This window comes from Streptomyces sp. NPDC055025 (assembly GCF_053608565.1).
This window is the reverse complement of record NZ_JBSGVS010000023.1, coordinates 1-57,671: the sequence shown is the minus strand read 5'-3', so window position 1 is coordinate 57,671 and position 57,671 is coordinate 1. Positions and strand designations below refer to the sequence as shown.

Here is a 57,671-nt window from a genome sequence, read left to right as displayed (position 1 = left end):
GCCCCCCGAGAAACATGTCCGGTCCCGGCCCCCCGTGGACCGGCGCACGGCACCCGCCCGGTCCTGACCGGGCGGCACACCACCCCGCCGGTGAGTACCGGCGGAACACGCGGCCGGTCCCAGGCCGTCGTGGAACAGCACGCGTTCCGTTCCCCCGCCGGCACGGGGACGGAACGCCCGGATCCCCGGCCGCACCAGGCCGGTACAAGGAACACGCGCGGTCCGTCCCAGGCCGCCGCGGAACGCCCCGTGTCCCGTCCCTGGCCAGGACGGGACACGGGTCCGCGCCAACAACACAGCGCCGGTCACGAACCGTGCGCCGCCCGTCCCGCCGTCTCCCCGCCGGGAGGCGGGACATGGGACGCGGGACGTGCGGCACAGGACGCGGGACGTGCGACGCGGGACACGCACGCGGATGTCCGCCGCCGTGTGCCGGTCAGCTCTGGACCGGGACCGTCCAGGGCAGCGCGATCCAGACCGTCTTGCCGCCCTCCGGGGTCGGCGTGACGGACACTTCCCCGCCGCTCTCCGCCGCCAGCGAGCGGACGATCACCATGCCCCGGCCGTTGTCCTGCTGCACGGCCGCCGGCAGCCGCTGCGGCCAGCGCGGATGGCTGTCGGTGACGCCGACCCGGAGTCGTTCGTCCCGGTCGAGCACGATCTCCACGGTGAACGTGGGCGACTGGCCGAAGGTGTGCTGCACGGCGTTGGTCGCGAGCTCCGAGACGATGAGCCGCACCGTGTCGGCCGTCTCCGCCTGGCCCGGCAGACCCCACTCCGTCAGCAGGTCCGCGACATATCTTCGCGCCGCCGGTACCGACGCGGGATCGCTCGGCAGCGTGATGGATGCTTCCTGATGGTCTGCCATGGCGACGCCGTCCCTTTCCCGCCGGACCTGACTCCGCCGCAGTGCGGATGACTGCGCGGACGGCCTCGGACTGTGCTCAGCGTGCCACTCATCCTGCCGTTCACACGGCCGCTCCACCGAGATCTGCATATATCTGTCGCTCGAAGTGGTGAACTCTGCTACGCGAGACCGTATTTGGGCGGCGAAAAGATAGCTTCTCCGCCGCGGCGCACTCGGCGCCCACGGGACGCTTACCGGAGCAGGTCGGCGAAGGGATCTATTCATGCGGCATATTCCGGCGGTACGCCGGCGCAGGCTCGGGGAGGAATTGCGCGGACTGCGCCAGCGCGCGGGACTGACGAGCGGGGAGACGGCGCGGCTGCTGGGCTGGCACCAGTCGAAGGTGAGCCGGATCGAGACGGGCGCCAGCGGGGTCAAGGACGAGGACCTGGCGGGGCTGCTCGATGCCCTGGGCATCACTGATCCCCAACTGCGGGCGCTGCTGGGCGCCTTGGCGGGAATCACGGACGGCGGTCCCGGGTGGTGGAAGGCGTACGGCGGGGTGATCCCGCCCCGCTACCAGGACTTCATCAGCCTGGAGTCACAGGCCTCCACGGCCCGTACGCTGGAGACTTCGGTGGTGCCGGGGCTGCTCCAGACGCGCGGCTACGCGCATGCGGTGACCAGGGCGGCGCTGGACGGACTGCCCGCCACGACGGTCGACTCCCTGGTCGAGGTACGGCTCGCCCGCCAGGAGGTGCTGCACTCCGCGACGCCGCTCGAACTCCACGCCGTACTCGACGAGGCGGTGCTCCGGCGCGAGGTGGGCGGCCCCGCGGTGATGCGGGGTCAGCTACACCGTCTGTGCGAGCTGGCCCGGCTTCCGCAGGTCTGTCTCCAGGTCCTTCCGTTCACCGCGGGCGGCTATGTGGGACTGACCGGCCCTTTCGTTATCTTCTCCTTCCCGCGTATTTCTGATCTGGATTTGGTCGTTCTCGACCATTTGACGAATAGCCTCTATCTGGAACGGAAAGAAGACCTTGAGGCGTACCGCGCCGCGTTCCGTACGATGCAGGCGCATGCCCTCTCGCCCGAAGAATCATTGGATCTCATCGCCGGGATCGGTGACGGCGCGTAGGGAGCATCATGACCGCTTACCTCGCACAGCCCCCTGTCCAGACTCCATCCTCCACCCCCCTCACACCCCCCACCCCTCCAACGACTTCCCCGGTGGCCCCCCTGGCCACAGCCGCCACGGCCGCCCTCTGGCGGCGCAGCAGCTACAGCACCGGGGCGAACAACTGCGTCGAGTCCACGCGTGTCGGCGCGGAGGCGCTGGCCGTACGGGACTCGAAGAACGTGACCCGGCCCCACCTCTCGTTCTCGGCCACCGCGTGGACGTCCTTCGTCACCGCGCTGCGCGGGGAGGACAACGCGTACTGACCGACCGGCCCGACCGGGCAGGGACAGGTCAGACGGCGGTCGCGTCCGCGGGCGCGACCGCCGTGATCGTCCGTACCGCCGTATCGATCTGATCGTCCGTCAGATCGGCACGCGCGGTGAGCCTGAGCCGGGAGATGCCGTCCGGCACCGACGGCGGGCGGAAGCACCCCACGGCCAGCCCTCCGTCTCGGCAGTCGGCGGCCCAGCGCACGGCGGCCTCCGGTGACGGCGCCTGTACGGAGACGACGGCGGCGTCCGGTGGCGCGGCGGTCAGCCCCGCCGCTGTCAGCCGTCGGTGCAGCGTACGGGCGACCTCACGGGCACGGTCCGCCCTGCCGGGCTCCCGGCGCAGCAGCCGCAGACTCTCCAGCGCGCCGCCCACGGCCGCCGGCGCGAGTCCCGTGTCGAAGATGAACGTCCGCGCGGCGTTGACGAGATGCTCGATGACCCGGGCCGGGCCGAGCACGGCGCCGCCCTGGCTGCCCAGGGACTTGGAGAGGGTCAGGGTGGCGACCACGCCGGCCGCGCCCGCGATGCCCGCGGCGTGCGCCGTACCCCGGCCGCCCTCGCCGAGCACGCCCAGACCGTGCGCGTCGTCGACGACCAGCGCGGCTCCCCGGGCCCGGCAGACCCCGGCCAGTTCCGCCAGCGGCGCGGCGTCACCGTCCACCGAGAACACCGCGTCGCTCACCACCAGCGACCGCCGCCCCGGATGCGCTTCGAGTGTCTTGCGCACGGCGTCGGGTTCCGCGTGCGGTACGACCACGGTCTCGGCGCGCGAGAGCCGGCAGCCGTCCACGATCGAGGCGTGGTTGCCCGCGTCGGAGAGGAGCAGCGAGCCACGGGCCGTCAGCGCGGTGAGGGCGGCGAGATTGGCGGCGTAGCCGGAGGAGAGGACGAGCGCGGCCTCGAAGCCGCAGAACTCGGCCAGTTCACGTTCCAGTTCGGCGTGGAGGGCGGTGCTGCCGGTGACCAGCCGGGAGCCCGTGGCACCCGCGCCCCAGCGGCGGGCGGCGTCCGCCGCCGCACCGGTCACCGCGGGATGGCGGGCGAGGCCCAGATAGTCGTTGCTCGCCAGATCCAGCAGGGCGGAGTCGGCCGGGCGCGGGCGGAGCGTACGGACGAGCCCCGCTGTCCTGCGGCGGCGCGCCTCGTCGTCGGTCCAGTCGAAGGGATCCGCCCGGTCGGAGGAATCGGTCCGGTCGGAGGAATCGGTCCGGTCGAGGGGATCCTGCGCCATGGTGCGGTCCTTTTGTAGGGTGCGCACAGACTTTAACCGGGGCCGGACCGGGTCAGGATGTGGCCATGCACACACTTCGTTCTGGTGGTGTTGTCAGGTTCCTCCCTGGCTTCGAGGTGCCCGGTTAGGCCAGGATCGGCACCATGGACCTGCTGAACACACTGGTGGAGAAGGGCCTGCGGCGCGAGCTGCCGACCCGCGAAGAAGCGCTCGCCGTACTGGCGACCTCCGACGACGATCTGCTCGAAGTGGTGGCCGCGGCCGGGAAGGTGCGCCGCCAGTGGTTCGGGCGGCGGGTGAAGCTCAACTATCTGGTCAATCTGAAGTCCGGGCTCTGCCCCGAGGACTGCTCGTACTGCTCGCAGCGGCTCGGCTCCACGGCGGAGATCCTCAAGTACACCTGGCTGAAGCCCGAAGAGGCGTCGAAGGCGGCTGCGGCCGGTGTGGCGGGCGGGGCGAAGCGGGTCTGTCTGGTGGCGAGCGGACGCGGTCCGACGGACCGTGATGTCGACCGGGTCTCGCGGACGATCGAGGCGATCAAGGAGCAGAACGAGGACGTCGAGGTGTGCGCCTGTCTCGGACTGCTCTCGAACGGGCAGGCGGAGCGGCTGCGGGCCGCGGGGGCCGACGCGTACAACCACAACCTCAACACCTCCGAGGGCACGTACGGGGACATCACCACCACCCACACCTACGCCGACCGGGTGGACACGGTGCGCCAGGCGCAGTCGGCCGGTCTCTCCGCGTGCTCGGGTCTGATCGCCGGTATGGGGGAGAGCGACGCGGATCTGGTCGATGTCGTCTTCTCGCTCCGCGCGCTCGACCCGGACTCGGTGCCGGTCAACTTCCTGATCCCGTTCGAGGGCACACCGCTCGCCAAGGAGTGGAACCTCACCCCGCAGCGCTGTCTGCGCATCCTGGCGATGACCCGGTTCGTCTGCCCGGATGTGGAGGTCCGGCTCGCGGGCGGACGTGAGGTGCATCTGCGCTCGATGCAGCCGCTCGCGCTCCATCTCGTCAACTCCATCTTCCTCGGCGACTACCTCACCAGCGAGGGCCAGGAGGGCAAGGCGGATCTGGAGATGATCGCGGACGCGGGCTTCGAGGTGGAGGGCGCGGGCACCACGACGCTGCCCGAGCACCGGGCGGGCGGCTGCGGGCCGTGCGGGGACGGCGAGGCGGCGGCCGGGGCCTGCGCGGACCGGTCGGACCGTACGCCCGCGACAGCCTTGGCGACCGGCGCGACCGGGGCAGCCGGCGAGGAGCCGCCGGCCGGAAACGATCCTGCGGCCCGCCGGGATCTGGTCGCCGTACGCCGCCGTGGCGCCGGCACGGATCTGGCGCCCAATGCCTGAGCTGTCCCCCGGCGAACTGCTGGACCTGGACCGGGCCCATGTCTGGCATCCGTACGGGCCCATGCCGGGCCGCGTCGCGCCGCTGGTCGTGGAGTCCGCGTCCGGGGTACGGCTGCGGCTGGCCCGACCCGCGCACGGACAGCGCGAGTTGGTCGACGGCATGGCGTCCTGGTGGTCGGCGATCCACGGCTACAACCACCCGGAGCTCAACGCGGCGGCGCACGGTCAGCTCGACCGGATGAGCCATGTGATGTTCGGCGGGCTCACCCATGAGCCCGCCGTACGGCTCGCCTCCCTGCTGGTGGAGATCACGCCCGAGCCGCTGCGCCATGTCTTCCTCTCCGACTCGGGCTCGGTGGCGGTCGAGGTCGCGGCGAAGATGTGCCTCCAGTACTGGCGCTCCCTGGGACGTCCCGAGAAGCGGCGGCTGCTGACCTGGCGCGGCGGCTACCACGGTGACACCTGGACGCCGATGTCGGTGTGCGATCCCGACGGCGGTATGCACGAGCTGTGGTCGGGGCTGCTGCCCCGGCAGATCTTCGCGCGGACGCCGCCGGCCGAATACGAGGAGAGCTACGCGCAGGAGCTGCGCACGCTGATCGCCCGGCACGCGGAGGAGCTGGCGGCGGTCGTCGTCGAGCCGGTGGTACAGGGAGCGGGCGGTATGCGCTTCCACTCCCCCGAATATCTGCGGGTGCTCCGGGAAGCGTGCGACACGCACGGTGTGCTGCTGATCTTCGACGAGATCGCGACCGGGTTCGGGCGTACGGGCACGCTCTTCGCGGCCGGTCAGGCCGGTGTGTCCCCCGATGTGATGTGTCTGGGCAAGGCGCTGACCGGGGGCTATCTCTCCATGGCGGCGACGCTGTGCACCGCGCGGGTGGCCGACGGCATCTCGCGCGGGGAGGTGCCCGTACTGGCCCATGGACCGACCTTCATGGGTAATCCGCTGGCCTCGGCCGTCGCTCTCGCCTCGATCGAGCTGCTGCTCGGCCAGGACTGGGAGGGGGAGGTCAAGCGGATCGGCACGGGCCTGCGCGACGGGCTGGCCGAGGCCGCGTCCCTGCCGGGGGTACGGGATGTCCGTGTGCTCGGCGCGATCGGTGTCGTCCAGCTCGACCATGAGGTGGACATGGCGGCGGCGACCGAGGCGGCGGTGCGCGAGGGTGTCTGGCTGCGGCCGTTCCGCGATCTCGTCTACACGATGCCGCCGTATGTGACGGGTGACGACGATGTCGCACGGATCTGCCGCGCGGTGACCGCCGCGGCACGGAAGGGCTGAGCCATGCCCGTGTTGATCGTGACGGGGACCGGGACGGAGATCGGCAAGACCGTCGTCACGGCGGCGCTCGCGGCGGCGGCGCTGGCACGCGGACGTACGGTCGCGGTCCTCAAGCCCGCGCAGACCGGGATCGGTCCGGGCGAACGGGGCGATGTGGCGGAGGCCGTCCGGCTGGCGGGTCCGCTGACGGCGGCCGAACTGGCCCGGTTCCCCGAGCCGTTGGCCCCGGCGACGGCGGCACGCCGGGCCGGGGCGGCGCCCGTGCGCCCCGACGAGATCGCCGTGGCGGCCGAGAAGCTGGCCGCCGAGCACGATCTGGTGCTGGTCGAGGGCGCGGGCGGACTGCTCGTACGGTTCGACGAGCGGGGCGGAACGCTCGCGGACGCGGCCCGGCTGCTGGACGCTCCGGTGCTGGTGGTGGCCCCCGCCGGGCTCGGCACCCTCAATATGACCGCGCTCACCGCCGAGGCGCTGCGGGCGAGATCGCTGACGCTCGCGGGGGTGGTCATCGGGAGCTGGCCGGCCGTGCCCGGTCTCGCGGAGCGCTGCAATCTGGCGGATCTGCCGGAGGCGGCGGGGGCTCCGCTGCTGGGCGCCGTACCGGAGGGCTCGGGCTCGCTGGATCCCGTCGAGTTCCGGGCGCGCGCACCGAGGTGGCTGGCACCCCGGCTGGGCGGCCACTGGGACGCGGCACGCTTCGAAGCCGAAGCCGAAGCCGAAGCCGAAGCGGGGGCGGGAGCCGGGCCGCGCCCCGGGACCGGATCCGGGCCGGGGCGGGAGTAGCCCGTACGGCGGGGTACCGGACATCCGCCGGCACTCCGGCCCCCTGTCCCGGTCCGCGGACGACCGTACGGGAAACGCCTGACAGCCTGGGGGCAATCGTGCGGTGACGCCTCCCCTCCTCCCTACCGAAGATCCGTTCGCGCCGTCACGCTGGGACGGGTGTGCCGTATGGCGAATGTGTGACGGCTGAGCGGGGGGACTGTGGTGGGGGTACTGGCGCGGGCGCGACTGGTCCTTGTTCTCATGTCGGCGTTGCTGCTGCTGACCGGTCTGTTGTCCGACGCGACGTTCGCCGCCGCTCCTCGGGAGGCCGCCCGCGCGGAGCCGGAGCCGCTGCCACCGGGCCGGGTGAAGGGGCCCGGCCGGCCGGACATCGATCGGGTGACCCAGGCTCCGGCGGTGCGGGGAACACCTCGGGACCGGGCGGCCGAGAAGCTGCGTACCGCGGACGGTGACCGCCGCACGGCCTCGGAACCGGGTCCGTCCGTGCTGCCCCGCCCGCTGCGCGAGGCCGCCGCCAGGGAGAAGAGCCTCAGGGCCTCGGGCGTCGGACCCGTCGCGGTGCTGCCCGGCGAACCCGAGCACGACCGTGAGATCGAGCGGCGCGGGCGGAAGCCCGGCAAGGAACCGTCACTGGCCGCTCTGGCCGCCCCGCCGGGCGACCGGGCGAGCGCGGGCGCGGCCGCCGCGGCCACGTACGGGGCCTCGTACCCCACCATCTCGGGCTGGGATCCCGCCCCGTCCTACACGCAGTTCGGCCGGATCAGGGTGACGGTGTGCAACGAGTCCAGCTTCACCTGGACGACGTCGAACCACGCACTCGGCTATCACCTGTACCACTCGAACGGCGACGTCTACAACTTCACCGGCGGCTGGACGGCGTTCACAGGCAATGTCGGGAGCGGCAGCTGCGCCGCCGTGTGGCTGTGGACGGAGGAGCTCCCGGCCGGCTCCTTCAAGATCGTTTTTGATATGTACGAGTACTCCACGCACTCGTGGTTCAGCGAGCACGGCGTGCCCGCGTCCCGGGCCGTGGCGTTCACGGTGCCGCACTACGCGCCGAGCGCGTCCCTGGAGTACCCCGCGAACCTGTCCACCACCGAGACCCTGAACCATCAGTTCGTCGCGCTGGTGGAGCACGACGCGAGCCGCGCCGTCGACGTCTACTACGAGATGTGCGGCACCATCGAGCGCGTCCGTCAGTGCTGGAACTCCAACTGGCTCGCGGTCGACGTCTTTCCGAACTCCTACGACTCGCTCACCACCTGGAAACCGCCGGCCGCGGCGATGCGCTGGAACATCACCTACGAGTGGCGGGTCAGGGTGCGCGACAATTCCGCCACCACCCCGTTCAGCTCCTGGGCGTACTTCACGCCCGTCGTCACGCCCCCGACGGCCGGCCAGTTCGGCGCGGACCCTTCGTCGGTCGACGCGGCGGGCGTCAATATCTGGCTCGGCGGTTTCACCCGGGTCGAGAAGGACCTCGCCCTGCCCGGTATCGGGCTGCCCCTGGAGATCACCCGTACCTACAACAGCACGAACACCGCCGTCGGGCTGTTCGGCACCGGGTGGAGTTCCTTCCTCGACATGCGCTCGGTCCAGGAGACCGGCGGCTTCATCAGGATCGTCTATCCGGACGGCAAACAGATCCGTTACGGGCGCAATCCCGACGGCACCTACGTTCCGCACTACGGGCAGGGCGCCGGAGCCACCGTGCTCGACGCGCAGAATGTGACGCTGCCCGGCGGCACCCGGTATGTCTTCAACACCAACGGGACCATCGCCCGGATCACCGCGCCGAACGGCGACGCCCTGGAGATCGGCTATTCCGGCGCCGTACCCGTCAAGGTGACCAGCACCCGGTCCGGCCGGGCGATCCATCTCACCGTGGTGGACGGCCACATCACCCGGGTGTCCACCCATCCGGCGGGCACCACCGGCGCGGATGTGATGACCTGGACGTACACCTACTCCTTCGACCTCCTGACGCGTACCTGCGACCCGCGGATCGAGACCCGGTGCTGGACCCGGTACACCTACAGCGGAGGGCAGGGGCAGCTGTCGGACATCGCCCTGGCCTCCAACCGGCATCCGGTCCGGATCACCTACGACGGCTCCCGCGTCTCGCACGTCGACTTCCTCGACACCGCTGACGACGAAGCGGACGGGGGCTGGAGTTATGTGCGTGAGGACCCGGACACCGACGCCGGTACACAGGTCGTGCGGGTCCTGGATCCGCGCGGCAACACCATGTCGTACGAGTTCAGTCTCGACGGCGAGCTCTGGCAGCGCTGGTACAACAGCCTCTCGCCGCTGGAGGGCAACACCCGGATCTGGCTGTACCACGGTGACGGCCGGCTCTGGGGAATGATCGACGAGAACGGCAACTCCACCGAGTACTTCTGGGATTCGCTGACCGGCCAGCTCGCCGATGTGAACCGCTGGCGCGACGACGTCACGATGACCAACACCCACACGGACCACCTGTGGTTCGCGGCGGGCGATCCGCGCAACGGGCTGCCGGAACTCGTGAAGGACGCCAACGGCAAGGAGTCCCGGTTCACCTACGACACCAACGGGCGTCTGCTGACGCGTTCCGAGCCCGCCACCCCTCCGGGTACCGGAGCGCTCACCCGCTACGCCTACACCTGTCAGGGCGGGGCCGCCGCGCCTCCCGTGGTCAACGCGCCCGACGCCCCTCCAGGAGCGCTCCAGCCCTGCGGACTCGTCGCGAGCGTCACCGACCAGGAGAACAGGGTCACCCGGTACTCGTACAACTCCCACGGCGACCGCACGCGCGTGGTCACCCCCACGGGGCTGACCACGGACACCACGTACCACGGCCTGCTGGGCCGTGTGACCTCCGTGATGACGGACGACCTCGACGGCTCCGCGATGATCACGGCCCATACCTACGATGAACTCGGCCGCCCGTATCAGACGACGGAATCCCCCGTGGTCAACCCCGTCAGCGGGGTCGCGCACCGCAAACAGACGACCGCCAGATACGACCTGTACGGCAATCTCAGCGGGGTCACCACCGCGGACCTGACCCCGGCGGCCGAGGGCGGCGACCCGGCACGCACGGTCGCCTACGCGTACGACGTGCGCAACCGGCTGACCCAGGTGACCGAGAACGACACCATCACCCAGCGTATGCGGTACGACGGACTCGGCAATGTCATCGAGAGCTGGAGCCCGGAAGGCGCGCGCTACACCTTCTTCTACGACTCGACCAATCTGCTCTCCAGCGTATGGCTGAACGACTTCACCGACGACCCCGCCGGGGTCGGCACACCGCGTGACGTCCCCGTGGCCTGGTACGGCTACGACTTCGCGGGACGCGCGTCCTCGGTGACGGACGAGATGGGCGCGACCGTCCTCTACGACTACACGGCGGACGATCTGATGCTCCGTCAGAGCGTGCTGGGCGAGGGCCCCGGCGGTACGGACCTCGTGCTGCACGCCTACGCGTACGACGCCGCCGGGAACGTGGTGCAGGACACCACCGGAGCCGGCCAGGACGCCCGTACGGCCCGGATGGCGTATCTGGCGAACGGCCGGCTGTCGAGCACGACGGTCGCGCCCGGTGTGGACCAGCGAGTCACCACGTACTCCTCGACGGCCACGGGCAATATCTCCAGGGCCCTCTTGCAGGGCCAGGACTCGGGACTCGAAGCCACCATCAACAGGTTCGGCCCGGCCGGCGTGCTCCAGTCCGCGCTCCTCACCGCCGAGGATCCCCTCACTCTTCTGGCGACGCGGTTCACCCGCGACGCGGCCGGCCGGGTGACCTCCACCACCGACCCGCGTGGAGTCACCTTCCCCGAGTCCGGTACCGACGCGTCCACGGCCCTGGGCACCACCGACCCGGCCTACACCACCACGTACACCTACGACCTGACGGGAAGGCTCAGCAGCACGGTCCTCCCGCCCGTGCGGGCGGAGGACGGCGGCGGGAACGACCCGGTGACGGTTTCCCCGACGACGGTCAACGGCTACAACACCTTCGGTGAACTCACCCATGTCCGCGACGAGGCGGGGAAGGTGACGGTCCACGAGTTCGACGTCCGGGGCCGGCGGACCAGCACCACACACCCCTCCTACACCCCGCCCGGCGCGACCCAGGCGATCGTTCCGAAGGAGACGTGGAGCTACGACGTCTCCGGCAACACGAAGACGTACACCGACCGGCTCGGCCGCACCACCGACTACACGTACGACGTCCGCAACCGTCTCATCAGGGTCACCCGGCCCGCCGCCGAGGACGGCGCGGAACGCGGTGTGATCCGGATGGTCTACGACGACGGCGGGCGCCTGCTGTCGACCGTCGACGCGACCGGCGCCCAGGAACTGCGCGGTTACGACGGGCTCGGTCAGGTGACCAGCGTCACCCGCGTCGTACGCGACGGGGCGGCCACGCCCAAGAGGTACACGACCACCTATACGTACAACCAGTTCGGCCAGGTCACCCAGGTCAGCCCGGCCCCCGGGGACTTCACCACCTACTCCTACGACCATCACGGCGACCTGTGGCAGATCCGCGAGAACAACAACGCCACCTACCTCTACCACGACATCGCGGGACGGCTCACCAACGCCGTCTCGGGGGACCGGGCCAGACACTGGGACCGGGACAGGGCGGGGCGCGTCACCGCCGTATGGGACGACAACGGGGTCGGCCAGCCGGTGGCGAGGACGGAGTACCGCCGTGACGGAACCGGCAACGCCACCGAGGTGACCGACCCCAACGGCGGTGTGTGGAAGGCCGCGTACGACGCTCTCGGCCGGCTCACCGGTCTGACGGACCCGCCCACCACGGCGGCGGACGGTACCGTCCGGGCGGGCGCCCGGACCCAGCTCGGCTATGACGTCCTGGGCAACAACACCCGCGTGACGGACGCCGGGAACCATGTCCGCGCCACGACGTTCAATACGCTCGGCCTGCCCGAGCGGGCGACGGAGCCCAGTACCGAGGCGCATCCCGATCCGGCCCAGCGGACCTGGACCACCTCCTATGACGCGGCCGGCAACACGACCAGGACCGAGGCACCCGGCGGTGTCGTGCGCACGGCACGGTACGACCGTCTCTCGCGGCCCGTCTCCGTCACCGCGACCGGCGGGGACCGGAGCGGAGAGCGCCTCTTCGGCTACGACCTGGCCGACCGCCTGACCTCGGCGGGACTCGCCGGACAGCAGGCGCAGACCTTCGCCTACGACGACCGGGGGCTGCTGACGAGCAGCGGCGGCCCCGCCGGCGCGTCGTCGTTCGCCTACGACGCCCTGGACCGGGTCACCCGGCAGACCGACGCGGCGGGCACGGTGGACTACACCTACGCCCAGGGAATGGCACGGCTCGGTCCGAGCACCCGGACCGACTCGGTGACGGGCACGACCACCACGTACGGCTACGACCATTCGTACGGGCTGCTCATGAACGAGGAGACCAGGTCCACGACCGGCACGGTGGTCCAGAAGCGCGCCTACACCTATGACAATCAGCATCGCCTGCTCACGGACACGGCGACCGGACAGGAGAACGTCACCCAGAAGTACGGCTGGGACAAGGCCGGCAATCTCGTCTCCGCCACGTCCGGGGGCACCGTCGCCTCACCACGGACCGAGGAGTACGACTACGACGAGGCCGGGCGGCTGATCCGCGCGTCCGACACGACCCATGGAACCGGAAGCGACTACTTCTGGGACGCCGTCGGCAACCGCACCCGTACGGTCGACTGGACCGAGGACGCCCAGGGAGACCGCACCGACACCGGCACGGTCACGGCCGAGTACGACGCCCGCGACCGGATCCTGTCGGCCACCGGCTCCGACGGGACGGCCACCGCCTACGAGTACACCGCGCGCGGCACCCTCGACCGCACCACCGTGGAGACGGAGGACGGCTCCACCACGACCGGCACGTCGTTCGACGCCTTCGACCAGCTCATCGCCGACGGCACCGCCCGCTACGGCTATGACGCCCTGGGGCGCCTCGGCGGCGCCGCTCAGGAGGGGACCACCCCCGCCGGCTTCACCTACGCGGGCATGTCGAAGGAAGCGTCCACCGACGGGACCTTCGCCTATGTACGCGGACCGGACAGCGGACCGGTCGCGGCGAAGCCGCTGGCGGGCGGCGCCGCCTCGATGCTGCTGTCCAATCTCCACGGTGATGTGATCGCCCAGCGCGATCCGGCCACCGGGAAGATCACCGGATCGCGGGAGTACGACCCCTTCGGCTCGGTGGACGCGACCCTGGGGGATTCCGCGAACACCGGGTTCCAGGGGTCCTGGACCGATCCCGCGACCGGCCGGGTCAACGCCCAGGCCCGCTGGTACTCCCCGGACACCGGGACCTTCGCGTCGGCCGACAGCGCCGCCGTGCCCCTCACCGACGCGACATCGGCGAACGCGTACACCTACGGCAATGCCAACCCGACCACCCTCAGCGACCCCTCGGGATACTTCTCCATCGGCGGATACGACGTCGGCATCGACATCGGCAAGTACGGCGGCCAGCTCCTCGGCGCGGTCGAGGACGCGGCGGGCAAGGTCGGCTGGCGCGGCGCCGTACGTGCCGGAGCACGCGTGGGCTCGCGGTTCGTACCCGTCGTCGGATGGGTCATGCTCGCCGTGGACGTGGCCGGTGTCGTCACGTACATCGTCAACGCGGACGGGTCGATGACCCGGACCAAGGACGCGTACGACCCGGAGATGGATCCCTGCTACATCACGCCCGACGACTGCCGCAGACCCACGGAAGCCGCCCCGCGGAAGATCCCCGTCCCCAAGGTCGAACCGAAGAAGGTCACCCCGCCCCCGGTCTATGTCACCGGGACGCGCACCACCAGCAACACCAAGGCCTGGGACACCTCGAAGACCTGGTGGGACAACACCTATCTGTACAACCGCACCGACAACTACACCTACACCACGCACTACTTGTGGACGTACTTCTCCAACGGCGACTGGAACAAGAAGGTCTCCGGCACCTCCTGGACCCACTTCTACGAGATCACCAAACGCCTGCTGATCGATCTGTCGGACCCCCTCGTCCTGGACACCCCGACCGTGGGCGCGCCGGTCGCGCCGGAATCCCCCGACAGTGCCACTCCCACCGGCTCCTGCACGGGCGGCGGCAGCATGCTCGACTGCGCGGGACTGCAACGCGCCGGCACGCTCCCACCGGGCGCGCTCACCGGCGGCAGCGGCTGCTCCGGCGGAATGCTCGGATACCAGTGCACCGCGAGCGGCAACCTGCTCGACCCGGAGACCGGCACCACGTACTGCAACCCCGGCGGCGCCGCCGCGACCGGTTCGGTCTGCACACCCTCGTCGCCGGGAGCGGGGCCCGCTCCGTCCGGCGGGGGAAGCTGCGAACGCAACAGCTTCACCCCGGACACCCCCGTCCTGATGGCCGACGGTACGACGAAGCCGATCAAGGACGTCGAGACCGGCGACCGGGTTCTGGCGACCGACCCGGAAACCGGGATCTCCGAGGCGAAGACCGTCACGGCGACGATCACGGGCGAAGGCGTCAAACGCCTCGTCGAGGTCACGATCGACATCGACGGCGACTCCGGCACCGCCACGGCCTCGGTGACGGCCACGGCCGGTCACCCCTTCTGGGTGCCGCGACTGGACGAATGGATCACGGCGGAGCGCCTCGAACCGGGCGCGTGGCTCCGCACGAACACCGGCACCTGGGTCCAGATCACCGCGGTCGACCGCCGCGGCGAACAGGCCACGGTCCACAACCTGACGGTCGAGGACCTGCATACGTACTATGTGCTGGCAGGGCGGACTCCGGTACTCGTTCACAACAGCAACTGCCCTTCATTCGTCGACGGAGACGTCTGGGCCCACTCATTCGATTTCGGAGAGACTACGGTCGAGACCATGGGGACCGTCAGGATTTCCGGAAACACCGTGTACCTGGACGGACTGATTGTCTTCCCGAGCGGGACTCAAGGATTGACCCGCGCCCCGGTCGGGATAGATGCGATCCACTCCATGCAACGCTCGGTCGCCGAACAGGCTAGATCCCAGGGGTTTAGCACCGTCGTGCTGGAATATGAACGGCATATCATGAAAAAGGACGGCAGTATGTTCATTCGCCCTTCTACGATGACTTTGGATGTTGCGAAAATCCTAGAAGGTTAGAGAATGAATCTGTCCCGACTGGACGAATTGGCATCGAGTATCGCAGGCCGAGGGAAACTGGAGCAGGAGCCGGTATTCCGGGAACTTCGGGAACGTGGCCTGTCACCGGTCGAAGCGATCTATGTGGCTTCTCGAGTGCTTGACCTGTCTCTCCCCGAGGCGAAAACCGCAATCTATACGAGCACTGCCTGGCGCGATCAGCGGGAGGACTGGCAGCGGTTTCATTCTGGCCTTGAAGAGTGAAGATCCTTCGATGAGGGGTTGGCGAAAAGTTGAGGAAACGTGCAGTGGCGACCCATCTCTAGTGTCATCCCAGAGCTGTCTGCCCCGCCCTATCCGCTTCCGGAGGCTGGCCGAGACAGGGGCGCCAGCGACTTGATTTCTGCGTTCGGGATCGAATCCGAGGCCAGGGGTCGGGTGGAGGATGCGCTGAACTCCGGAGCGAACTTCCATGTCGGGCTCACACCGATTCCGGCATCGAGACTCCGGGGTATCTGTCGGGGCAGGGTGAGAGCTGCGCAAAGGCATGGCAAGCCGACGATCGGGGTTGCGGAATGCCTTGCGGGCCTCGCCGGAATGGGCGAGTCCCGCATAATACCCGCATCAATGTGCCTGGGGGATGATTATTAAATGTCCGCGGTCGTGGTTTTCTCCGAAGGGGACCCCTGGTTCACCAATTCGCACGACTGGAGTGTCATTCTCCGGCGTGCCATGGAGGCCGTGCGGCCCGCGGACCGGCAGTCGTTCAATTGGTTTCTCAATGAAACCGGGCTGCACTTCCCGTCCGTGGAACCCGCCGGTCGAAACTCCGTGGCCCGGCTGATGCTCGCGGTGGTCGAAGAGCTGGAATCGGAGCACACCGCTCGGGCGGGACCGGAGGGCGGGGCGAGCGGTCCGCTCTACGGTGACCTCGGAGAGAAGTTGCTGAATGAGGTCGGAGCGAGCATGAACAGCTGAAAGCCCCCGTGGATATCGCCACCGCGCCGCCCTGAGCGGCGCGCAAACGGTTCACCGTCCGATGGTGCCCGACACCCGGTGAGGACGCGCCCCCATGCCTGGCGCGCGGCAGGGTACGCACCTCAGCAGCGGCGGACGCGCCGAGTGAGGCCACCGACCGGCCGAGCCCCCGGACTCCGCCGGGGCCGACGCCGCGCGGTCCTCCTGCCGCTGACCGAATATGGGACGGAGGTGAACCGATGACCGAAGTGCTCCTGCTCCTGGTGGCGATCCTGCTGTCGCTCGCCTGCGGGGCCTTCGTCGCGGCGGAGTTCTCCCTGACCACCGTCGAACGCGGTGAGCTGGAGCGGGCCGCCGAGCGCGGGGAGCGGGGCGCGGCGGGCGCGCTGAGAGCCGTACGGAGTCTCACCTTCCAGCTCTCCGGCGCGCAGCTCGGTATCACCGTGACCAATCTCGTCGTGGGCATGCTCGCCGAGTCGTCGGTCGCGAAGCTGATCCGCGGTCCGGTGGAGGCCGTGGGGCTGTCTCCCCCGGTGGCCTCCTCGGTGGCGCTGGTCATCGGTACGGCCCTGTCGACGCTCTTCCTGATGGTCGTCGGCGAACTGGTGCCGAAGAACTGGGCGATCTCGTCGCCGCTGGCCGTCGCCAAGGTGGTCGGCACGCCGCAGCGCTGCTTCTCGTCGGCCTTCCGCCCGTTCATCCGCCATCTCAATAATATGGCGAATCGGATCGTACGGGGGTTCGGACTGGAGCCCACCGAGGAGCTGGCCTCCACCCGCAGCCCCCAGGAACTGGTCGCGCTGGCCCGCCACTCGGCGAAGGAGGGCGCGCTGGAGCAGGACACCGCCGAGCTGTTCGTACGGACCATGAGCCTGGCCGGACTGACCGCGGAGAATGTGATGACCCCGCGGGTGCGTGTGATGGCGCTCGACGAACGCGCCACGGCGGAGGATGTCGCCAACGCCACCCGCGCCAGCGGTCTGTCGCGCTTCCCCGTCTACCGGGACAGTCTCGACACGGTGGTCGGGATCGCGCACATCAAGGACGTTCTGGCGGTTCCCGCCGCGAGCCGGCCCCGGCGCACGGTGGCCGAGCTGCTGCGCGAACCGCTGCTGGTGCCCGAGACACTGACGGTGGACCGGCTGCTGGACCGGCTGTCGGGCGGCGCCACCATGGCCGTCGTCATCGACGAGTACGGCGGGACGGCGGGGGTCGTGACATTGGAGGACATCGTGGAGGAGGTCGTCGGCGAGGTACGCGACGAGCACGATCCGCAGGAGACCGCCGATCTGGCCCCGGTGGGCGAGGACGCGGAGGGCAGGGCGCTCTGGTCGGCGGACGGCGCGGCGCGCGCCGACCAGTTGCGGACCGCCGGCCTGCGGATGCCCGAGGGACCTTACGAGACGCTCGCCGGGCTCGTCGCCACCGAGCTGGGCCGTATCCCGGCCGAGGGTGACCGGCTCTCCCTGGACGGCTGGCTGCTGGAGGTCGTGGACGCCACGGGCCGGCGCGCGGCCCGGCTGCTGCTCCACGCGCCCGTCGAGGCGGCCGAGGAGGGGAAGGAGACGACATGATCATCGCGATCCAGCTCTTCGTCGGTCTGCTGACCCTGGTCGTCAACGCGTTCTTCGTCGCGTCCGAGTTCGCGCTGGTCTCCGTACGGCGCAGTCAGATCGAGCCGGAGGCCGAGGCGGGCAACCGGCGGGCACTGCGGGTCGTCTGGGGTCTTGAGCATGTGTCGGCGCTGCTGGCGGCGGCCCAGCTCGGCATCACACTCTGCACGCTGGTGCTGGGGATCGTCGCCGAGCCCGCCATCGCGCATCTCCTGGAGCCCTTCTTCGACGCCGTCGGGGTGCCGCACGGTCTGGTGCATCCGTTCTCGTTCGTGATCGCGCTCGTCCTGGCGACCTATCTGCACATGCTGCTGGGCGAGATGGTCCCGAAGAACGTCGCCCTCGCGGGACCGGCACGGGCCGCGCTGCTGCTCGGTCCGCCGCTGGTGGCACTGGCGCGGGCGCTGCGGCCGGTGATCTTCACGGTCAACGCCTTCGCCAACGCTCTGCTCGGACTGCTGCGGGTGGAGACCAGGGACGAGGTGACCGCGGCCTTCTCCGACGACGAGCTGTCGCGTCTGGTCACGGACGCGGGCGACGCCGGACTGCTCGACGACCGTGCCACCGAGCGGCTGCACGACGCGCTGGAGCTGGGACGGCGGCCGGTGAGCGATGTGGTGATGCCGCTGGAGCAGGTGGTCTCCGTACGGCTCGGGGTCACGCCCGAGGAGCTGGAGAGCCTCTCCGCGCGGTCCGGTTTCTCGCGCTTCCCCGTGGTGGACACCACCCGGCGGATCCTCGGCTATCTGCATGTGAAGGACGCCCTGGACGCGGCGCCGCGCGACGATCCGTTCCCGTTCTCCGCGATGCGCGCGGTCGCGCGGGTACGGGCGGAGACCCCGATGGACGACGTGCTGACCGCGATGCGCCGCAGCCGGACCCATCTCGCCGCCGTGCTGGACGAGGACGGGAGGCTGGAGGGCCTGGTGACGATGGAGGACGTCCTGCGCCAACTGGTGGGCAGACACGCGTGAGCCGGGGGCGTCCGGTGGCCGTTCAGCCGTGCTCCCCGGGGGCCGTCCAGGTGTGCCCTGGGGCCGGGGTACGGCCGTACCTACCGCGCGGTACGATCGCTCCGCCATGGAGATGAATGCCAACTACACCAGCCTGGTCGCGGTCGGTGACTCCTTCACCGAGGGCATGTCCGACCTCCTCCCCGACGGTTCGTACCGCGGCTGGGCGGATCTGCTCGCCGGACGTCTCGCCGCCCGCGCCACCGGCTTCCGCTACGCCAATCTCGCCGTACGCGGCAAGCTCATCGGCCAGATCCTCGACGAGCAGGTGGACATCGCCGCGGCGATGTCGGCCGACGTGGTGACGCTGGTCGGCGGACTCAACGACACCCTGCGGCCCTCGTGCGACATGGGGCGGGTCCGGGGACTGCTCACCGAGGCCGTGGAACGGCTGGCGCCGTCCTGCGGACAGCTCGTACTGATGCGCAGCCCCGGCCGCGACGGCCCGGTGATGGAGCGTTTCCGGCCGCGTATGGAGGAGCTGTTCAGCTGTATCGACGAGCTGGCGGCCCGGCACGGCGCGCTGGTCGTCGATCTGTACGGGGTCCCGGCGCTCGGCGATCGGCGGCTGTGGGACGTGGACCGGCTCCATCTCACCGCGGAGGGGCACCGCCGGGTCGCCGAGGCGGTCTGGCAGACGCTGGGGCTGCCGGCCGAGGACGACTGGCGCGCGCCGCTGCCACCGGCCGGGACCGTACGGTGGCTGACGCGAAGGACCGAGGACGCGCGCTTCGCGCGGCAGCATCTCGGACCGTGGATCGTCCGCCGGGTGACCGGCCGCTCCTCCGGCGACGGCAGACCCGCCAAGCGCCCGGAGCTGCTCCCGTACGGAACGCCGGAGCTGGACGGCGCGCCCTCGCGGCTCCCCTGACCCCGCTCGTCGGGGGGTGTCGACCCGCTCCCCCCGGGGGCGGCGCCGACCTGCGCGAACCGCCAGTAGACTCAGCTCACGTGACTGCCGTGTCTGCGAAGCCTCGCATCCCCAATGTCCTTGCCGGCCGCTACGCCTCGGCGGAGCTGGCCGTGCTGTGGTCCCCCGAGCAGAAGGTACGGCTGGAGCGTCAGCTCTGGCTGGCGGTGCTCCGGGCGCAGAAGGACCTCGGGATCGAGGTGCCCGACACGGCGCTCGCCGACTACGAGCGGGTGCTCGACCAGGTCGACCTGGCCTCGATCGCCGAGCGCGAGAAGGTCACCCGGCACGATGTGAAGGCACGGATCGAGGAGTTCAACGCCCTCGCCGGTCATGAGCAGGTGCACAAGGGCATGACCTCCCGCGATCTGACCGAGAATGTCGAGCAGCTCCAGATCCGGCTGTCGCTGGAGCTGACCCGGGACCGTACGGTCGCGGTGCTGGCCCGGCTCGGGAAGCTGGCCGGCGAGTACGGCGAGCTGGTCATGGCGGGCCGCTCGCACAATGTCGCCGCGCAGGCCACCACCCTCGGCAAGCGCTTCGCGACGGCCGCCGACGAGCTGCTCGTGGCGTACGGACGGCTGGAGGACCTGCTCGGCCGCTATCCGCTGCGCGGGATCAAGGGACCGGTCGGCACCGCGCAGGACATGCTCGACCTGCTCGGCGGCGACACCTCGAAGCTGGCGGAGCTGGAGCGGCGGATCGCGGGCCATCTCGGCTTCGCGCAGGCCTTCACCTCGGTCGGCCAGGTGTATCCGCGCTCGCTCGACTACGAGGTGGTGACCGCGCTGGTGCAGCTCGCCGCCGCGCCGTCCTCGGTCGCGAGGACGATCCGGCTGATGGCCGGGCACGAGCTGGTCACCGAGGGCTTCAAGCCGGGCCAGGTCGGCTCCTCCGCGATGCCGCACAAGATGAACACGCGCTCCTGCGAGCGGGTCAACGGGCTGATGGTGATCCTGCGCGGTTACGCGTCGATGACGGGCGAGCTGGCGGGCGACCAGTGGAACGAGGGCGACGTCTCCTGCTCGGTGGTCCGCCGGGTGGCGCTGCCGGACGCGTTCTTCGCGTTCGACGGACTGCTGGAGACGTTTCTGACGGTGCTGGACGAGTTCGGCGCGTTCCCCGCGGTCGTGGCGCGTGAGCTGGACCGCTATCTGCCGTTCCTCGCCACGACGAAGGTCCTGATGGCCGCCGTACGGGCCGGGGTGGGGCGTGAGGCCGCGCACGAGGTCATCAAGGAGCACGCGGTGGCGTCGGCCCTGGCGATGCGCGAGCGCGGCGCGGAGCGCAACGAACTGCTCGACCGGCTGGCGGCGGACGAGCGGATCCCGCTCGACCGCGCGGCGCTGGACGCGCTGATGGCGGACAAGCTGTCCTTCACGGGCGCGGCAGAGGACCAGATCGCGACGGTGGTGTCCCGGATCGAGGAGATCGCCAAGCAGCACCCGGAGGCGGCGGCGTACGCGCCGGGCTCCATCCTGTGACGCGGTGACACCCGCGCCGCGACGCGTCCCTTCGAGAGGCTGGAGAGCGTACCGATGACTCCTCTTCCCCCGCTCCACGGCACGGTGGCCCGATGAGCGGGACCGACACGATCGTCGCCGCCGACGTCGTCGTCACCTGCCCCGGCCGCAACTTCGTCACGCTCAAGATCACCACGGCCGAGGGGCTGGTCGGCTGGGGCGACGCCACCCTCAACGGCCGTGAACTCGCCGTCGCCTCCTACCTCCGTGACCATGTGGCGCCACTGCTCGTCGGCCGCGACCCGGCGAGGATCGAGGACACCTGGCAGTACCTCTACCGGGGCGCCTACTGGCGGCGCGGTCCGGTGACCATGACCTCCGTCGGCGCGGTCGACCTCGCCCTGTGGGACATCAAGGGCAAGGCCACCGGACAGCCCGTCTACCAGCTGCTCGGCGGCGCGGTCCGCGACCGGATCCTCGCCTATACGCACGCCAGTGGCTGGGACGTGCCACGGCTCCTCGACGCCGTCGACGCCCGGCGCGAGCGCGGCTTCCTCGCGGTACGGGCGCAGAGCGGGGTGCCGGGGCTGGGCACGGTGTACGGGGTGAGCGAGGCCGCCGCCGGACACGAGCGGCCGGACCGGCACGGCACGGGGCCGGACGAGGAGATCTGGGACACCGACTCGTATCTCCGGCACGCCCCCGAGATGCTCACGGCGGTCCGCGAGCATGCCGGACCCGGGCTGAAGCTGCTGCACGACACGCACCACCGGCTCACTCCCGGCGAGGCGGCCCGGCTCGGCAAGGCGCTGGAGCCGGTGAACCTCTTCTGGCTGGAGGATGTGACCCCGGCGGAGAACCAGGAGGTGCTGCGCCATGTCCGGCGGCACACCACCGTGCCGCTGGCGATCGGCGAGGTGTTCAACACCGTCTGGGAGTGCCAGACCCTGATCACCGAACAGCTCATCGACTTCGTACGGACCTGTGTGACGCACGCGGGCGGGATCAGCCATCTCCGGCGGATCGCGGCCCTGGCCGAGATCTGGCAGGTACGGCTCGGCCCGCACGGTCCCTCGGACATCTCACCGGTGGCGCTGGGCGCGTCGCTCCATGTCGGTCTGTCGACACCGAACTTCGCGATCCAGGAGTACATGGGGTACGAGCCGGTCGTCCACGAGGTGTTCCGCCACGCGTGGAGCTACGAGGACGGCCATCTGCACCCGGGGGACGAGCCCGGTCTCGGGATCGAGGTCGACGAGGCGCTCGCCGCCCGCTTCCCGTACGAGCCCGGCTATCTGCCCGTCGCCCGGCGGCGCGACGGCTCGGTGACGGACTGGTGACGACCGCTCCGGCGGGCGAGCCACCGGCCACACGCCGGCACACGGCCACCGGCCACGCGCGGGCACACGGCCCGCACCGACGCCCCGCCGACGGCCCCCGGTCCGCCTGACGGCCCCCGGTCCGCCTCGGCGGGAGAACCCGGGGGCCATGGCTCGGCGCGTCAGTCAGCGACGCGCGTCAGCCGTACGACCGGGATGTCCCGGTCGGTCTTCTTCTGGTACTCCTCGTACGGAGGGAACAGTTCCACCAGTCCCGGCCACACCCGGGCCTTCTCCTGCGCCGACAGGGTCTCCGCCCGCGCGGCGAAGCGCTCGGCACCCACCCGGAGCCGTACATCCGGGTCGGCCTCCAGATTGAGGTACCACAGCGGGTGCTCGTCGGCGCCGCCCTTGGACGCCACGAGCAGATAGTCGTCGCCGTCACGCCCGTAGATCAGTACGGTGCGCCGCAACTGCCCGGTGCGCCGACCGCGGTAGTCCAGCAGCAGACACTGCACTCCCTGGATCGTCGTACCGCGGGCGCCGTCGGACTCCTCGTACGTCCTCGCCTGCTCAGCCACCCAGCCCGTGGGGCTGATCACCACATCTTCGTCCTGCGCCATCCCGGCTCCTCCGCCTCGTCCGTCGCCAACGTGTCCCACCCTAATCAGCCCTGGGCGCCCGCTCGTCGGCCCGGGGGCCTCGTGACTCGCCGCGCGGTCAACCACCGAGTAGCATCCGCCGAACACGCGCGAACTGGGAGGACATACCGTGGGGCGGCTGACCGGCGGAGACCCTTCTCTGCTGCGGCGGATCAACTCGGCCGTGGTGCTGCACGCCCTGCGGGGCGCCGGTCCTCTCACCCTCACCGATCTCACCCGGATCACGGATCTGTCCCGGCCGACCGTCGAGGGTGTGGTGGAGGGGCTGATCGAGACGGGCCTGGTCGTGGAGTGCGCCCCGGAGGAGGGCGAGACCCGCAAACAGGGCCGTCCCGCACGGCGGTTCCGGTTCCGCGCCGAGGCGGGCCATCTGCTGGGGATCGAGATCGGATCGCACCGGATCGCCGCACTGCTCTCGGGACTGGACGGCAGGATCATCGGCGCCGGAACGCGTGAGGTCTCGGAGAAGGCCGACGCGGACGAACGCCTGGAGCGGGTACGGCTGGTCGTCGCCGATCTCCTGCGGCGCACCGGTGTGCCGCGTGGCTCCCTGCGGGCGGTGGGGGTCGGCAGCCCCGGCATCGTGGAGGCCGACGGCACCGTACGGCTGGGCACCGCGCTCCCCCAGTGGACCGGGCTGGCGCTCGGTGAGCGGCTGCGCCGCTCGTTCCGATGTCCCGTCCTGGTGGAGAACGACGCCAACGCGGCGGCGGTGGCCGAGCAGTGGAAGGGCGCCGCCACCGACTCCGACGACATCGTCTTCGTACTGGCCGGACTCAGTCCCGGGGCGGGCGCCATGATCGGCGGCCGGCTGCACCGGGGGTTCGGCGGGGCGGCGGGCGAGATCGGCGCGCTGCATCTGCTGGGCCGCGATGTGACGCCCGAGAAGCTTCTGTCGACGACGGACGAGCCGCTCCATCCGCTCGACGAGCAGGCGGTGGCGAAGGTCTTCGCCCATGCCAAGGAGGGCGACATACGCGCCCAGGAGGCCGTCGAGCGGTTCATCCAGCGGCTGGTGCACGATGTGGCGGCGCTGGTGCTGGCGCTCGACCCGGAGCTGGTGGTGATCGGCGGCTGGGCGGCCGGGCTCGACGGCGTACTGGACCCGCTGCGCGGTGAACTCTCCCGCTACTGTCTGCGCCCGCCCCGGGTGACGCTCTCGCTGCTCGGTGAGGCGGCGGTGGCGACGGGCGCGCTGCGGCTGGCCCTCGATCACGTCGAGGAGCAGCTCTTCGCGGTGGAGAGCACGGTGACGTCCCGCCGGGACCGATGAGGTCGGCCGGGGCCGGTCAGGTCCCGCCGGGGCCGGTCTCCGTGAACTCCCCCGCGGGCGCCCGGTTTCAGGACTTCAGGACGCCCTGCGCTCCTGCGGGTGATCGCCGGCGTGGTCGCTGATCTCCAGGTCGCCGGAGGCGCCGAAGGTCAGCCGGCAGGTGTCGGCGCGGTAGGTCGCCACCGAGACCGCGGCCGTACGCCCGTCCACCACATAGCGCGTCGTGACCACGAGCACCGGAGCGCCGGGCAGCCGGTCCAGCGCCTTGGCGTCGTCCGCGCGCGCGGAGCCCAGCTCCACCGCGCGGTCCTGCCCGTCGAGGCAGAGCCGCTGGAGCTCACGCAGCACGCTACGGGCGCGGGCGGGGCCGGACGGCGAGTCGATCGCCGACAGCTCGGGCACGGACGAGGACGGTACGTAGAGCAGCTCGGCCGCGACGGACTGACCGTGCGTGACCCGGATCCTGCGGACCGTGTGGACCTCTTCGCCGGTCTCCGTCTCCAGCAGCCGGGCCACTCCGGCGCCGACGGGCGCCAGGGAGCAGTCGATCGGCTGCCAGGCGTCCTGGGCGGCGCCCGGCCATTCGTGCTGGGCGGTCGAGACGTCCACCCCCACCCGGGGCGGCGCGACGGTGGTGCCGACACCGCGGCGGCGCTGGAGCCGGCCCTCCAGCTCCAGCTGTTCGAGCGCCTGCCTCAGCGTGGCGCGCGCGACGCCGAAACGAGCGGCCAGTTCACGCTCGTTGGGCAGGATCTCACCCACCGCGAAGTCGGAGTCGAGTGCTTCACCGAGAACGGTCTTGAGGTGCCAGTACTTAGGCTCCGGCGCTGTTTCAAGCTGCGTGGTCCCCACCCTGATCCTCCGCAATCGCCGTGTCCCCGGCGGATTTTCCGTGCAATGTTTATTAAAGGTTCCTGCACTAACTAGCGACGATAGGACCGCCCATCCAGTTGGTCAAGACCAATCCTGCTTCGGTCACCGAGAGAAGTCACTCCCCGACTCAGGGTGTTCACAGTACGTTCGTACGCCGGTGAGAGACGGGGAACACGGAGACCCGCGGCCGGAATGGACGCGGGGTCCCGTAACGCGTGGAGCGGCGAGCAGGACTTACAGGGCCGGGCGCTCCGATGTGACGCCACTGAGCTTGTCCGGATTCCGCACGATGTGGACGGCGCGCACCATGCCGTCGGCGATCTCCAGCTGAAGGACGAGATCCGGCTTTCCGTCACGGAGGAACAGCAGCGCCACGGCGCCGTTGATCTCCACGGTCCGGCTCTCGTAGAGACCCGCGTCGCCCGCGACGCCGGCGAAGAACCGCGCCACCTTGTCGGCGCCCTCGACGACCCGCAGCGGCGCCTTGGCCTTGCCGCCGCTGTCGCCGACGAGCCTGACGTCCGGCGCCAGCAGACCGATGAGGGCCTCCATGTCTCCGCCGCCCGCCGCCGCGAGGAACCGCTCGGTGAGATCGCGGCGTTCGGCGGGGTCCACGTCGTAGCGGGGCCTGCGCTCCTCGACATGGCGGCGGGCCCGGCCCGCGAGCTGACGGACCGCGGCCTCACTCCGGTCCAGTACGGCGGCGATCTCGGCGAACGGGAAGCCGAAGGCCTCACGCAGGACGAACACCGCGCGCTCCAGCGGCGAGAGCGACTCCAGGACGATCAGTACGGCGAGCGAGACCGAATCGGCCAGTACGGCGCGCTCGGCCGTGTCCGGCGCGGCCGGACCGTAGTCGGTGACGACCGGCTCCGGCAGCCAGGGGCCCACATAGGCCTCGCGCCGCGACTGGGCCTGGCGCAGCCGGTCGATGGCGAGACGGGTGGTGATCCGTACGAGATAGGCGCGTGGCTCGCGGACCTCCGTGCGCTCTTCCCCGCTCCAGCGCAGCCATGCCTCCTGCACCACGTCCTCGGCGTCGGCGAACCGGCCCAGCATGCGGTAGGCCACCCCGGTCAGTACGCTCCGGTGCCTTTCGAACTCGTCGGTGCTCGTCGTCTCGGTCGCCACCGTCCCATCCCAGCCCACGGTCCGCCGGCTGTCCAGGTGACGCGCGGCGCGCCGTGCCCGGTACGGGAGTTGGCGAGGGGGAGGTAGGGCGGAGGCCGCCCGGTTCTTCGGTCGCCCGGTTGTTCATACGGGGTTCGCGCGGTGGCCGCCACCGGGGACTAGGCATGGCACGACACCCCGGCATCCACCTGCCCAGGAGGCTCATCGATGTCCAACAGCCCCGGAAACAACGCCTCTCCGGCCCCGTCCCCGGCCGCGGACGCCGCCGGCTCCGCGGACTCCCCCGCCCGCCGCAGTGTGCTGCGCGGGTCGCTCGCCGCCTCGGCCGCGCTGGCCCTCCCCGGTGCCGCGCTCGCCACCGCCGCCCCGGCCCAGGCCAGATCGGGACGGCCGGGTGCCGCCTGGGGCGTACAGACCGGTGACATCACCACCTCGACCGGGTTGGTGTGGGTACGGTCCGACAGGACCGCCCGGATGACCGTGGAGACCTCGGCCACCGAATCGTTCCGCCATGCCCGGACCTGGCACGGACCCCTGCTCGGCCCCGGCGGCGACTTCACCGGCACGGTCCCGCTGAGCGGACTGCCCGCCGGTGAGCAGGTGCACTACCGGGTGACTCTCGCCGACCCGCACGACCCCCGCCGTACCGGCGAGCCGGTGTACGGCACCTTCCGTACCGCGCCCGCGAAGCGCCGGCAGGGGGTGCGCTTCCTCTGGTCCGGCGACATCGCGGGCCAGGGCTGGGGCATCAACCCGGACATCGGCGGCTTCCGGGTGTACGAGGAGATGCGCCGGCTCGACCCGGACTTCTTCCTGTGCAGCGGGGACACGATCTACGCGGACGGGGTGATCGAGCCGAGCGTGACGCTGCCCGACGGCCGGGTCTACCGCAACATCACCACCGAGGAGAAGTCCAAGGTGGCGGAGACCCTCGACGAGTACCGGGGCAACTTCCGCTACAACCTGCTCGACGCGAACGTCCGCCGGTTCAACGCGCAGGTGCCGTCGATCGTCCAGTGGGACGACCACGAGGTGCGCAACAACTGGTACCCCGGCCAGATTCTCGACGACGTGCGCTACACCGAGAAGAACGTGGATGTGCTCGCGGCACGCTCCACACAGGCGTTCCACGAGTACTTCCCCATCTCCGGCGGGGGCGCGCGCGGGACGGACCGGCGTGTCCACCGGGTGGTGAACCACGGGCCGCTGCTGGATGTGTTCGTCCTCGACATGCGGACGTACCGCAACGCCAACTCGCCCGGCCGGCAGTCCGACGACACGACCGGCATCCTGGGCGCGGAGCAGCTCCGCTGGCTCAAGCGCGAGCTGGCGCGTTCCCGGGCGGTGTGGAAGGTGATCGCCGCCGATATGCCGATCGGTCTGGTCGTACCGGACGGTACGGCGAACATCGAGGCGATCGCCCAGGGCGATCCCGGCGCCCCGCTCGGCCGGGAACTCCAGATCGCGGAACTGCTGCGGTACATCAAGCACCGGCGGATCACCGGCACGGTGTGGCTGACGGCGGATGTGCACCACACCTCCGCGCAGCACTACGAGCCGGAGCGGGCCGCGTTCAAGGACTTCGCGCCGTTCTGGGAGTTCGTCTCGGGACCGCTCGCCGCGGGCCAGTTCCAGGCCAGTGCCCTGGACGGCACGTTCGGCCCGAACCGGGTGTATGTGAAGGCTCCCGACCGGGCGAACGTCTCGCCGATGGAGGCGCCGCAGCTCTTCGGCGAGGTCGACATCGACGGCGGCAGCGGTGAGCTGACGGTGCGTCTGCGCGCCGAGGGCGGCTCCGTGCTGTTCACCAAGGTGCTCCAGCCGGGCCGGGTCGGGCAGTAGTCGGGTCGGTCAACGGGGGCCGGGTCACGGGCGGTTGGCATCCACCGCCGCCCGTACCCGGGGCGTCCGCCGCCGCCCGTACCCGGCCGTGCCGTGTCCGGCGAGGGCGTCCGAGCGCCCGCGCTCCCTCGTCCGAGGCCGATTGTCAGTGCCGGGATCTACCGTCTTTTCCATGACGCGATCCACGCAGGCCATGGCCTACTCCCGTCCGTCCGTCCTGGAGAGCGCCCCGGGCGGACAGCTCCTCGGTCTGGAGACCTCCGGCGGGCTGACCCCCGCCGGCGCCGAGGCGCACCCCCGGTTCTTCTCGGGCTTCCTGGCCTCGCCCCGGGCCGCCGCCCGGGGGCTGCTGGCGGTCGCGGATGTCGCGGGCGCGCGCTATTACCAGCGGATACTTGGCAGTTCGCTGGACCCGGTGGTGACGGGGAACGGCGACCGGCTGCGCTTCGAGTCGTTCTCCGGCTGCTGCGGGGTGTACGCGCGCCTCGATGTGGAGCCGGACGGTCTCGACGGCGCCCGGACGGGGCACGGCACGACCAATGTGGATGTGAACAGCCCGCTGCGCGAGGCCCTGTCCCGGATGACCGGCGACGATCCGCTCCATCTGCGGGTGGGTCCGGACGAGCTGGCGGTCACCACGGTCCGGGGGCCGGTGGTGGAGAAGAAGGTTCCGCTGCCGGACCGGTGGCTGCGGGGCTTCGCCGAGGCCCAGGTCGTCTGCGCGGGGTTCGATCTGCGGGCCGAGCTGTCCGCCGGGGAGGCCGTCCGTTTTCTGCGCTCGCTGCCGCGCGGCTCGGGCGCGGCCTCGCGCGGTGCGCGCTGGGTCGTACCGGCGGGGAGGACTCTGCGGCCGACCACCCGGCCGGTGCCGGGAGCCGTCTGTCTGCCGGGGCCCGAACGGCTGGCCGCCTTGCAGCGCGTGCTGCGGGACGCCACGGCGCTGCGGGTGTACGGGCCGGTGACGGACGGGGCGCCGACGGCGAGTGCCTGGGAGGCGGTGCTCCCGGGGATGCGGCTGACACTCACCCTGTCACCGAGCGCGGCGCGCGGATTCTCGGGCGAGGGCGGGGTGCTGGAGTCGCTGGCCACCGGAGAGGCGGCGGAGGACGCCGAGCTGGTGTCCGTACTGCTGGCGTGGGAGCCGCGGATCGACCCGGCGGAGCTGGCCGCACAGGCGGGGCTGACGGCCGTGCGGGTACGGGCGGCGCTGACCCGGCTCGGTACGGCCGGCCGGGTCGGGTACGACCTCGCGGACGCGTCGTACTTCCACCGTGAGCTGCCGTACGACGCGGACCGCGCCGAGCGGCACAATCCACGGCTGGTCTCGGCCCGCGCCCTGCTCTCCTCGGGGGCGGTGACACTCGACGGTGAACTGGCCGCCGTGGCCTCGGGCGAGCGGCGCTACCAGGTGCGGGAGGCCGACGGAGTGCTGAGCTGCACCTGCCGGTGGTGGGCGGAGTACCGGGGCCGACGCGGTCCGTGCGCCCACGCGCTGGCCGTCCGGATGGCGCGGCGCGAGTCCGTCGTGATGAGCGGGGCCGCGCGATGAGCGGGCTTCTCGACGCCGTACGGGCCGGGCGGGTCCAGGACATTCCGGCGCTGGTCGGACCGCTGAGCGCGGCGGACAGGAAGACGGAGCTGGCCGCGCTGAAGGCGTTCCGCACGGAGATGCGCGGCTGGCCCTGGGGGCGGTGGCGCGAGCGCGGCAAGGCGGGGTACGCGCTGCTGGTGGCCGGGGCCGGCTGTCATACGGGGGCCGCGGCGACGGCCGCCTGGATCGGTGCCCGCGATCTGCGCGACGGGCGCGGGGTGCCCCATCGTGAGCTGCTCGCTCTGCTCGCGGAGCGTGATCCCGGCTGGCTCGGGGATGTGGCGCACCGGCTCGCGGGCCGGGCGTCGACCGCTCAGCTCGACTATCCGCTGATCGCGGGCCTGGTGCGGCTCGCGGGATGTCCGGTGCCGGCCACCGACGCGTTCGTGCACGGCTGGGCGGAGGCCATACCTTCGCACGGCGGGCTCCTGCCCGCGCTCCGGGCGGATCCGCTGGTGCGGACCATGGTGCCCCGGCTCTTCGGGACGGCCGAACTCTCCTCGCCTCTCGGCTGGTACGGCGATGCCGAGGAACCGCACCACTGGCCGACGGCGCTGACCGTTCTCGCCGAGGAGGGCGTGGTGGAGCGCGGTCTGCTCGTCGACTCCGCCATCGCGCGGCTGCTGCGCGGCGGCACACCGGGTGATCTGGGCTTCTTCCTGAATCTGCTGCGCCGGCTCGCGCTGACCGCGGACGAGGAGCGGGAGCATCTGACGGACTGGATCGGTATGGCGGCGGACGGGACCTCGCCCGTCGCGGGGTACGCGCAGGGCGTGCTCGGCAGGCTGGCGCTCGCCGGTGATCTGCCGGTGCGAAGCCTCGCGGACATGTCCCGGTCGGTGCTGTTCCGGCCGGAGAAGAAGCTCGTCAGGGCCCAGCTGGTGCTGCTGGGCAAGGTCCTGCGCGCGGACGGCGGCTGCGCCGGTGAGCTGCTGCCCGCCGTCGCCGATGTCTTCGGACACGAGGACACCACCGTCCAGGAGCGCGCGCTGAAGCTGGTGGCGCGTCATCTCTCCGCCGCCGGTGCCGAGGCGCGGGCGGAACTGGCCCTGGCGGCGGCTTCGTTGAGCCCGGTCCACCGGGCGCGGGCCACCGAGGTGTTCGGTGAACCGCCGCCGGAGCCGGATCCGGTCCCGTACGAGGAGATCCTGCCGCCGGTGCCGGTCCCGGCCCGTCTCGCTCCCGCCCCGGCGGGCCTCGCCGAGCTGGTCGAGGAGGTGGTGGCACTGGTCGTCTCGCGCGAGCGCGAGGAGGTGACCTCGTTCGAACGGACGCTGGACGGGCTCGTACGTCATGCCTACCGGGACCGGGCGGCGCTCGCCGACGCGCTCAGGCACGCGCTGGCCGACCGCTGGTGGCTCGACGGCGATTCGGAGCAGGACCGCGACCGGCGGTTCTCCAGGATCCCCCATGGAATCGAGGTGGTGGCCGCCTCCATATGCGAGCGGGTCTCCGTCACGGCGCTGTGGAACACCAGGGCTCGGGCGGCGGTACGGCAGTCCTGCGCGCACACCGTGCTGAACGGAGTCACCGAGGCGCGGCTGTGGGAGGCCGCCTATCTGCTGCGCACCCGGCCGCTGCCCTTCCTGCTGGCCACGCCGACCTGGCGGACGGGCGCCCTGGATCCCGATGTCCTGGTCGAGCGGCTCAGCGAGTACCAGCGGCTCTGTGCCACCCCGGCTCCGGTGGACTTCGCCCAGGCCCTTCTGCGGATACGGCGCGACACCGGCCCGGAGGCGGCGCGCGCGGCGGCGGCGCTCGGCGCCCCCGAGGGTGGCCGGATGGCCGCCTGGCTCAGCGGGGACGGAACGGCACTGCCCGCGCTCGAACCCGCCGCGGGGCCCCGGCAACCGACGGCGGACAAGTCCGCCGGGGAGGGCCGCCGCCGGCTGGAGTCGGTGACGGGCCGGATAGGCGCGGTCAGGGAGCGGCTGGCGATCCACCGGGAGTTCCCGCCGGCCTTCCGCTGGCTGGGTAGTCCCGTGCGGCCCGCCGGATCGGGGTGCCATCACTGGGTCGGGGGCGAGAGCGCCCACTGGTCCGCCGTACTGCCCGAGGACCGGGAGACACTCGCCGGGTGGCTGCTGCCCAAGGCGGCGGCCTGCGCGGAGCACGACCAGCGGGGCGGCTCCTGGTGGCTGCCGGTGCTCGCCGAGAGCGGCGGTCCCGCCGGTGCCGGCCTGCACCGGGGGCTCGCATACGGTCTGGGCGCCCGGCATCCGGCCGACCGGCTGTCGGCCGTGGACGCGCTGCTGGTGCTGGCCGCCCGCGGTGACCTGGACGGACCGCTGCTGGGGCGGGAACTGGCCACACTGGTGACCTCCGGGGCGGTCAAGGCCGGCCGGCTGGCCGACGCCGCTCGCACGGCCGCGGAGACCGGTGCGTATGCCACGGTCTGGTCGGTGCTCGGCGCCGCGCTGCCCGGTCTGCTGGCGGCCGGGACCGCGCGACCGGGCCTCGGGGAGCTGCTGTCCGTGGCCGCCGAGTGTGTGGAGCGCTGCGGCGCGCGGGACGGGATACCGGGTCTGGCCGCATCGGCGGGCCGCGGCGGATCGTCACGGCTCGCCTCCCAGGCGGCCCGACTGCTGGCCGCATTGCGTCAGGGAGACGATCACTACAGGCCAGAATTGGCCAAAGATCGCCCAAATGGGAACAGATCCATCCTTAACCCATCAGTCACAAACCGTTCGTGATCACGCAACACCATTCCGTCAGAGTGAGGTCATGACCAATGTGACGTCCGCCAAGAGTGTCCGCCGCCCCCACCACTGGCGACGGGACCTTGTCGAACTGGCCGCCCTGTTCATCGCGGTGGCGGTCGCCGACTCCGTGGCGAACATGATCGCGCATGGACCCGACGGTACGTTTCTGCTGTTCGCCTCCGCCCTGACCCTGATCGCCACCGCCGCCTTCCACACATGGTGGGCGCGGAGGCACGGTCATGCCCCGCCGGCCTCCGCCCTCTCCGACCCCGGTCCGACCGTGGCCGGCGGGACCGTGACCGGTGGGGCGGGCACCGGTGGGGCGAGTGTCGGCGCCCTGCCCGTTCCGGCCCTTCCGGACCCCCGCCGGGGAGCGGTACCCGCCGAGACGGTGGAGACGGTGCTCTGGCGGATGCGGACCACCGTGCGGGACGAGCCGGGCAGTCTGGCCGCGCTGTGCACGGCGTTCGCCACGCTCCACGTGGACATCCTCACCCTCCAGACCCATCCGCTGGCCGAGGGCACGGTGGACGAGTTCCTGCTGCGCGCCCCGGCCTCGCTCCAGGCGAAGGACCTCATCGGCGGGGTCTCGGCGGCGGGCGGCAGCGGCACCTGGATCGAGCGGGCCGATGCGCACGACCTGGTGGACACCCCGACCCGGGTGCTCGGCCTGGCCACCCGTACGGCGCTGGACGGCGCCGAGCTGCCCCTCGCGCTGCGCCAGTTGCTGGGCCGCTGCACGATCCACTCGCGGCCCGGCGTCCCGGTCACCGGACGCGCCGCCGGTGAGAGCGCGCCGGTCGAGGGCGTGCTGGACGGGACGGAGATGCGGCTGCACGACCCGAACGGCGGAAGCATCACCGTGGAGCGCCCGTATCTCGCCTTCACGCCCACCGAATTCGCCCGAGCCCGCGCCCTGGTCGAGCTGGACGCACGGCTCGGCCCGCGTATCCCGCGCAGCCAGGACGTGCTGACGCTCCCGGAGGGCGAGGAGATCACCGTACGGCGCGCCGACCGTGACGATCTCGACGCGGCGCTCGCCATGCACGGCCGCTGCTCCGAGCGCACACTGAGCCAGCGCTACCACGGCCCGGTGGGCGACGCGGACCGCTATCTCCAGCATCTGCTCAGCCCGCGCTTCGGCCGTACGCTCGCGGTCGAGTCGGCGTCCGGACGGCTGGTCGCCCTCGGGCATCTGCTCTGGGACGGCGACGAGACCGAGGTCGCGCTGATCGTCGAGGACTCCTGGCAGCGGCGCGGTATCGGCTCCGAGCTGCTCGGCCGGCTGGTCGCGCTCGCCGTGGAGGCGCACTGCACCAGCGTGTACGCGGTCACCCAGGCGTCCAACACCGCCATGGTCGCGACCATGCGTGACCTGGGTCTGCCGCTGGACTACCAGATCGAGGAGGGCACGCTCGTCATCACGGCCCGGCTGGACCCGACATCCCTGTCGATGCTGCCGCCGTACGGGGACTCCGGTCTGTTCGACCACGAGCAGGCCGACCGCTGAGCGGCCGTACCCGCCCCGTCCGAACGGACCCGCCTCCAGCGGGCCGAACGTCTCGATCCGGCCAAACTCGAAGAGAGGCCGGAGTCCGCTCCGGTCCCCGGCCTGCCTGTCTCCAAGCGGAACGAATCCGGCTCTTGGCCCGAAGTCGCCCCCGCCACCTTCCGGGCTCCTGCCTGGCGCTTCTCACGTGGTCCTCCGGCGGGGGGGGATCAGGGGCCGCTCAAGCCTCCGTCGTCGGCCAATCCGCCCGTGCCACGGAATCCATGATGTGACGACGGCGTCTCTCTTGGAGAGGATGGCCCGCATGTCAGACACAGCCGGCAGCGCGCTGCCCCGCCAGGTCGCCGACGCCTACGTCGACGCACTCATCGAACTCGATCCCATCACCGGCACCTTTCTGGGCGTCGCGGAGAGTTCCCGTCACCTTCCCGATTTCTCCCCGGCCGGTCAGCAGGCGCTCGCCGATCTCGCCCGCAAGACCCTCGCCCGGCTCGACCGGGCCGAGACGCTGCCGGGCGCGGACGCGGATGCCGAGCGGTGCTGCGGCCGGCTGCTCCGTGAGCGTCTGACGGCGGAACTCGCCGTCCATGACACCGATGAGGGGCTGCGCAAGGTCAGCAATATCCACTCGCCGGCGCATCACATCCGCGATGTGTTCACCGTGACACCGGCCGAGACGGACGAGGACTGGGCGGCGATCGCCGAACGGCTCCGGGCCGTGCCCGCGGCGCTGGAAGGTTTCCGCGCCTCGCTCGCCCTCGGACTCGAACGCAAGCTGTACGCCGGGCCGCGCCCCACCGCGACCTTCGTCGGCCAGCTCACGGAGTGGGCCGGTGAGGAGCGCGGCTGGTTCGAGGACTTCGCCTCGGCGGGCCCGGACTCTCTCCGTACCGAGCTGGACGACGCCGCGCGCCGGGCCACCGCCGCCGTCGTCGGGCTGCGCGACTGGGTCCGCGATGTGTACGCGCCCGCCGTCGAGGACGCGCCGGACACCGTGGGCCGGGAGCGCTACGCCCGCTGGTCGCGCTACTTCAACGGCACCGATCTCGATCTGGACGAGGCGTACGCGTACGGCTGGTCCGAGTACCATCGCCTGCTGGCCGAGATGCGGACCGAGGCCGAGAAGATCCTGCCCGGCGCGGGTCCCTGGGAGGCGCTCGCGCATCTTGAGGAGCACGGCGAGCACATCGAGGGGGTCGACGAGGTCAGGGAGTGGCTCCAGAACCTGATGGACGAGGCCATCGAGGCGCTGGACGGCACGCACTTCGAACTCGCCGAGAAGGTACGGAAGGTGGAGTCCCGGATCGCCCCGCCCGGCGGGCCCGCCGCGCCGTACTACAGCAGCCCGTCCGAGGACTTCTCCCGGCCGGGCCGCACCTGGCTCCCGACCATGGGCGCCACCCGCTTCCCCGTCTACGACCTGGTGTCCACCTGGTACCACGAGGGGGTGCCCGGCCACCATCTCCAGCTCGCCCAGTGGACACTGGTCGCCGATCAGCTCTCCCGCTACCAGGCGACCGTCGGCATGGTCAGCGCCAACGCGGAGGGCTGGGCGCTCTACGCGGAGCGGCTCATGGACGAGCTGGGCTTCCTGCCGGACGCGGAGCGCAGGATCGGATATCTGGACGCGCAGATGATGCGTGCCTGCCGGGTGATCGTGGACATCGGTATGCATCTGGAGATGGAGATCCCGGCGGATTCGCCGTTCCACCCGGGCGAGCGCTGGACACCGGAGCTGGCCCAGGAGTTCTTCGGGAACCACAGCGGCCGTCCCGCGGACTTCGTGGAGAGCGAGCTGACCCGTTATCTCTCGATGCCGGGCCAGGCGATCGGCTACAAGCTGGGCGAGCGCGCCTGGCTGCTCGGGCGGGAGAACGCCCGTAAGGCACATGGCGACGCGTTCGACGCGAAGGCGTGGCACATGGCGGCGCTGTCACAGGGCTCGCTGGGTCTGGACGATCTGGTGGAGGAACTGTCCAAGCTCTGATCGGCGACCGGCGACCGGCGGTGGCAGTGGCGACCGGCGGTGGCGGCGGTGATTGACACGGCACGCCGACGCGCGGCTGCCGGGCCCGGCCGAGAGGCACGGGCCCGGCGGCGGCCGGCCGGCTCAGCGGCGGAAGCCGCCCTCCGAGTCGATGACCTGACCGGTGATCCACTCCGCCTCGTCGGTGGCGAGCCAGGCGATCAGCCGGGCCGGTTCGTCGGGCATGCCCCAGCGTCCGGCCGGGAACAGCGCGGCGACCGCCTCGTACGCGGATCCCGTCAGATAGCCGGTGTCGACGGGACCGGGGTTGACGGTGTTGACCGTCACCGCGAGATCCGCGAGCGAGGTGGCCAGGGACCGTGTCGCCGAGGCGAGGGCTCCCTTGGCCAGCCCGTACGCGATCTCCTCCGGCATACCGCCCCCGAGATCCTGACCCGAGGTCATCATGACGACCCGGCCGCCGGGGGTACGGGCGGGGAGCTTCGCACGCAGCCGTGCGTACGCCTGGACGAGCAGGATCACCGAGCGGGTGTCGGTCGCCCAGTGCGCGTCGAGCATCGCCGCGTCGACGGTGTCGAGCGTGCCGTCGAAACCGCTGAGCGCGTGGTTGGCGACAAGGATGTCGAGCCGTCCGCCGAGCGCCTCGGCAGCGGTGCCGATCAGTTCGGCGGGTGCCCCGGGCCCGGACAGGTCCCCGGGCCCGTGCGTCACCCGGGCCGCCGGATCCGCCCGCGCCTCCCGTACATGGGCGGCGACTCCCTCCGGCCCCTCGGGATCGGCGCCCCAGGGCTGGTCGGCGTCGTGCGGGACATGGTGATGGAGATGGACGCTCGCGCCGTAAGCGACCAGCCGCCGCGCGACCGCGCAGCCGATACCGCCACGGCGGCTGGCCCCGGTCACCAGCGCGGTCCGGCCGCGCAGCGGTAGCGGATCACGGCGCAGGGACAGGGGGGCGGGGGAATCGGCGGGGGAATCGAGTGCGGACATGGGCGCCCATGTTCGTCGGTACGGCGGTGGATGTCATCCGGGTTTCCCGGCCCCGGGCACACCCCGTGCCGTACCGCGCGGGGTGTGCGCCGTACGGCACGGGAAGCGCGCCGTACGGCCGGTCAGCAACCGCAGTACGCCGCGCCGACGGGTGCGGTCAGCGGATCGGCGTCGCGCCGTTCGAGTCCCTCGGCGGTCTCGGTCTCGAAGCCCTCCCGGATCCAGTACTCGATGCCCCCGAGCATCTCCTTCACCCGGTAGCCGAGACCGGCGAGGGCGAGCGCGGCGCGCGTGCCGCCGTCGCAGCCGGGGCCCCAGCAGTACGTGACGACCGGCACCGACTTGTCGAGAAGCCGCTCGGCCTGCTCGGCGATCAGCGCGGTCGGCAGATGAACGGCTCCCGGAACATGTCCCTGGTCCCAGGACTCGGTGGAGCGGGAGTCGAGCACGACAAAGCCGGGGTCACCTCCGGCGGCCAGCGCGGCGGCGACATCGGAGACATCCGTGTGGAAGGCGAGGCGCGCGCCGAAGTAGGCGACGGCTTCCCCGGGCGAGGCGGGCGGCACCCGCAGTACGGAACCGCCGGCGGCCGGCGGAGCGGAGGCGGAAGCGGGGGCTGAGGCGGGGGCCACGGCGGGAGCTGAGGCGGGGGCCACGGCGGGAGCTGAGGCGGGGGCATGGGTGCGGGCGGAGGCCTGGGAAGAAGTGCGGGAATGTGTGGTCATGACCAGAAATCTACGGTCGTCGTCCCGTCCTCTGAAGAGCGATTCCCCGGTCCTCGCCTTGATGGACGGGTGCTTTCCCTGCTATTTCTCGTTGATGACCGAGTTTTCGCCGGACGCCACCGACTGGCACCTGCTGGATGTGCTGCAACGGGACGGCCGGATCAGCTTCGCCGAGCTGGCCAGAGCCGTCTCCATGTCCGCGAGCGCCGTGACCGAGCGGGTGCGGCGGCTGGAGGAGGCGGGGGTGATCTCCGGCTATACCGCGGTGGTCGACCGTGAGCGGCTCGGCCGGCCCATCCTCGCCTTGGTGCGGTTGCGCTATCCGAACGGCAACTACAAGCCGTTCCACGATCTGCTGGAGGCGACCTCCGAGATCCTGGAGGCCCACCATGTGACGGGCGACGACTGCTTCGTACTGAAGGTCGCCGCCCGTTCGATGAGCCATCTCGAAGAGATCTCCGGCCGGATCGGCACCCTGGGCTCGGTCACCACCAGCGTGGTCTACTCCTCGCCGCTGCCCCGCCGCTCCCTCAGCCGCTGAGAACCCCCGTCGGCCGGGTCAGTCGCCGAGCGCCCCCGCCAGGCGCGGGCGTACCGCCGAGCCGTGCCGTTCCTTGACGATCTCCAACTGGGCGGGGATACGGCGGCGCAGATCCGCGACATGGCTGACGATGCCGACGCTGCGGTCGCGCTCCCGCAGCGCGTCCAGGACGTCGAGGACCTCGTCCAGCGTCTGGTCGTCCAGGCTGCCGAACCCCTCGTCGATGAAGAGGGTGTCCAGCCGTACGCCACCGGCCTCGTCGGTGACGACATCCGCGAGACCGAGCGCCAGGGCGAGGGACACGAAGAAGGTCTCGCCGCCCGAGAGCGTCGCCGTGTCGCGCGCGCTGCCGGTCCAGGCGTCGATGACCTGGAGCCCCAGGCCCGACCGGCGGAGACCGCCCGCTCTCGCGTCGGAGTGGACGAGGGCGTACCGCCCGGAGGACATGCGCTGGAGCCGTACGGTGGCCGCGGCGGCGACCTGTTCCAGCCGGGCCGCCAGGACGTAGGACTCCAGGCGCATCCTGCGTTCGTTGTCGGCGGAGGTGCCCGAGGTGAGCCCGGCGAGGCGTGCCACCCGGTCGTACTCCTCGCGCACCGGGCCGAGCGCGCGTACCTCCGTCTCGGCCAGCCGGGAGAGTCTGCCCAGTTCGGCGCGGCGGTCCCGGGCGGTGGAGGCGGCGGCCGACGCGTCCCGCAGGACTCGTTCCGCCCGGTCGTGGGCGGTCCGCGCGGCGTCGGTGGCGGCGGGCGGACGCGCGGCGGCGTTCCGGGCGTCGGGTTCGGCGAGCCGGTCCGCGACCGCGGCGGCCTCGGCCTGGAACGCGTCGAGCCGGTGCTGGAGTTCGCGCCGGCCGGTATCGGTGAGCAGGGCGGCCTCGGCGGCCCGCGGCGTGTCGAAACCGGCCCGGAAGGCGGCGGTCGCGAGCCTGCCGTCGGCCTCCTTCAGCCGGAGCGCCGTGGTGTCGACCTCGCGCACGGCCTCGGCGGCCTCGGCCAGCCATCCGGCCCGGCGTTCGAGCTGTCCGGCGCGCTCCGCGACGGTCTCGGCGTCTCCCCTGGCGCGGATCAACTCGGTGCGCAAACCGCTCTGTTCGCGGTCGAGGGCTTCGCGCCGTGAGGTACGGGCGGCGACCCGGCGTTCGGCGTGCTGTCGCGCGGCGAGCCGCTTCTCGTGTTCGCGCTCGGCGCGGTCGAGGGCCTCGCGGGCCGCGTGCGTACCGGCCGCGAGCCGGTGCGCCTCGGCGTGCTCCCGTTCCAACTCCCCGGTGAGCGCGGTGAGTTCGGCGACACCGGCACCCTGGCCCGCGCCCTGGCCCGCTCCCCCGCCGACACCCCCGCCCGCGCCCCCATCCCCGGGCGTCTCTCCCGTACCCCCGGCCGCCTCGCGGGCGGCCGCGTACCGCTCCATGAGCGCGACATGCTCGCGCTCGACCGTGTCACGGGCCTTCGCCGCCCCCTGATGGGCCGTCAACGCCGCTTCCTCGGCGGCCGGTTCGACCTGTCCTTCGGTGGCGCGGGCGGGCTCGGGGTGGGCCGTGGAGCCGCAGACCGCGCACGGTTCGCCGTCCATGAGCCGGGCGGACAGCTCCGCCGCCATGCCCCGCAGCCGCCGCTCCCGCAGTTCGAGCCAGGTCTCATGGGCGGTGTTGGCATGCTCCCTGGCCTGGCACAGCCGCCGCTCGGCCTCTTCGGCCGCCGCTTCGAGACGGTCGCGCCGGACGGCGGCCTCAAGCCGCCGCCGGGCGGGTTCGAGCCGCCCCGCGAGCTGTTCGGCGCGTGTCGCCGCGTCCTGGGCGGCCTCGATACGGTCCCGCAGCGCCTGGCGCTCGGACTCCCAGTCCGCCAGCCAGCCCGCCGCGTCCTGGAGGATCTCCTCGTCGGCGCGCGCCTGCCGGTCCAGTCCGGCCCGTTCCTCGGTGATCTCGGCGCTGCGCGACTCCGCGCGCCGGGCCGCGTCGAGAGCGCCCAGCTCCTCCCGCATGGTCCGCTCCAGCGAGGCCAGTTGCTCGGCGCCCGCCTCGGCGAGATCGGGCGGCAGGAGCGCCCGGGTGCGGTCGTACTCGTCGCGGGCCTCCCGATGCGCCTCCTCGGCGTCGTCGCGCAGGGCGAGCGCCGGGGCCACCAGCTCGGCCTTGTGGGCCCGTTCCAGCAGCGCCTGGTCCTGGTCGTGCTCGGGGCGGCGCGCTTCGAGCGCCTCGGCGCGCAGCCGGGTGTCGGCGAACCGCTTTTGCAGTCCGGCCAGTTCGTTCGCGGCGTCCAGCTCGCTCCGGGCGGCGGCCCGTCGGCTCTCGGCCGCCGCCAGCGCCGACTCGGCGATATCGGTCCGCTCCTGGGCGGTGGAGCGGGCGACCGCGGCCCACTCCAGGACGGCCTGGGCGAGCCCCGCCTCACCCGGCCGGCTCTCCGGGAACGAACTGCCGTCCGCGGCCTGGGCGACGCGCTGTGCGACACCGAGCAGCCGTTCGTCACCCGCGCGTACCCGGTGTTCGGCGGCGCGGCGCAGTTCCGCGAGCCGTTCCTCCACCGCGGCGAACCGGCGGGTGTCGAAGAGGGTGCCGAGGAGCTTGCCGCGCGCCTCGGCGTCGGCGCGCAGGAAGCGGGCGAAGTCGCCCTGGGGCAACAGCACCACCTGGCAGAACTGCTCACGGCTCATCCCGAGCAGTTGGCCGATCTCCTCCCCTATCTCCTGGTGGGAGCGGCTCAGTGCCCGCCAGTCGGCGCGCTCGGTGTCGTGCTCGCGCAGCAGGCTCTGTGCCTTCTCCGTGGTGAAGCCCTTGGCGCGTTTCTTGGGACGCTGCTGTGCGGGCCGCCGGGTGATCTCGAACCGCCGTCCGCCCACGGTCAGTTCGAGTGTCACCTCGGTGGCGGTGCCGGGGGCCGCGTGATCGCTGCGCAGGGAGGCTCCGGGGCTCTGCCGGGCCCCGGGGACCGCTCCGTAGAGCGCGTAGCAGACCGCGTCGAGCACGGAGGTCTTCCCCGCGCCGGTCGGGCCGTGCAGCAGGAAGAGCCCGGCGGTGGAGAGCGCGTCGAAGTCGACGGTCTGGGTGGTGGCGAAGGGGCCGAAGGCGGTGATCGTCAGCCGGTGCAGTCTCACCGGCCCACCTCGCGCTTCGCGGCGTCGACCCGTACTTCGTCGAAGGCGTCGCGCAGCACGGCGCGTTCGCGGTCGTCGGGCCCGGCACCGCCCCGTACATGCGCCACGAAGTCCTCCGCGATCTGCTGGTCGGTACGGCCCGCGAGCCGCTGGGCGTAGGAGGCGAGCGGGTCGTCGTCCCCGCGTTCGGGGGCGAAGACCAGACTGAGGGTGTACGGGAAACGCCCGGTGAGCCGTGCCATGGGTTCGGCCGGGCGCACCGGATCGGTGAGGGTGGCCTCGACCCAGGAGTCCTCGTGACGGGCGAGCCCGGGATCGTCGAGCAGCGCGTCGAGGGGGCCGCGGATCCTGGCCAGGGGGCGCGGCACCGGGCAGTCGACGCGCTCGGCGTCGATCCCGCCGTCCGGTCCCAGCTCCACCAGCCACATGGTCTTGCGGTGAGCGGTCTCCGAGAAGGAGTACGCGAGCGGGGAGCCCGCGTAGCGGACGCGCTCGGTGAGGGTCTGGCAGCCGTGGAGATGGCCGAGTGCGGCGTAGTCCGCGCCGTCGAAGATCCCCACGGGTACGGAGGCCACTCCCCCGACGGTGATGTCGCGCTCGCTGTCGCTGGGCGCCCCGCCGACGACGAAGGCATGGGCGAGGACGACACAGCGGGTGCCGGGGGCGCGTCGCGCGAGGTCGGCCCGTACCCGCTCCATCGCGGCGCCGAGCACCGCCTCGTGTGCGGCCTTCGCCGCCTTGAACTCGTCCCGCACCAGGGCCGGTTCGAGATACGGCAGTCCGTAGAAGGCCACCTCGCCATGGGCGTCGGAGAGGAGTACGGGGGTGTCGCAGCTGGCCGGATCGGTCCGCAGATGGATCCCGGCGTGCTCCATCAGTCCGGCGCCGACGCCCAGTCTGCGCGCCGAGTCGTGGTTGCCGGAGATCATGACGGTCGGTACACCGGCCCCGGCAAGGCGGTGCAGCGCACGGTCGAAGAGCTCCACGGCGGCGAGCGGCGGCACGGCCCGGTCGTAGACGTCGCCCGCGACCAGGACCACGTCCACGTCACGGTCCCGGACGGTCGCGACGAGATGGTCGAGGAAGACGGCCTGGGCGTCGAGCAGGCTCACGCGGTGGAACGACCGGCCGAGATGCCAGTCGGAGGTGTGCAGAATCCTCAAATGAAGGCCTCGCCGCCCAGTTCCAGTACGGCCGTCCCGGCCGTGGTGTCGGCGAGCCAGGCGCGGAAGGACGCCAGGTCCGCGTCCGGCAGGCCGATGCCGATGGTGACCGACTCGCCGTACCGCACCTCGCGCACCGTACGGCCCGTGGCGCGCAGATCGTTCTCCAGCCTGCCCGCGCGCTGGTGGTCGACGGTGACGGTGGCGAGCCTGAAGCGCTGCCGTGTCACCGTCCCCAGGGCGTCGAGGGTCTCACCGACCACTCCGCCGTACGCGCGGATGAGTCCGCCCGCGCCGAGCTTGACCCCGCCGTAGTAACGGGTGACGACCGCCGCGGTGTAGCGCACCTCACGCCGTATCAGCATCTGGAGCATCGGCGCCCCGGCCGTACCGCCGGGCTCGCCGTCGTCACTCGCCTTCTGTACGGAGGCGTCGGCGCCGATCACATACGCGTAGCAGTTGTGGGTGGCCGTCGGATGCTCCTTGCGGACGCGCGCGACGAAATCCTGCGCCTCCCGCTCGCTCGCGGCGGGTGCCAGCGCGCAGAGGAAACGAGACCGGTTGATCTCGGTCTCGTGCGTACCCGCGCGGGCGACGGTCCGGTACTGCTCCTGCATCTCCCCACCCTATGCGGCGGGGCCGGACGGTGACGGCCGGGGCGTACGGTCGGTCCCACGGGGGTGCGCGCCGCGCGCGTACCGGCCTGCGAGCCGTGGAGTTCCCGGCCCGTCTTCAGGCATTTTGGTCACACGGTCATCAACCGCGCTGCTAAGAAAGCTGGATGGGATCGGCGGGGCGGGCCTGAGAACAGGAAGACCGGCCCGGTGTCTTGGGCGTTGGGGGAGAGTGTGACGGAGGTACGGGGCGTACTGCGGGTCGTGGGCGGTGCGGCGTTGACGGTCACGGTCGGCGTGGCGGTGAACCAGATCCTTTCCGACGGGAAATTCAGCTGGACATGGCTGTACGCCTCGCTGGGGGTGGCCGTGCTGGCCTTGCTGTTCACAGAGGTGGCCGCCGCTCCCGCGGGCGGGGTGCGGGACACGGCGCGCGGCAGCCGGCAGGTGTATCTGCGGCAGTTACGGGCGAGCGTCCGGGACATGGAGACCGTGGGCGTCGCCACACACGGCGAGTTCGTGCTGCGGATGGACCAGGTGTACGTGGATGTCAGTCTGGCTCCGCAGGCGCTGCACGCCACCGCGGGCGAGCCGTATCTGGGGACGGTGCCCGGCGGTGCGCCTGCGGCCGGTCCGGGCGAGCGCCGGAGTCTGGAGTCGGTGCTGCGGGACGCCGAGCAGAACAGGGCGGCGCGGGTGCTGGCGGTGATCGGCGGGCCGGGGTCGGGCAAGACCACGCTGGCCCGCAACACGGCCCTGGGGCTGTGCAGGAGCCGGTGGCGGGGGCGGCTGCCGGTGCTGCTCTTCCTGCGCGACCACGCCGGGGCGCTGCTCGCCGACGAGGCGCCGGGGCTGGGCGAGGTCGCCGTCTCGGCGGGCTGGCTGGAGGGGAAGGTGTCGGCCGGCTGGCTCGAACGCAGACTCGACGCCGGTGAGTGTGTGGTGCTGCTGGACGGACTGGACGAGGTCGCCGACCCCGCGGAGCGCGGCAGGGTGGTGTCCTGGATCGTCCGGCAGACCCAGCGCCACCCCCGCAACATCTATGTGGTGACCTCGCGTCCGCATGGCTACCAGTCGAATCCGCTGCCCAGGGCCGAGGTGCTCCAGGTGCGCAGATTCACCAGGGAGCAGATCTCCCTGTTCCTGCATCAGTGGTCCTTCGCGACCGAGAGCCGGGCTCGGGCCGGCACGGGGCGCGAGGTGCGGGCGGTCGCCGACAGGAACGCGGAGGATCTGCTGGCCCGGCTGCGGGCCCGCCCGGCGCTGTACGACCTGGCCGCCAATCCGCTGCTGCTGACCATGACCTCGAACGTCCACCGCTACCGCGGTCAGCTGCCGGGCAGCCGCGCGGAGCTGTACGCGGAGATGTGCGACGTGCTGCTGCACCGCCGCTCCGAGGCCCGCGGGCTGTCCGACGCCACCAGCCTGGGCGGTCCGCACAAACAGCACATCGTCCAGCATCTGGCACTCGCCATGATGAAGGCGAAGGTCCGGGACTGGCCGGTGCGCGACGCGGTCAGGGCGATCCGCCGTCCGCTGCGGCAGGTCCCCGGCGATGTGGACCCCGAGGTGTTCCTCGAAGAAGCGCGGAAGAGCGGACTCCTGGTCGAACGGGAGCACGGCGTCTACGGCTTCGTGCATCTGACCTTGCAGGAATATCTGGCGGCCGCCCAGCTCGGCACCCCGCGCGCCGACACCGGTCTGCTGAGCGGGAACGTCAACGATCCATGGTGGCGCGAGACCATCCTGCTGTGGGCCGCCGGCAATGACGCCACTCCCGTCATCACCGCCTGCCTGGACTCCGGTACCGTCTCCGCCCTGGCCCTGGCCTTCGACTGCGCCGACCAGGCACAGATCGTCGACCCGGTCACGCGTGACCGCCTCGACGCCCTGCTGGAACCTCCCGCCCCCGGTGAGAACCAGGACCCCGCCCGCCGACGGCTGCTCGCCGGTGTCCAGGCCACCCGCACCCTGCGTGAGACCGTCGAACTCAGCGAGACCGCCGCCCTGTGCGCACGCCCCGTACCCCAAGCCCTGTACGAGCTGTTCGTCCGCGAGGAAGAAGCGGAAGGACGCCATCACCCCTCCGTCGCGAGTCCAGCCGGCGATCACGCGGACGGTGACACCGCGGTCGGGATGGAGGCGGGCGACGCCGAGCGCTTCGTCGACTGGCTCAACACCGTCACCGGCGACACCGTCTACCGGCTGCCGACACCCGAGGAGCTCCGCGACCCGGCCGCCGGGATGGTCGCCGACCTGACCCGCCACACCGTCTGGGCCCACGACGGCACCCGTACCCTCCTCCACCAGCCGCCAGGGGTGCGCTGGCCCTACACCGACCCCGGCCTCCACCACTACCGCCTCCTCCCCGACCGCCGGCAGAACGCCGACCCCGGCCGACACCGCTTCTCCCTCGTCACCGCCCCCGTCATCGACCGCCGGCGGATCGCCCCCCACCTGCGGCTCCTCCTCGCCCCACCCGAGAACCGCACGCGGATCGAGGCCTGGACCAGAGTCCTCGCCAACGCCCTCACCCGCGCTCGGGAACTCCGCGGCACACCTCACCTCGCACCACTGGAACTCGCGCTCGTTCTCTCCCTCGACCGCGACCTCGCCCACATCCGTGCCCGCACCCTCGCCCGCACCATCAACGGCGCCGACGCCATCAACGCCACCGACGCCATCAACCGCGCCCACGCCCGTGCCCGCACCGTCGCCCGTGCGCTCGGCCTCGGCTCCGACCTCGACCTCGACCGCACTCGCGACATCTCCGTCGTCCGCACCATCGCCCGCGGCCGCAGCCGCGAGCTCGCCCGCGCCATCGACGGCGACCTCGCCACGAGCAGCGGCAACGGCAACGGCAACGGCATCGACAACGCCATCGATCTCGCCCTGGTCATCGACCGCCTCCTCGTCATCAACCGTCCCCCCGACGGACTCGACCGCACCATCGATCTCGCCCGCACCATCGATCACGCCCTCGCCCTCGATCACGCCCTGGCCATGACCCTCGACCTCGCCGTCGACCTCGCTCTCGACCGCGCCCCTGGCGTCGCTCTCGACCGAGACCTCGCCATCAACCGCGACCGGGACAGGGAACGGGATCGCGCCATCGCGCTCGACCGAGATCTCGCCGTCGACCTCGACCTCGACTTCACCCTCACCCTCGACCGCGCCTACGACCCCGGCACAGCCGTCGCCCTCAGCATCGACCGCGACCTCGCCATCGACCGGGACCTCGCCATCGACCGCGCCATCAACCGCGCCCTCAACCCCGGCCGAGCCCTCAGCTCCGACCGTGCCGTCGACCCCGCTCTCGCCCTCGCCATCGACCGCGACCTCGCCCTCACGCTCGACCGCGCCTACGACCTCGACACAGCCCTCGATCTGGCCTTCGACGCACACACCGGAGAGCTGGGACTCGCTCTCGCCGCTTTCCGTGTCCTCTTCACCACGTGGACATCGCTCACCGACACCGCCCCGGCCGCGGCACTCACGAGTTTCGACTACTTCTTGAGACGTACGTCGACGGAGGGCGTTCCCCTGGAGCAGCAGCCCTCGGAAGACCCGGCCGGCACATTGCGCCAGGCCCACGACCTCCTCCGGGCGGATCATCCCCTGTATGAACAGACCCGGCTGCTGACCGGCGGCGCCCTGGAACTCCTGACCGCGATCCGTGACCGCCGGCACCCCCTCGGCACCCGGGCACCCGCCTGTATCCGCACCGCACTGCTCGCCGCCGCGGCGGCCCTGCGGAAGACGGGCGAGCATCATGAGGCGGACGAGCTGCGCCGGGTCTGGCAGAGTCTGATCGCGCACAGCACCCCCGCACCGACCGGCAACCAGATCCTTCTGCTGATCCGCACCCGCCAGTAGGCACGTCTCCAAGGCCCGCCGGGAATGGCGCGCGGCCGGTGGTCGTTGCCCTCTGTGACGAACATACGACCCGTGGAGGTACGACGTGCACAGCGATCCGGACACCGTCCGCAAGATCCTCGACGAGCTCGGCGACACATGGGCGATCGTCGGTCTCTCCTCGAACGAGCGGCGCCCCGCCCATGGAGTCGCGAAGGTCCTCCAGCGCTACGGCAAGCGGATCGTCCCCGTGCACCCGAAGGCCGAGACGGTGCACGGGGAACAGGGCTATCCGTCCCTCGACGCCATTCCGTTCGACGTCGACGTGGTGGACGTATTCGTGAACAGCGACCTGGCGGGCGCGGTCGCGGACGAGGCGGTGACGATCGGCGCGAAGGCCGTCTGGTTCCAGCTCGACGTGATCGACGAGGCGGCATACGAGCGCACCCGCGCGGCAGGCCTCGACATGGTCATGGACCGCTGCCCGGCCATCGAGATCCCCAAACTCGCCTGACCACTGCCCCGGGGCCGGACCCGGCACGGCCGACCACCGCCGCCACCGACGCTCCGGCTCAGACGCCGAGGCCCTCCAGGATCACCGCGCCGGGCAGGTCCGCGAGGGACTTGCCCGGGACGATCAGTTTGCCGCGGCGGCGGCCGCTGCCGATGAGGATCCACTCCGTGTCGAGCACCGCGGAGTCGATCAGCAGCGGCCAGCTCACGGGCAGTCCGATCGGGGTGATACCGCCGTACTCCATGCCCGTCTCGCCGACCGCGGTGTCCATCGGGGCGAACGAGGCCTTCCGTGCGCCGAGTTGGCGGCGGACCGCGCCGTTGACGTCGACGCGGGTGCGGGAGAGGACGACACAGGCCGCGAGCGTGGTCTCGCCGCCGCGCCTGCCCGCCACGACCACGCAGTTGGCCGAGTGGTCGAGCAGTTCGGGGCCGTAGTGCTCGGCGAAGACCGCCGTGTCCGCGATCGCCGGGTCCGTGTCCACGTACACCAACTGCTCGGCCGGCACATCGCCCCGCCATGCGCGTACGGCGTCCGCCACGGGCGGGGTCAGCAGGTCGAGGCAGTCGGGGGCGGGGACGGCGTTGTCGAAATGTCCGAGAGGAGCGCGCATGGATCTCACGCTAACAGCCGCCCCGGGACGGACCGGCCGGTCACCTCACGACCGGCCCGGCACCCTACGACCGGCCGGTCACCTCACGACGGACCCGGCACCTCACGACCGGCCCGGCACCTCAGCGCACCGGCGGGATGGAGATGGCCATGACCAGCTCGCAGATGTCCGCGCCGTCGTTGCGGTAGGTGTGCGGGACGTTCGCCTCGAAGGTCGCGGACGCGCCGGCCGGTACGGGGTGCGGCTCGCCGTCCACGACGAGGGTCAGCTCGCCCGCGGTCACATGGATCAGTTCGGTCGTGCCTGGCGGATGCGGGTCGGAGGAGCTGCCGTCACCGGGCATCAGCGCCCAGGACCACATTTCGAGCGGCCCGCGCGCCTCGGCGCCGATCAGCAGGGTCGTCCGGCTGCCCGCCGGGGTGGACCACATCCGTACGGCCTGGCTCTCGGGCACGACCCTGACCTGCGGTCCCTGCTCGTAGTCGAGGAGGGTGGTGATGGAGACACCGAGCGCGTCGGCGAGCTTGACCGTGGTGCCGACGCTCGGGTTCGTCCGTGCCTGCTCGATCTGGATGATCATTCCGCGGCTGACCCCGGCGCGGGCGGCCAGGGCGTCGAGGGTGAAGCCCCGTTCGCCTCGCCAGCGTTTGAGATTGCGTGCCAGCGACTGTGTGAGCTGATCGAGGTCAGACACATTCCGTCCAAGATATGCGATGAGGCGGTTCAACGGGCCGCACTACGGTGTGGTGCACCCAGTCGTTCATCGCACTGTACTGCGAGGTCCTTCCTGACCGCGCTGTCCGCCCTGGTCACCGGCGCGCGCCTCGACAGCGCCCGCGCCGGTCGCGTACGTCAGGACGGGCGCTCCAACTCCCCCAGTGCCAGAAGCTGTTCCGGCGTGATGCCCTCCGGGATCGGCACCGGCGCGGGGGTGCGCAGCGGCGGATCCCAGCCGCGCTCGGGGTCCCAGCTCCGTACGACCCGCGCGGGCGCCCCGGCCACCACCGTGTGGTCGGCCACCTCTCCCCGTACGACGGCGCCCGCCGCGACCACCACATTCCGGCCGAGCCGCGCGCCGGGCAGGATCACCGCGCCGGTGCCGAGCCAGCAGCCGGGCCCTATCTCCACCGGTTCCATCCGGGGCCACTGCTTGCCGACGGGCGTCTTCGGATCGTCGTAACTGTGATTGGTCGACGTGATGTAGACATACGGCCCGCAGTAGGTGTCCGCGCCGATGGTCACCGTGGTGTCGGCGATCACATGGCTGCCCCGGCCGAGGACCACCCCGTCGCCGAGCGTCAGCACCGTCCCGGGGCCGAGGTCGAGTCCGGGCATCATCCCCGCGGTCAGGGTGACGTGTTCGCCTATGACGCAGTGTTCGCCCAGCTCGATCCACGGCTCGCCGAAGACCGTGCCCTGCGGGAAGGCGAGCCGGGTGCCGGTGCCGATCCGGCGGAAGCGCAGCCGTCCCGGGCGCTCGGCGCTGACCGCGCCCGTCTCCTGGATCCAGCGCCAGCCGTCCTGGACGGCCCGGGAGAGAAGACGGCGCCGCCAGGAGGTCAGCGATGAGAACGTGTTTCTCTTCTTCGGCACCCACCTCACCGTAGTCGGCGGGCACCGGCCGAACCGGGCCCTTCCCTGTGACGTTCACCCCACGACGCCCCTCACGACACCCGCCGCGCACGGCCTCGTACCACCCGTACAGCGACCCTTGTTGGCCGAAACCCGTTGACCACTGGGCACGTTGAGTCCGTGTGAGGCCATCCCGGACGGCTTCCCGGGAGCCGAACGGGCAGCATGTGCCTCGGATCGGGCAGGGCAGGCCCGTACGACAGACCCCATAACGGTCATCGCCACTTATCACGCCACCGCCGCCCGGTAGGTGACTTCGGGACGAACTCCCCCGTTGTGCGGGCTCCGGCCTTTCCACGGCCTTCCGCGCCACTCCGCGTGGTTAGCATGAGCGCCACATGTGGTGCGGAAGATCGCCGTCCCCATCGGTGTCCGATCCCGCCCGTGCGGCCGAACCGCGCTGGTCGGCCGGTCTGTTCCCCCCGCACTCAAGTACCGAGGGACCGCGGAATGTCAGTGCCTGTCGCCCCCAGCCCGCGCCGCATACGCACCACACGGTCGTCACTCGCCGTACCCCTGACGGTGGTGGTGGTGACCGGGGCGGTCGCGGGCGCGGTGGCCGCGTCGGCCCCCGCCGCCGCCCGTGCCTGGGTGGCCGCCACCGTCGCGGTCGCCTGGGCGTGTGTGGCGGTCGCCGTCGTCACGGCCGCGCTGCTGGTGCGCCGCGGCCGGCGCGGTACGGCCACCGCGGAGGGCGAGATCAGGACGGCGCGGACGCGGCTGGCCCAGTCCGGCGCGGAGGCCGCGCATCTCCTGAACGTCACGCTGCCCGCCGTGATCAAGAGGCTCCGCGACGGCGCGAGCGCCCCGGAGACACTCGCCGCCACCCCCGCGCCGTCCGATCCCCAGCTCCGCCGTGTCCTGGAGATGTTCACCGCCGAACTGGCGGACTCCGAGGGGCGCGCGGCCAAGGCCGCCGCCGACAGCGCGACCGCCCTGAGCCGGCTGGCCCAGGCCGCCGACGATCTGGATCTGCTCACCACGAGGACACTCCCCGCCGCGCTCGGCGGGCTGCGCTCGGGCGGCTCCGCCGACACGGTGCTCGGCAGGATCGATCCGCCTGCCGATCCGCGGCTGCGGGTCCTGGTGGACACGGTGGTACGGCAGTTCGCCACCAGCGAGCGGCGCGCCGCCGCCGCGCAGGCGGCCAGCGCCAAGGCACTGAGCCGGGTGCAGGCGAAGGCGGTGAGCATGCTGGCCGATCTGCGGGAGATGCAGGACCGGCACGGCGAGGAGGTCTTCGGGGATCTCCTCAAGCTCGACCACAACACCTCGCAGCTCGGACTGCTCACCGACCGGCTGGCCCTGCTGATGGGCGGACGCGCGAGCCGCGCCTGGAACAAGCCGATCGGCATGGAGAGCATCCTGCGCGGCGCGGTGGGCCGGATCTCCGCGTACCAGCGGGTGCGGCTGCACTGCTCCAGCACCGCCGCGATCGCCGGGTTCGCCGCCGAGCCGGTGATGCATCTCCTCGCCGAACTCATGGACAACGCGGCGAACTTCTCCCCGCCCATCGACGAGGTGCATGTCTATGTCGAGGAGCGCACCGCCGGGCTCGTGGTCACCATCGAGGACAGCGGGCTGAAGATGGCGGACGCCGCGATGCGGCGCGCCGAGGAGTCCGTGTCGGGGCGGGTCACCGACCTGGCGATGCTCCAGGGCACCCGGCTCGGTCTGGCCGTGGTCGGCAGGCTGGCCGCCAAGTACCACATCAGTGTCAACTACCGGCCCTCCTCACGCGGTGGCACGGGTGTCGTGGTGCTGTTCCCGCCGCAGGTCATCGCCCAGCAGCGGGTGCTGACCAACGAGCAGTCGCTACGGCGCCCGGCGCCGGAGACGACGCTGCCCGCCCCCGCCGGACCGGCGGCCGCCTCCACGCCGCCCTCACCGTCGTCCCCTTCGTTCCCGTCCTCACCGTCCCACTCGTCCCCCACGGCCGACCCCACCCCGACCGGCCGGATCCCCGCCACCCCGCCCGTCCCCGGGGACGGACCCAAGGTGGCCACGCCCAACGGACTGCCGGTGCGCCCCCCGGGACGCACCATGGCCGCGGCCGACCGCGGCAGGCCGCACCCGGACAGCGAGTCCGGCGAGACACGCCCCAGCCGTGACGCGGGCTCCCAGTTCGGGGCCTTCCACCGCGCGCGCCGCGCCGCCGACAGCCCCTCGGGGGCCGGGGACGCGTCCGCGACGGGAACCTCCGCGGCCGGCGGCCCGTCCGAGTCCGCGGGCCCTTCCGGAGGCGGCGACGTCCCCGGCACTCCGGCCGGCTAGGGCCCGCGCTCTCCCCGTACGGCGCCCGGGGTATCGGCGCCCACCCCCACCCGAACGCGAGATTGGAGGCACGGGCTGGTGACCGGTTCACCGGTGAGCAACACCCGCCCCACGCACACCATGCAGCAGACCACTGACAACAGCCTGACCTGGCTCCTTGAGAACCTCCTGGAACGCACCCCCGGTACGCGGCATGCCCTGGTGCTCTCCCGTGACGGGCTGAAGCTCTGCTGGAGCCGCCATCTCACCCTCGATCAGGCCGATCAGCTCGCCGCCATCTGCTCCGGTATCCAGGCACTCGCCCAGGGCGCCTCGGTGGAGTTCGGCAACGGCACCGGCGGCGTACGGCACTCGATGACCGAGTTCCACGGCGGTCTGCTCTTCATCGTCGAGGCCGGCGACGGGGCCCATCTCGCGGTGGTGGCCGAGGACGGCGCCGACCCGGGTGTGGTGGGCCATCAGATGACCGAGCTGGTCGAGCAGATCGGTGAACATCTGCGGGCCGAGCCGCGTACTCCCCTCCAGGAGAGTTCACCGTCATGATCCGCCGGCCCGTCGACATCGGGGATCCGGACCGGCTGTACACCGTCACCGGTGGCCGCAGCCGGGCCGACGACGACTCGTTCGACCTGGTCACCCTGATCGTCAGCGAGTGCGAACCGACGGCGGGGATGCAGTCGGAACATGTCAAGATCCTCGGACTGTGCCGCCATCCCACCGCGGTCGTCGAGATCTCCGCCGAGCTGAAGCTGCCCATCACGGTGGTACGGATCCTGCTCGGCGATCTCCTCGCGACGGGCCGGATCACCGCTCGGCACCCGCGCGCCGCGCGCACCGCCGAACTCCCCGACTCCGCCCTCTTGAAGGAGGTGCTCCTTGGACTCCGCAACCTCTGAACTCCCGGCCCGTACTCCACTGGCCGACGCCGCCGAGACCGGGCTGAAGATTGTCGTCGTGGGCGGATTCGGGGTCGGAAAGACCACCCTCGTCCGCTCGGTCAGCGAGATCCGTCCGCTCAACACCGAAGAGGTGATGACCCAGGCCGGGATCGGTGTCGACGAGACGGCCGGGCTGACCAACAAGACCACCACGACCGTGGCCTTCGACTTCGGCCGGATCACTCTCAACGAGCTGATGGTGCTCTATCTGTTCGGAGCACCCGGGCAGGAACGGTTCTGGTTCCTCTGGGACCGGCTGTTCTCCGGCACGCTGGGCGCGGTCGTCCTGGTGGACACCCGGCGGATGAGCGACTCCTGGTACGCCATCGACCGGCTCGAACACCACCGGACCCCGTTCGTGGTCGCCGTCAACCGGTTCGACGACGACATCTCCGCGTTCTCCCTGGACGAGATCCGTCAGGCGCTCTCGCTGCCGGACCATGTCCCGCTCATCGACTGTGACGCCCGGGTGCGCTCGTCCGGCAAGAACGTCCTGATCACCCTTGTGGACCACCTCTACGAACTGGCCATGGCCCGGGAGATGACACCATGACCGACCCCACGGGCTCCGGACCCGACCGGACCCCGCCCCCCGAATGCCCCGCGCACGCGGGGGCCGTGCCGCTCAGCGGTCTGGAGTACCAGCAGACCCCGTCCCAGCTCTACCGCACCCTGCGCAGGGAGCACGGCGCGATCGCGCCCGTCACGCTCGACGGCGGGATTCCCGCCTGGCTGGTACTCGGCTACTCCGAGGTCTCCTATGTCACGAGCCACGACGAACTGTTCGCCCGTGACTCGCGGCGCTGGAACCAGTGGGAGTCCATCCCCGCCGACTGGCCGCTCATGCCGTTCGTCGGCTACCAGCCGTCGGTGATGTTCGCGGAGGGGCCCGAACACCAGCGGCGGGCCGGGGTGATCACCGACGCGCTGGAGGCCATCGACCAGTTCGAGCTGGCCCATATCTGCCGGGAGATCGCCGAGGGGCTCATCGACGCCTTCGCCGGCAGCGGTCAGGCTGAGCTGATGGCCGCGTACGCGCACGCCCTGCCGATGCGGGCCGTGGTCCAGCTCTGCGGAATGCCCGCCGACGGTGTGGACACCGACGATCTGGTGCGCGATCTGCGGATCTCGCTGGACGCCGACGAGGGGGACGACCCGGTCGCCGCCTATGTGCGGGTCATGGAGCGGATGCAGCGACTGGTCAAGGACAAGCGGGACAGTCCCGGCTCCGACCTCACGTCGCGGATGCTGGGCAATCCGGCCGGACTGACGGACGAGGAGATGGTGGTCGATCTGATCACCGTCATCGCCGCCGCCCAGCAGCCGACGGCCAACTGGATCTGCAACACCCTGCGTCTGCTGCTGACCGACGACCGGTTCGCGCTGAATGTGTCCGGCGGACGTCTCAGCGTCGGGCAGGCGCTGACCGAGGTGCTGTGGCTGGACACCCCGACCCAGAACTTCATCGGCCGCTGGGCGGTGCGCGACACCCAGCTCGGCGGCCGGCACATCAAGGCGGGCGACTGTCTGGTGCTGGGACTGGCGGCGGCCAACACGGATCCGCAGATCTGGCCCGAGGGCCCTGTCGGCGCGGAGAACTCCGCGCACCTCTCGTTCAGCAACGGGGAGCACCGCTGTCCCTATCCGGCTCCGCTGCTGGCCGATGTGATCGCCCGTACCGCGATCGAGACGCTGCTGGAGCGGCTGCCCGACGTGGTGCTGTCCGTGGAGCCGTACGAGCTGACCTGGCGGCCCTCCATCTGGATGCGGGGGCTGACCGCGCTGCCCGTGAGCTTCACCCCCGTCGTGCAGTAGCGGCCGGCCTCCCGCCCGTCGTGCGGTGACGTCAAGTCCGTCGTACGGCGGTGGGGCAGCGGCGGGACGGGCGGCGGCCCGTCGGGAGCGGCCGGGGCCCGGCCCCGGCCGCCGGGCCCGGGGCATGCCCTCGGGCCCGGCGGATGCCTTCATGCCGTGACGGGCGTGAACTCCACCGGCAGTGTCTGCGGTCCACGGGTGAACACGCCCCGCTCGACCGGGTCGAACCCGTCGGCGAGCCGGACGTCCGGCATCGCGTCCAGAAGCTGGCCGACCCCGATCTGGACCTCCGCCTTGGCCAGCAGCGCGCCGACACAGAAGTGCCGGCCCAGTGCGAAGGCGAGATGGTCGGCGGCGGCGGAGAAGGCCGTCGTCGTGGTCAGGTCCTCCCGGAAGATGTCGAAGCGGTCCGGCTCCTGGAAGCGGGAGCCGTCGCGGTTGGCGGAGCCGATGAGACAGGTGACCGTGGCGCCGGCCGGTACGGTACCGCCGCTCAGCTCGACGTCCCGTGCGGTCTGACGCATGATCATCTGTACCGGCGGGGTGTACCGGAGCGTCTCCGCGAAGGCCCGGTCGATCAGGGTGCGGTCCTCCCGTACGGCCGCGAGCTGGTCGGGGTGGGCCAGCAGATTCGCGAAGATGCTGGCGATGGCCTTGTCGGTGGTCTCGCCGCCCGCGGCCAGGAGCAGGCTGCAGAAGGCCTTGATGTCCTCGTCGCTCATCCGTACGCCGTCGACCTCCGCGGCACAGAGCGTGGAGAGCAGATCGTCGCCCAGGTTCTCCCGCCGGTCACGGATGACCGGGAACATGTACTCGGCGAACTCGATCCTGGTCCGCTCGCCCGCCGCCGTGACCTCCGCGTCGCCGGACAGATTGCCGAGGAAGGCGATGACCGCCGTATACCAGCCGTGGAACCGGTCGTGGTCGGCCTTGTCGAGCCCCAGCATGTCGGCGATGACATGGACGGGGAAGCGGGTCGCGTAGGACTCCACCAGGTCCACGGAGCCGGTGTGCCGGAACCCGTCGATCAGTTCGCGCGAGTTGCGCTCGATGACCGGCAGGAACTTCTGCTGGAGATCGCTGCCGCGGAAGGCCGGGGCGACCAGCGCCCGGCGCACGGAGTGCTCGCGCCCACTGAGCTGAAGGATCGTTTTGCCATGGACGGGCTCGATCTGCCAGTCGTAGTTGTCGGTGGTGAAGACCGACTCCTTGTCCTTGAAGGCGCGCTCGACATCCTCGTATCGCGAGATGATGTAACTCTGCGTGGCCTCGTGCCAGATGAGCGGGGCACTGTCCCGCATCACCCGGTAGGCCGGATAGGGGTTCTCGGCGAACTCGGGCGACAGGATGTCGGGGACCTGCTGTGCGGTGGCCATGAAGCTCCTTGTTCGGTACCAACCCGATCGGTAACGGGCAACGCGCTTAAGGCTATTGATCATCCGTCATCAGAAATAGCCAACTCCTGGCCGACCTGCTGGACGCGTCCGAGGGGAGATCGCCTACGGTGCCTGTACGCACGGCCGGGACCGGGACACCCGGAGAGCGAGGAGAGACGGTATGACGGAACAGGCACTGATCAGGGGCGTGGGCGGCAAGGAGCCCGCCGTCGACCCCTCGGCGTTCACGGCGCCGACCTCGGTCGTACTGGGCGAGGTCCGTGTGGGCGCGGGGGCGAGCGTCTGGTACCACGCCGTGCTCCGGGCCGATCACGCGCCGATCACCCTGGGTGCCGGAAGCAATGTCCAGGACAACTGCACCCTCCATGCCGACCCGGGCTTCCCGCTCACCGTCGGCGAGCGCGTCTCGATCGGTCACAACGCCGTGCTGCACGGCTGCACGGTCGAGGACGAGGTGCTGATCGGGATGGGCGCCACGGTCCTCAACGGCGCGCACATCGGCGCGGGCTCGCTCGTCGCGGCGCAGTCGCTCGTACCGCAGGGTCTGCGCGTACCCCCGGGTTCCCTGGTCGCGGGCGTGCCGGCCAGGGTCAAGCGTGAGCTGACGGAGGAGGAGCGCGCCGGGATCAGACGCAACGCGGCGGGGTACGCCGAGACGGCGAAGATCCACCGCGAGGCGTACGAGAGCTGAGAGACGCCAGGGATACGGCGGTGGCCGGGCGGGCACGCGGGCCGGGAGGACGACCGCCCGACCGACCGCCGGGCGCGTTTTCCGGTCAGTCCCCGGCGGGTACGGCGTCGGGCTCCCCGGCCGGCTTGGTCACGCTCTGTGCTGTCGGTGCCGTCTCCGGCTCGGCCGGCGGCTGCCCGGCGGCCTTCTTGGCGCGGTTCCGTACGACGAGCATGGAGCCGATCCCGAACAGCACGGCGAGCACCAGACCGAGCCAGGAGAAGCGCTTGAGCCAGGCCTCGGCGACGACACCCACCGAATAGATGACGGCGGTCGTGCCGCCCGCCCAGACGATTCCGCCGAGCACATTGGCGATCAGGAACTTCCAGTACGGCATCCGCAGCACGCCCGCGAGCGGTCCCGCGAAGATACGGAGCAGGGCGATGAAGCGGCCGAAGAAGACCGCCCACATCCCCCACTTCTCGAACGAACGCTCCGCCATGGCGACCTGTGGCTCACCGCAGTGTCTGGGGAACCGTACGGCGAGCCAGGCGAGCAGCGGCCGGCCGCCCTTGCGGCCGATGGCATAGCCGATCGAGTCCCCGATGATCGCACCGGCCGTGGCGCAGGCGGCGAGGATGTACGGATCGATGTCGCCGTGCTGGGAGGCGAGGAGCGCCGAGCTGACGAGGACGATCTCACCGGGCAGCGGGATACCGAGGCTTTCGAGGCCGATCACCACCCCGACCAGGAGATAGATACTGACCGGGGGGATGGTCTCGAGCCACTCCTGGACGTGCAACGCCGGTTCCTTCCGTACTTCCGTGACCGGATTCCTCCGACCGTCCACGGGCGGCTGCCCGGCGCGCGCGGGCGCACGC

At 71.4% G+C, this 57,671-nt stretch carries 43 protein-coding genes; 28 read left to right on the top strand and 15 right to left on the bottom strand.

What is annotated here, in order from left to right; translation table 11 throughout:
• Window positions 1–436: 436 nt before the first annotated feature.
• A complete protein-coding gene (locus tag ACWGDX_RS16350; protein WP_453626112.1) occupies window positions 437–868 on the bottom strand; it encodes an ATP-binding protein in 432 nt (143 codons plus the stop codon).
• A gap of 262 nt (window positions 869–1,130) precedes the next feature.
• Here ACWGDX_RS16350 and ACWGDX_RS16345 point away from each other — a divergent pair, with 262 nt between their 5' ends.
• Together ACWGDX_RS16345 and ACWGDX_RS16340 are read left to right on the top strand one after the other, a co-directional pair.
• Window positions 1,131–1,985, top strand: a complete 855-nt coding sequence (locus ACWGDX_RS16345; protein WP_453626110.1) for a helix-turn-helix domain-containing protein — start codon at window positions 1,131–1,133, stop codon at window positions 1,983–1,985.
• 92 nt (window positions 1,986–2,077) lie between these two features.
• Entirely contained in the window at window positions 2,078–2,290 is a 213-nt protein-coding gene (locus ACWGDX_RS16340) for a DUF397 domain-containing protein (RefSeq protein ID WP_453626108.1), read from the top strand.
• 28 nt (window positions 2,291–2,318) lie between these two features.
• Here ACWGDX_RS16340 and ACWGDX_RS16335 read toward each other — a convergent pair whose 3' ends face one another.
• Window positions 2,319–3,530, bottom strand: coding sequence for an 8-amino-7-oxononanoate synthase (locus ACWGDX_RS16335; protein ID WP_453626106.1), 1,212 nt, complete (start codon window positions 3,528–3,530; stop codon window positions 2,319–2,321).
• A gap of 143 nt (window positions 3,531–3,673) precedes the next feature.
• On the opposite strand from ACWGDX_RS16335, the gene bioB reads away from it, so the two are divergent.
• From bioB to manD, 11 genes are all read left to right on the top strand, one after another.
• The gene (gene bioB / locus ACWGDX_RS16330) at window positions 3,674–4,885 is read left to right on the top strand and encodes a biotin synthase BioB (RefSeq protein WP_453626104.1); all 1,212 of its coding nucleotides are present in this window, start codon (window positions 3,674–3,676) and stop codon (window positions 4,883–4,885) included.
• Entirely contained in the window at window positions 4,878–6,167 is a 1,290-nt protein-coding gene (locus tag ACWGDX_RS16325) for an adenosylmethionine--8-amino-7-oxononanoate transaminase (protein ID WP_453626102.1), read from the top strand. The genes bioB and ACWGDX_RS16325 overlap by 8 nt, the downstream gene beginning before the upstream one ends.
• A 3-nt stretch (window positions 6,168–6,170) precedes the next feature.
• Window positions 6,171–6,950 carry a dethiobiotin synthase gene (gene bioD, locus ACWGDX_RS16320; protein WP_453626100.1) on the top strand — a complete coding sequence of 260 codons (780 nt, stop codon included), beginning with the start codon at window positions 6,171–6,173 and terminating at the stop codon, window positions 6,948–6,950.
• A gap of 243 nt (window positions 6,951–7,193) precedes the next feature.
• On the top strand, window positions 7,194–15,110 hold the full coding sequence (locus ACWGDX_RS16315; RefSeq protein WP_453626099.1) for a polymorphic toxin-type HINT domain-containing protein: 7,917 nt from the start codon (window positions 7,194–7,196) through the stop codon (window positions 15,108–15,110).
• A 3-nt stretch (window positions 15,111–15,113) separates the two neighbouring features.
• Window positions 15,114–15,353, top strand: coding sequence for a hypothetical protein (locus ACWGDX_RS16310; protein ID WP_453626097.1), 240 nt, complete (start codon window positions 15,114–15,116; stop codon window positions 15,351–15,353).
• Window positions 15,354–15,740: 387 nt separating this feature from the next.
• Window positions 15,741–16,067, top strand: a complete 327-nt coding sequence (locus ACWGDX_RS16305; protein WP_453626095.1) for a hypothetical protein — start codon at window positions 15,741–15,743, stop codon at window positions 16,065–16,067.
• A gap of 239 nt (window positions 16,068–16,306) precedes the next feature.
• Window positions 16,307–17,641: a hemolysin family protein gene (locus ACWGDX_RS16300; RefSeq protein WP_453626093.1), complete on the top strand. Its 1,335-nt coding sequence runs from the start codon at window positions 16,307–16,309 to the stop codon at window positions 17,639–17,641.
• Window positions 17,641–18,654: a hemolysin family protein gene (locus ACWGDX_RS16295; protein ID WP_453626195.1), complete on the top strand. Its 1,014-nt coding sequence runs from the start codon at window positions 17,641–17,643 to the stop codon at window positions 18,652–18,654. The genes ACWGDX_RS16300 and ACWGDX_RS16295 overlap by 1 nt, the downstream gene beginning before the upstream one ends.
• A gap of 106 nt (window positions 18,655–18,760) precedes the next feature.
• Window positions 18,761–19,564, top strand: coding sequence for an SGNH/GDSL hydrolase family protein (locus tag ACWGDX_RS16290; protein WP_453626091.1), 804 nt, complete (start codon window positions 18,761–18,763; stop codon window positions 19,562–19,564).
• A gap of 80 nt (window positions 19,565–19,644) precedes the next feature.
• The gene (purB, locus tag ACWGDX_RS16285) at window positions 19,645–21,087 is read left to right on the top strand and encodes an adenylosuccinate lyase (protein ID WP_363081930.1); all 1,443 of its coding nucleotides are present in this window, start codon (window positions 19,645–19,647) and stop codon (window positions 21,085–21,087) included.
• 92 nt (window positions 21,088–21,179) lie between these two features.
• Window positions 21,180–22,406 (top strand): D-mannonate dehydratase ManD, encoded by a 1,227-nt coding sequence (manD, locus tag ACWGDX_RS16280; protein ID WP_453626089.1) that lies wholly within the window; start codon window positions 21,180–21,182, stop codon window positions 22,404–22,406.
• 161 nt (window positions 22,407–22,567) lie between these two features.
• Here manD and ACWGDX_RS16275 read toward each other — a convergent pair whose 3' ends face one another.
• Window positions 22,568–23,008, bottom strand: coding sequence for a nitroreductase family deazaflavin-dependent oxidoreductase (locus ACWGDX_RS16275; RefSeq protein WP_453626087.1), 441 nt, complete (start codon window positions 23,006–23,008; stop codon window positions 22,568–22,570).
• Window positions 23,009–23,156: 148 nt separating this feature from the next.
• Here ACWGDX_RS16275 and ACWGDX_RS16270 point away from each other — a divergent pair, with 148 nt between their 5' ends.
• Window positions 23,157–24,320 carry an ROK family transcriptional regulator gene (locus ACWGDX_RS16270; RefSeq protein ID WP_363081933.1) on the top strand — a complete coding sequence of 388 codons (1,164 nt, stop codon included), beginning with the start codon at window positions 23,157–23,159 and terminating at the stop codon, window positions 24,318–24,320.
• Between the two features lie 75 nt (window positions 24,321–24,395).
• On the opposite strand, the gene ACWGDX_RS16265 is transcribed toward ACWGDX_RS16270, so the two are convergent.
• Complete coding sequence (locus ACWGDX_RS16265) at window positions 24,396–25,172, bottom strand: GntR family transcriptional regulator (protein ID WP_382855491.1); 777 nt, start codon at window positions 25,170–25,172, stop codon at window positions 24,396–24,398.
• Between the two features lie 255 nt (window positions 25,173–25,427).
• On the bottom strand, window positions 25,428–26,324 hold the full coding sequence (gene sigJ / locus ACWGDX_RS16260) for an RNA polymerase sigma factor SigJ (RefSeq protein WP_453626085.1): 897 nt from the start codon (window positions 26,322–26,324) through the stop codon (window positions 25,428–25,430).
• 207 nt (window positions 26,325–26,531) lie between these two features.
• Between sigJ and ACWGDX_RS16255 the strand changes: the two genes are divergently transcribed.
• From ACWGDX_RS16255 to ACWGDX_RS16235, 5 genes are all read left to right on the top strand, one after another.
• Complete coding sequence (locus ACWGDX_RS16255; protein ID WP_453626083.1) at window positions 26,532–28,166, top strand: alkaline phosphatase D family protein; 1,635 nt, start codon at window positions 26,532–26,534, stop codon at window positions 28,164–28,166.
• A gap of 172 nt (window positions 28,167–28,338) precedes the next feature.
• Complete coding sequence (locus ACWGDX_RS16250) at window positions 28,339–29,715, top strand: SWIM zinc finger family protein (RefSeq protein WP_453626081.1); 1,377 nt, start codon at window positions 28,339–28,341, stop codon at window positions 29,713–29,715.
• Window positions 29,712–32,450 carry a DUF7824 domain-containing protein gene (locus ACWGDX_RS16245; protein ID WP_453626079.1) on the top strand — a complete coding sequence of 913 codons (2,739 nt, stop codon included), beginning with the start codon at window positions 29,712–29,714 and terminating at the stop codon, window positions 32,448–32,450. Before ACWGDX_RS16250 ends, ACWGDX_RS16245 begins: the two co-directional genes overlap by 4 nt.
• Window positions 32,451–32,481: 31 nt before the next feature.
• A complete protein-coding gene (locus ACWGDX_RS16240) occupies window positions 32,482–33,969 on the top strand; it encodes a GNAT family N-acetyltransferase (protein ID WP_453626077.1) in 1,488 nt (495 codons plus the stop codon).
• Between the two features lie 304 nt (window positions 33,970–34,273).
• Complete coding sequence (locus ACWGDX_RS16235) at window positions 34,274–35,956, top strand: DUF885 domain-containing protein (protein ID WP_453626076.1); 1,683 nt, start codon at window positions 34,274–34,276, stop codon at window positions 35,954–35,956.
• Window positions 35,957–36,079: 123 nt separating this feature from the next.
• On the opposite strand, the gene ACWGDX_RS16230 is transcribed toward ACWGDX_RS16235, so the two are convergent.
• Window positions 36,080–36,943, bottom strand: coding sequence for an SDR family oxidoreductase (locus ACWGDX_RS16230; protein WP_453626074.1), 864 nt, complete (start codon window positions 36,941–36,943; stop codon window positions 36,080–36,082).
• A gap of 122 nt (window positions 36,944–37,065) precedes the next feature.
• Window positions 37,066–37,668, bottom strand: a complete 603-nt coding sequence (locus tag ACWGDX_RS16225) for a rhodanese-like domain-containing protein (protein WP_453626072.1) — start codon at window positions 37,666–37,668, stop codon at window positions 37,066–37,068.
• Between the two features lie 94 nt (window positions 37,669–37,762).
• Here ACWGDX_RS16225 and ACWGDX_RS16220 point away from each other — a divergent pair, with 94 nt between their 5' ends.
• Window positions 37,763–38,209 (top strand): Lrp/AsnC family transcriptional regulator, encoded by a 447-nt coding sequence (locus ACWGDX_RS16220; protein ID WP_453626070.1) that lies wholly within the window; start codon window positions 37,763–37,765, stop codon window positions 38,207–38,209.
• Between the two features lie 18 nt (window positions 38,210–38,227).
• Here the strand turns inward: ACWGDX_RS16220 and ACWGDX_RS16215 are convergent, their stop codons facing one another.
• The 3 genes from ACWGDX_RS16215 to ACWGDX_RS16205 are packed head-to-tail and all read right to left on the bottom strand — an operon-like array spanning window position 38,228 to window position 43,085.
• Window positions 38,228–41,305: an AAA family ATPase gene (locus ACWGDX_RS16215; RefSeq protein WP_453626068.1), complete on the bottom strand. Its 3,078-nt coding sequence runs from the start codon at window positions 41,303–41,305 to the stop codon at window positions 38,228–38,230.
• Window positions 41,302–42,468: an exonuclease SbcCD subunit D gene (locus ACWGDX_RS16210; RefSeq protein ID WP_453626066.1), complete on the bottom strand. Its 1,167-nt coding sequence runs from the start codon at window positions 42,466–42,468 to the stop codon at window positions 41,302–41,304. The genes ACWGDX_RS16215 and ACWGDX_RS16210 overlap by 4 nt, the downstream gene beginning before the upstream one ends.
• Complete coding sequence (locus ACWGDX_RS16205; protein ID WP_453626064.1) at window positions 42,465–43,085, bottom strand: YigZ family protein; 621 nt, start codon at window positions 43,083–43,085, stop codon at window positions 42,465–42,467. The genes ACWGDX_RS16210 and ACWGDX_RS16205 overlap by 4 nt, the downstream gene beginning before the upstream one ends.
• 231 nt (window positions 43,086–43,316) lie before the next feature.
• Here ACWGDX_RS16205 and ACWGDX_RS16200 point away from each other — a divergent pair, with 231 nt between their 5' ends.
• Together ACWGDX_RS16200 and ACWGDX_RS16195 are read left to right on the top strand one after the other, a co-directional pair.
• Window positions 43,317–46,958, top strand: a complete 3,642-nt coding sequence (locus ACWGDX_RS16200; RefSeq protein ID WP_453626062.1) for an NACHT domain-containing protein — start codon at window positions 43,317–43,319, stop codon at window positions 46,956–46,958.
• 85 nt (window positions 46,959–47,043) lie between these two features.
• Window positions 47,044–47,451, top strand: coding sequence for a CoA-binding protein (locus ACWGDX_RS16195; RefSeq protein ID WP_453626060.1), 408 nt, complete (start codon window positions 47,044–47,046; stop codon window positions 47,449–47,451).
• A 58-nt stretch (window positions 47,452–47,509) separates the two neighbouring features.
• Here ACWGDX_RS16195 and ACWGDX_RS16190 read toward each other — a convergent pair whose 3' ends face one another.
• The 3 genes from ACWGDX_RS16190 to ACWGDX_RS16180 form a co-directional block, all read right to left on the bottom strand.
• The gene (locus ACWGDX_RS16190; protein WP_453626058.1) at window positions 47,510–48,064 is read right to left on the bottom strand and encodes a YbaK/EbsC family protein; all 555 of its coding nucleotides are present in this window, start codon (window positions 48,062–48,064) and stop codon (window positions 47,510–47,512) included.
• Between the two features lie 121 nt (window positions 48,065–48,185).
• Complete coding sequence (locus ACWGDX_RS16185; protein ID WP_363081198.1) at window positions 48,186–48,758, bottom strand: helix-turn-helix domain-containing protein; 573 nt, start codon at window positions 48,756–48,758, stop codon at window positions 48,186–48,188.
• A gap of 158 nt (window positions 48,759–48,916) precedes the next feature.
• Window positions 48,917–49,657, bottom strand: coding sequence for an acyltransferase (locus ACWGDX_RS16180; protein WP_363081199.1), 741 nt, complete (start codon window positions 49,655–49,657; stop codon window positions 48,917–48,919).
• 489 nt (window positions 49,658–50,146) lie between these two features.
• Here ACWGDX_RS16180 and ACWGDX_RS16175 point away from each other — a divergent pair, with 489 nt between their 5' ends.
• From ACWGDX_RS16175 to ACWGDX_RS16155, 5 genes are all read left to right on the top strand, one after another.
• Complete coding sequence (locus ACWGDX_RS16175; protein ID WP_453626055.1) at window positions 50,147–51,970, top strand: sensor histidine kinase; 1,824 nt, start codon at window positions 50,147–50,149, stop codon at window positions 51,968–51,970.
• Window positions 51,971–52,090: 120 nt separating this feature from the next.
• Window positions 52,091–52,513, top strand: coding sequence for a roadblock/LC7 domain-containing protein (locus tag ACWGDX_RS16170; RefSeq protein WP_363081201.1), 423 nt, complete (start codon window positions 52,091–52,093; stop codon window positions 52,511–52,513).
• Window positions 52,510–52,866: a DUF742 domain-containing protein gene (locus ACWGDX_RS16165; RefSeq protein ID WP_363081202.1), complete on the top strand. Its 357-nt coding sequence runs from the start codon at window positions 52,510–52,512 to the stop codon at window positions 52,864–52,866. The genes ACWGDX_RS16170 and ACWGDX_RS16165 overlap by 4 nt, the downstream gene beginning before the upstream one ends.
• Entirely contained in the window at window positions 52,847–53,461 is a 615-nt protein-coding gene (locus ACWGDX_RS16160) for a GTP-binding protein (protein ID WP_382855424.1), read from the top strand. The genes ACWGDX_RS16165 and ACWGDX_RS16160 overlap by 20 nt, the downstream gene beginning before the upstream one ends.
• Window positions 53,458–54,723 carry a cytochrome P450 gene (locus ACWGDX_RS16155; RefSeq protein ID WP_453626052.1) on the top strand — a complete coding sequence of 422 codons (1,266 nt, stop codon included), beginning with the start codon at window positions 53,458–53,460 and terminating at the stop codon, window positions 54,721–54,723. Before ACWGDX_RS16160 ends, ACWGDX_RS16155 begins: the two co-directional genes overlap by 4 nt.
• A 149-nt stretch (window positions 54,724–54,872) precedes the next feature.
• Here the strand turns inward: ACWGDX_RS16155 and ACWGDX_RS16150 are convergent, their stop codons facing one another.
• Complete coding sequence (locus ACWGDX_RS16150; protein WP_453626050.1) at window positions 54,873–56,099, bottom strand: cytochrome P450; 1,227 nt, start codon at window positions 56,097–56,099, stop codon at window positions 54,873–54,875.
• Window positions 56,100–56,280: 181 nt separating this feature from the next.
• Here ACWGDX_RS16150 and ACWGDX_RS16145 point away from each other — a divergent pair, with 181 nt between their 5' ends.
• The gene (locus ACWGDX_RS16145) at window positions 56,281–56,811 is read left to right on the top strand and encodes a gamma carbonic anhydrase family protein (protein WP_382855415.1); all 531 of its coding nucleotides are present in this window, start codon (window positions 56,281–56,283) and stop codon (window positions 56,809–56,811) included.
• A gap of 85 nt (window positions 56,812–56,896) precedes the next feature.
• Here the strand turns inward: ACWGDX_RS16145 and ACWGDX_RS16140 are convergent, their stop codons facing one another.
• Window positions 56,897–57,592 carry a DedA family protein gene (locus ACWGDX_RS16140; RefSeq protein WP_453626193.1) on the bottom strand — a complete coding sequence of 232 codons (696 nt, stop codon included), beginning with the start codon at window positions 57,590–57,592 and terminating at the stop codon, window positions 56,897–56,899.
• Between the last annotated feature and the right edge of the window lie 79 nt (window positions 57,593–57,671).

Excerpts from the sequence above, each read along its gene's own strand:
- ACWGDX_RS16350 (WP_453626112.1), bottom strand. The coding sequence starts at position 868 with ATGGCAGACCATCAGGAAGCATCCATCACGCTGCCGAGCGATCCCGCG.
- ACWGDX_RS16345 (WP_453626110.1), top strand. The coding sequence starts at position 1,131 with ATGCGGCATATTCCGGCGGTACGCCGGCGCAGGCTCGGGGAGGAATTG.
- ACWGDX_RS16335 (WP_453626106.1), bottom strand. The coding sequence starts at position 3,530 with ATGGCGCAGGATCCCCTCGACCGGACCGATTCCTCCGACCGGACCGAT.
- bioB (WP_453626104.1), top strand. The coding sequence starts at position 3,674 with ATGGACCTGCTGAACACACTGGTGGAGAAGGGCCTGCGGCGCGAGCTG.
- ACWGDX_RS16325 (WP_453626102.1), top strand. The coding sequence starts at position 4,878 with ATGCCTGAGCTGTCCCCCGGCGAACTGCTGGACCTGGACCGGGCCCAT.
- bioD (WP_453626100.1), top strand. The coding sequence starts at position 6,171 with ATGCCCGTGTTGATCGTGACGGGGACCGGGACGGAGATCGGCAAGACC.
- ACWGDX_RS16315 (WP_453626099.1), top strand. The coding sequence starts at position 7,194 with ATGTCGGCGTTGCTGCTGCTGACCGGTCTGTTGTCCGACGCGACGTTC.
- ACWGDX_RS16310 (WP_453626097.1), top strand. The coding sequence starts at position 15,114 with ATGAATCTGTCCCGACTGGACGAATTGGCATCGAGTATCGCAGGCCGA.
- ACWGDX_RS16305 (WP_453626095.1), top strand. The coding sequence starts at position 15,741 with ATGTCCGCGGTCGTGGTTTTCTCCGAAGGGGACCCCTGGTTCACCAAT.
- ACWGDX_RS16300 (WP_453626093.1), top strand. The coding sequence starts at position 16,307 with ATGACCGAAGTGCTCCTGCTCCTGGTGGCGATCCTGCTGTCGCTCGCC.
- ACWGDX_RS16290 (WP_453626091.1), top strand. The coding sequence starts at position 18,761 with ATGGAGATGAATGCCAACTACACCAGCCTGGTCGCGGTCGGTGACTCC.
- manD (WP_453626089.1), top strand. The coding sequence starts at position 21,180 with ATGAGCGGGACCGACACGATCGTCGCCGCCGACGTCGTCGTCACCTGC.
- ACWGDX_RS16275 (WP_453626087.1), bottom strand. The coding sequence starts at position 23,008 with ATGGCGCAGGACGAAGATGTGGTGATCAGCCCCACGGGCTGGGTGGCT.
- ACWGDX_RS16255 (WP_453626083.1), top strand. The coding sequence starts at position 26,532 with ATGTCCAACAGCCCCGGAAACAACGCCTCTCCGGCCCCGTCCCCGGCC.
- ACWGDX_RS16250 (WP_453626081.1), top strand. The coding sequence starts at position 28,339 with ATGACGCGATCCACGCAGGCCATGGCCTACTCCCGTCCGTCCGTCCTG.
- ACWGDX_RS16245 (WP_453626079.1), top strand. The coding sequence starts at position 29,712 with ATGAGCGGGCTTCTCGACGCCGTACGGGCCGGGCGGGTCCAGGACATT.
- ACWGDX_RS16240 (WP_453626077.1), top strand. The coding sequence starts at position 32,482 with ATGACCAATGTGACGTCCGCCAAGAGTGTCCGCCGCCCCCACCACTGG.
- ACWGDX_RS16235 (WP_453626076.1), top strand. The coding sequence starts at position 34,274 with ATGTCAGACACAGCCGGCAGCGCGCTGCCCCGCCAGGTCGCCGACGCC.
- ACWGDX_RS16230 (WP_453626074.1), bottom strand. The coding sequence starts at position 36,943 with ATGTCCGCACTCGATTCCCCCGCCGATTCCCCCGCCCCCCTGTCCCTG.
- ACWGDX_RS16225 (WP_453626072.1), bottom strand. The coding sequence starts at position 37,668 with ATGACCACACATTCCCGCACTTCTTCCCAGGCCTCCGCCCGCACCCAT.
- ACWGDX_RS16220 (WP_453626070.1), top strand. The coding sequence starts at position 37,763 with ATGACCGAGTTTTCGCCGGACGCCACCGACTGGCACCTGCTGGATGTG.
- ACWGDX_RS16205 (WP_453626064.1), bottom strand. The coding sequence starts at position 43,085 with ATGCAGGAGCAGTACCGGACCGTCGCCCGCGCGGGTACGCACGAGACC.
- ACWGDX_RS16190 (WP_453626058.1), bottom strand. The coding sequence starts at position 48,064 with ATGCGCGCTCCTCTCGGACATTTCGACAACGCCGTCCCCGCCCCCGAC.
- ACWGDX_RS16175 (WP_453626055.1), top strand. The coding sequence starts at position 50,147 with ATGTCAGTGCCTGTCGCCCCCAGCCCGCGCCGCATACGCACCACACGG.
- ACWGDX_RS16170 (WP_363081201.1), top strand. The coding sequence starts at position 52,091 with ATGCAGCAGACCACTGACAACAGCCTGACCTGGCTCCTTGAGAACCTC.
- ACWGDX_RS16165 (WP_363081202.1), top strand. The coding sequence starts at position 52,510 with ATGATCCGCCGGCCCGTCGACATCGGGGATCCGGACCGGCTGTACACC.
- ACWGDX_RS16155 (WP_453626052.1), top strand. The coding sequence starts at position 53,458 with ATGACCGACCCCACGGGCTCCGGACCCGACCGGACCCCGCCCCCCGAA.
- ACWGDX_RS16150 (WP_453626050.1), bottom strand. The coding sequence starts at position 56,099 with ATGGCCACCGCACAGCAGGTCCCCGACATCCTGTCGCCCGAGTTCGCC.
- ACWGDX_RS16145 (WP_382855415.1), top strand. The coding sequence starts at position 56,281 with ATGACGGAACAGGCACTGATCAGGGGCGTGGGCGGCAAGGAGCCCGCC.